Source organism: Enterococcus sp. GPZ-007, from assembly GCF_059374735.1.
In genome coordinates this window covers 1-56,537 of record NZ_JCAFYN010000020.1, presented here as the reverse complement: position 1 = coordinate 56,537, position 56,537 = coordinate 1, and the positions used below count along the sequence as shown (strand labels likewise).

60 protein-coding genes and 1 pseudogene are annotated in these 56,537 nt (G+C 40.1%); 16 read left to right on the top strand and 45 right to left on the bottom strand.

Annotated features, from left to right (window positions below; genetic code table 11):
* Positions 1–528 precede the first annotated feature (528 nt).
* Positions 529–1,125, top strand: a complete 597-nt coding sequence (locus AC4J95_RS11790; protein WP_494550048.1) for a histidine phosphatase family protein — start codon at positions 529–531, stop codon at positions 1,123–1,125.
* Positions 1,126–1,476: 351 nt separating this feature from the next.
* Here AC4J95_RS11790 and AC4J95_RS11785 read toward each other — a convergent pair whose 3' ends face one another.
* From AC4J95_RS11785 to AC4J95_RS11775, 3 genes are all read right to left on the bottom strand, one after another.
* Positions 1,477–1,644 carry an SDR family NAD(P)-dependent oxidoreductase gene (locus AC4J95_RS11785; RefSeq protein WP_494550047.1) on the bottom strand — a complete coding sequence of 56 codons (168 nt, stop codon included), beginning with the start codon at positions 1,642–1,644 and terminating at the stop codon, positions 1,477–1,479.
* Between the two features lie 86 nt (positions 1,645–1,730).
* Positions 1,731–1,919, bottom strand: a complete 189-nt coding sequence (locus AC4J95_RS11780; RefSeq protein WP_494550046.1) for a hypothetical protein — start codon at positions 1,917–1,919, stop codon at positions 1,731–1,733.
* A gap of 63 nt (positions 1,920–1,982) precedes the next feature.
* On the bottom strand, positions 1,983–2,543 hold the full coding sequence (locus AC4J95_RS11775) for a DapH/DapD/GlmU-related protein (RefSeq protein WP_494550045.1): 561 nt from the start codon (positions 2,541–2,543) through the stop codon (positions 1,983–1,985).
* Positions 2,544–2,651: 108 nt separating this feature from the next.
* Between AC4J95_RS11775 and AC4J95_RS11770 the strand changes: the two genes are divergently transcribed.
* Complete coding sequence (locus tag AC4J95_RS11770; RefSeq protein WP_494550044.1) at positions 2,652–3,521, top strand: LysR family transcriptional regulator; 870 nt, start codon at positions 2,652–2,654, stop codon at positions 3,519–3,521.
* Positions 3,522–3,572: 51 nt separating this feature from the next.
* Positions 3,573–4,193: an isochorismatase family protein gene (locus AC4J95_RS11765; RefSeq protein WP_494550058.1), complete on the top strand. Its 621-nt coding sequence runs from the start codon at positions 3,573–3,575 to the stop codon at positions 4,191–4,193.
* 251 nt (positions 4,194–4,444) lie between these two features.
* Here AC4J95_RS11765 and AC4J95_RS11760 read toward each other — a convergent pair whose 3' ends face one another.
* Entirely contained in the window at positions 4,445–5,350 is a 906-nt protein-coding gene (locus AC4J95_RS11760; RefSeq protein WP_494550043.1) for a DMT family transporter, read from the bottom strand.
* Between the two features lie 118 nt (positions 5,351–5,468).
* On the opposite strand from AC4J95_RS11760, the gene pdxR reads away from it, so the two are divergent.
* Complete coding sequence (gene pdxR / locus AC4J95_RS11755; protein ID WP_494550042.1) at positions 5,469–6,881, top strand: MocR-like pyridoxine biosynthesis transcription factor PdxR; 1,413 nt, start codon at positions 5,469–5,471, stop codon at positions 6,879–6,881.
* Positions 6,882–6,905: 24 nt separating this feature from the next.
* On the opposite strand, the gene AC4J95_RS11750 is transcribed toward pdxR, so the two are convergent.
* From AC4J95_RS11750 to AC4J95_RS11715, 8 genes are all read right to left on the bottom strand, one after another.
* The gene (locus AC4J95_RS11750) at positions 6,906–7,262 is read right to left on the bottom strand and encodes a hypothetical protein (protein ID WP_494550041.1); all 357 of its coding nucleotides are present in this window, start codon (positions 7,260–7,262) and stop codon (positions 6,906–6,908) included.
* A 210-nt stretch (positions 7,263–7,472) separates the two neighbouring features.
* On the bottom strand, positions 7,473–8,936 hold the full coding sequence (locus AC4J95_RS11745; protein WP_494550040.1) for a PASTA domain-containing protein: 1,464 nt from the start codon (positions 8,934–8,936) through the stop codon (positions 7,473–7,475).
* A complete protein-coding gene (locus tag AC4J95_RS11740) occupies positions 8,929–9,603 on the bottom strand; it encodes an ABC transporter ATP-binding protein (RefSeq protein WP_494550039.1) in 675 nt (224 codons plus the stop codon). Before AC4J95_RS11740 ends, AC4J95_RS11745 begins: the two co-directional genes overlap by 8 nt.
* Before the next feature lie 12 nt (positions 9,604–9,615).
* Complete coding sequence (locus AC4J95_RS11735) at positions 9,616–11,082, bottom strand: ABC transporter permease (RefSeq protein WP_494550038.1); 1,467 nt, start codon at positions 11,080–11,082, stop codon at positions 9,616–9,618.
* Positions 11,083–11,142: 60 nt separating this feature from the next.
* Positions 11,143–11,805 (bottom strand): ATP-binding cassette domain-containing protein, encoded by a 663-nt coding sequence (locus AC4J95_RS11730; RefSeq protein ID WP_494550037.1) that lies wholly within the window; start codon positions 11,803–11,805, stop codon positions 11,143–11,145.
* Positions 11,802–13,073, bottom strand: a complete 1,272-nt coding sequence (locus AC4J95_RS11725) for an FtsX-like permease family protein (protein ID WP_494550036.1) — start codon at positions 13,071–13,073, stop codon at positions 11,802–11,804. The genes AC4J95_RS11730 and AC4J95_RS11725 overlap by 4 nt, the downstream gene beginning before the upstream one ends.
* Positions 13,074–13,127: 54 nt before the next feature.
* On the bottom strand, positions 13,128–14,225 hold the full coding sequence (locus tag AC4J95_RS11720; protein WP_494550035.1) for a sensor histidine kinase: 1,098 nt from the start codon (positions 14,223–14,225) through the stop codon (positions 13,128–13,130).
* Entirely contained in the window at positions 14,216–14,884 is a 669-nt protein-coding gene (locus tag AC4J95_RS11715) for a response regulator transcription factor (RefSeq protein ID WP_494550034.1), read from the bottom strand. The genes AC4J95_RS11720 and AC4J95_RS11715 overlap by 10 nt, the downstream gene beginning before the upstream one ends.
* A gap of 421 nt (positions 14,885–15,305) precedes the next feature.
* On the opposite strand from AC4J95_RS11715, the gene AC4J95_RS11710 reads away from it, so the two are divergent.
* Together AC4J95_RS11710 and AC4J95_RS11705 are read left to right on the top strand one after the other, a co-directional pair.
* On the top strand, positions 15,306–15,839 hold the full coding sequence (locus AC4J95_RS11710; protein WP_494550033.1) for a hypothetical protein: 534 nt from the start codon (positions 15,306–15,308) through the stop codon (positions 15,837–15,839).
* A gap of 126 nt (positions 15,840–15,965) precedes the next feature.
* Positions 15,966–16,586, top strand: a complete 621-nt coding sequence (locus tag AC4J95_RS11705; protein WP_494550032.1) for a hypothetical protein — start codon at positions 15,966–15,968, stop codon at positions 16,584–16,586.
* Positions 16,587–16,634: 48 nt separating this feature from the next.
* Here the strand turns inward: AC4J95_RS11705 and AC4J95_RS11700 are convergent, their stop codons facing one another.
* The 7 genes from AC4J95_RS11700 to AC4J95_RS11670 form a co-directional block, all read right to left on the bottom strand.
* Entirely contained in the window at positions 16,635–17,003 is a 369-nt protein-coding gene (locus AC4J95_RS11700; RefSeq protein ID WP_494550031.1) for an NmrA family NAD(P)-binding protein, read from the bottom strand.
* A gap of 71 nt (positions 17,004–17,074) precedes the next feature.
* Positions 17,075–17,371, bottom strand: a complete 297-nt coding sequence (locus tag AC4J95_RS11695) for an SDR family oxidoreductase (RefSeq protein WP_494550030.1) — start codon at positions 17,369–17,371, stop codon at positions 17,075–17,077.
* 211 nt (positions 17,372–17,582) lie between these two features.
* Complete coding sequence (gene lacD / locus AC4J95_RS11690) at positions 17,583–18,569, bottom strand: tagatose-bisphosphate aldolase (protein WP_494550029.1); 987 nt, start codon at positions 18,567–18,569, stop codon at positions 17,583–17,585.
* A 117-nt stretch (positions 18,570–18,686) separates the two neighbouring features.
* Positions 18,687–19,616, bottom strand: coding sequence for a tagatose-6-phosphate kinase (lacC, locus tag AC4J95_RS11685; protein WP_494550028.1), 930 nt, complete (start codon positions 19,614–19,616; stop codon positions 18,687–18,689).
* Between the two features lie 12 nt (positions 19,617–19,628).
* On the bottom strand, positions 19,629–20,144 hold the full coding sequence (gene lacB, locus AC4J95_RS11680) for a galactose-6-phosphate isomerase subunit LacB (RefSeq protein WP_316401368.1): 516 nt from the start codon (positions 20,142–20,144) through the stop codon (positions 19,629–19,631).
* Between the two features lie 18 nt (positions 20,145–20,162).
* Positions 20,163–20,591 (bottom strand): galactose-6-phosphate isomerase subunit LacA, encoded by a 429-nt coding sequence (lacA, locus tag AC4J95_RS11675; RefSeq protein ID WP_494550027.1) that lies wholly within the window; start codon positions 20,589–20,591, stop codon positions 20,163–20,165.
* A 20-nt stretch (positions 20,592–20,611) separates the two neighbouring features.
* A complete protein-coding gene (locus AC4J95_RS11670; RefSeq protein ID WP_494550026.1) occupies positions 20,612–21,394 on the bottom strand; it encodes a DeoR/GlpR family DNA-binding transcription regulator in 783 nt (260 codons plus the stop codon).
* Positions 21,395–21,549: 155 nt separating this feature from the next.
* Here AC4J95_RS11670 and AC4J95_RS11665 point away from each other — a divergent pair, with 155 nt between their 5' ends.
* From AC4J95_RS11665 to AC4J95_RS11655, 3 genes are read left to right on the top strand one after another with little or no spacing between them, the layout of a single operon-like run.
* Positions 21,550–22,041 (top strand): PTS sugar transporter subunit IIA, encoded by a 492-nt coding sequence (locus AC4J95_RS11665; RefSeq protein WP_494550025.1) that lies wholly within the window; start codon positions 21,550–21,552, stop codon positions 22,039–22,041.
* Between the two features lie 43 nt (positions 22,042–22,084).
* Positions 22,085–22,387, top strand: a complete 303-nt coding sequence (locus AC4J95_RS11660; RefSeq protein ID WP_494550024.1) for a PTS sugar transporter subunit IIB — start codon at positions 22,085–22,087, stop codon at positions 22,385–22,387.
* A gap of 21 nt (positions 22,388–22,408) precedes the next feature.
* The gene (locus tag AC4J95_RS11655) at positions 22,409–23,869 is read left to right on the top strand and encodes a PTS galactitol transporter subunit IIC (RefSeq protein WP_494550023.1); all 1,461 of its coding nucleotides are present in this window, start codon (positions 22,409–22,411) and stop codon (positions 23,867–23,869) included.
* 99 nt (positions 23,870–23,968) lie between these two features.
* Here AC4J95_RS11655 and AC4J95_RS11650 read toward each other — a convergent pair whose 3' ends face one another.
* The 5 genes from AC4J95_RS11650 to AC4J95_RS11630 form a co-directional block, all read right to left on the bottom strand.
* Positions 23,969–24,721, bottom strand: a complete 753-nt coding sequence (locus tag AC4J95_RS11650) for a DeoR/GlpR family DNA-binding transcription regulator (protein WP_494550022.1) — start codon at positions 24,719–24,721, stop codon at positions 23,969–23,971.
* A gap of 347 nt (positions 24,722–25,068) precedes the next feature.
* Positions 25,069–25,437: a MoaF-related domain-containing protein gene (locus tag AC4J95_RS11645; RefSeq protein ID WP_494550021.1), complete on the bottom strand. Its 369-nt coding sequence runs from the start codon at positions 25,435–25,437 to the stop codon at positions 25,069–25,071.
* Between the two features lie 378 nt (positions 25,438–25,815).
* Positions 25,816–26,346, bottom strand: coding sequence for a 5' nucleotidase, NT5C type (locus tag AC4J95_RS11640; RefSeq protein ID WP_494550020.1), 531 nt, complete (start codon positions 26,344–26,346; stop codon positions 25,816–25,818).
* A gap of 158 nt (positions 26,347–26,504) precedes the next feature.
* Positions 26,505–28,934 carry a glycyl radical protein gene (locus AC4J95_RS11635; protein ID WP_494550019.1) on the bottom strand — a complete coding sequence of 810 codons (2,430 nt, stop codon included), beginning with the start codon at positions 28,932–28,934 and terminating at the stop codon, positions 26,505–26,507.
* A 152-nt stretch (positions 28,935–29,086) separates the two neighbouring features.
* Positions 29,087–29,554 (bottom strand): VOC family protein, encoded by a 468-nt coding sequence (locus AC4J95_RS11630; RefSeq protein ID WP_494550018.1) that lies wholly within the window; start codon positions 29,552–29,554, stop codon positions 29,087–29,089.
* Positions 29,555–29,735: 181 nt separating this feature from the next.
* On the opposite strand from AC4J95_RS11630, the gene AC4J95_RS11625 reads away from it, so the two are divergent.
* Both AC4J95_RS11625 and AC4J95_RS11620 read left to right on the top strand, forming a co-directional pair.
* On the top strand, positions 29,736–30,005 hold the full coding sequence (locus AC4J95_RS11625; protein ID WP_316401559.1) for a type II toxin-antitoxin system Phd/YefM family antitoxin: 270 nt from the start codon (positions 29,736–29,738) through the stop codon (positions 30,003–30,005).
* Complete coding sequence (locus tag AC4J95_RS11620) at positions 29,998–30,255, top strand: Txe/YoeB family addiction module toxin (RefSeq protein WP_494550017.1); 258 nt, start codon at positions 29,998–30,000, stop codon at positions 30,253–30,255. Before AC4J95_RS11625 ends, AC4J95_RS11620 begins: the two co-directional genes overlap by 8 nt.
* Positions 30,256–30,271: 16 nt before the next feature.
* Here the strand turns inward: AC4J95_RS11620 and AC4J95_RS11615 are convergent, their stop codons facing one another.
* Positions 30,272–30,697 carry a GNAT family N-acetyltransferase gene (locus tag AC4J95_RS11615; protein WP_494550016.1) on the bottom strand — a complete coding sequence of 142 codons (426 nt, stop codon included), beginning with the start codon at positions 30,695–30,697 and terminating at the stop codon, positions 30,272–30,274.
* An 89-nt stretch (positions 30,698–30,786) separates the two neighbouring features.
* Positions 30,787–31,530, bottom strand: a complete 744-nt coding sequence (locus tag AC4J95_RS11610) for a DeoR/GlpR family DNA-binding transcription regulator (RefSeq protein WP_494550015.1) — start codon at positions 31,528–31,530, stop codon at positions 30,787–30,789.
* 158 nt (positions 31,531–31,688) lie between these two features.
* Here AC4J95_RS11610 and AC4J95_RS11605 point away from each other — a divergent pair, with 158 nt between their 5' ends.
* The 4 genes from AC4J95_RS11605 to AC4J95_RS11590 all read left to right on the top strand — a co-directional run bounded on the left by AC4J95_RS11605 (position 31,689) and on the right by AC4J95_RS11590 (position 34,124).
* A complete protein-coding gene (locus AC4J95_RS11605; protein WP_494550014.1) occupies positions 31,689–32,465 on the top strand; it encodes a glycyl-radical enzyme activating protein in 777 nt (258 codons plus the stop codon).
* 18 nt (positions 32,466–32,483) lie between these two features.
* Positions 32,484–32,810, top strand: coding sequence for a cupin domain-containing protein (locus AC4J95_RS11600; protein WP_494550013.1), 327 nt, complete (start codon positions 32,484–32,486; stop codon positions 32,808–32,810).
* Positions 32,811–33,037: 227 nt separating this feature from the next.
* Positions 33,038–33,676: a dehydroquinate synthase/iron-containing alcohol dehydrogenase family protein gene (locus AC4J95_RS11595; protein ID WP_494550012.1), complete on the top strand. Its 639-nt coding sequence runs from the start codon at positions 33,038–33,040 to the stop codon at positions 33,674–33,676.
* A gap of 52 nt (positions 33,677–33,728) precedes the next feature.
* Positions 33,729–34,124 carry a MerR family transcriptional regulator gene (locus tag AC4J95_RS11590; RefSeq protein ID WP_494550011.1) on the top strand — a complete coding sequence of 132 codons (396 nt, stop codon included), beginning with the start codon at positions 33,729–33,731 and terminating at the stop codon, positions 34,122–34,124.
* A gap of 148 nt (positions 34,125–34,272) precedes the next feature.
* Here AC4J95_RS11590 and AC4J95_RS11585 read toward each other — a convergent pair whose 3' ends face one another.
* The 14 genes from AC4J95_RS11585 to AC4J95_RS11520 form a co-directional block, all read right to left on the bottom strand.
* Positions 34,273–35,559: a 6-phospho-beta-glucosidase gene (locus AC4J95_RS11585; protein ID WP_494550010.1), complete on the bottom strand. Its 1,287-nt coding sequence runs from the start codon at positions 35,557–35,559 to the stop codon at positions 34,273–34,275.
* Positions 35,560–35,571: 12 nt separating this feature from the next.
* Complete coding sequence (locus AC4J95_RS11580; RefSeq protein WP_494550009.1) at positions 35,572–36,609, bottom strand: SIS domain-containing protein; 1,038 nt, start codon at positions 36,607–36,609, stop codon at positions 35,572–35,574.
* Between the two features lies 1 nt (position 36,610).
* The gene (locus AC4J95_RS11575) at positions 36,611–37,900 is read right to left on the bottom strand and encodes a PTS sugar transporter subunit IIC (protein ID WP_494550008.1); all 1,290 of its coding nucleotides are present in this window, start codon (positions 37,898–37,900) and stop codon (positions 36,611–36,613) included.
* 52 nt (positions 37,901–37,952) lie between these two features.
* On the bottom strand, positions 37,953–39,776 hold the full coding sequence (locus tag AC4J95_RS11570; RefSeq protein WP_494550007.1) for a helix-turn-helix domain-containing protein: 1,824 nt from the start codon (positions 39,774–39,776) through the stop codon (positions 37,953–37,955).
* Positions 39,777–40,144: 368 nt separating this feature from the next.
* Entirely contained in the window at positions 40,145–41,605 is a 1,461-nt protein-coding gene (locus AC4J95_RS11565; RefSeq protein WP_494550006.1) for a sucrose-6-phosphate hydrolase, read from the bottom strand.
* A gap of 9 nt (positions 41,606–41,614) precedes the next feature.
* Complete coding sequence (locus AC4J95_RS11560) at positions 41,615–43,477, bottom strand: PTS sucrose transporter subunit IIABC (protein WP_494550005.1); 1,863 nt, start codon at positions 43,475–43,477, stop codon at positions 41,615–41,617.
* On the bottom strand, positions 43,470–45,185 hold the full coding sequence (locus AC4J95_RS11555) for an alpha-glucosidase (RefSeq protein WP_494550004.1): 1,716 nt from the start codon (positions 45,183–45,185) through the stop codon (positions 43,470–43,472). Before AC4J95_RS11555 ends, AC4J95_RS11560 begins: the two co-directional genes overlap by 8 nt.
* Positions 45,186–45,240: 55 nt before the next feature.
* Positions 45,241–46,239 (bottom strand): LacI family DNA-binding transcriptional regulator, encoded by a 999-nt coding sequence (locus AC4J95_RS11550; protein WP_494550057.1) that lies wholly within the window; start codon positions 46,237–46,239, stop codon positions 45,241–45,243.
* 123 nt (positions 46,240–46,362) lie between these two features.
* The gene (locus AC4J95_RS11545) at positions 46,363–46,980 is read right to left on the bottom strand and encodes an AAA family ATPase (protein WP_494550003.1); all 618 of its coding nucleotides are present in this window, start codon (positions 46,978–46,980) and stop codon (positions 46,363–46,365) included.
* Position 46,981: 1 nt separating this feature from the next.
* Positions 46,982–47,848: a class II fructose-bisphosphate aldolase gene (locus AC4J95_RS11540; RefSeq protein WP_494550002.1), complete on the bottom strand. Its 867-nt coding sequence runs from the start codon at positions 47,846–47,848 to the stop codon at positions 46,982–46,984.
* Between the two features lie 26 nt (positions 47,849–47,874).
* On the bottom strand, positions 47,875–48,282 hold the full coding sequence (locus AC4J95_RS11535; protein WP_494550001.1) for a tetratricopeptide repeat protein: 408 nt from the start codon (positions 48,280–48,282) through the stop codon (positions 47,875–47,877).
* A 16-nt stretch (positions 48,283–48,298) separates the two neighbouring features.
* Complete coding sequence (locus AC4J95_RS11530) at positions 48,299–49,582, bottom strand: PTS sugar transporter subunit IIC (protein ID WP_494550000.1); 1,284 nt, start codon at positions 49,580–49,582, stop codon at positions 48,299–48,301.
* 190 nt (positions 49,583–49,772) lie between these two features.
* Positions 49,773–50,081 (bottom strand): PTS sugar transporter subunit IIB, encoded by a 309-nt coding sequence (locus AC4J95_RS11525; protein ID WP_494549999.1) that lies wholly within the window; start codon positions 50,079–50,081, stop codon positions 49,773–49,775.
* Positions 50,082–50,127: 46 nt separating this feature from the next.
* The gene (locus AC4J95_RS11520; RefSeq protein WP_494549998.1) at positions 50,128–52,197 is read right to left on the bottom strand and encodes a BglG family transcription antiterminator; all 2,070 of its coding nucleotides are present in this window, start codon (positions 52,195–52,197) and stop codon (positions 50,128–50,130) included.
* A gap of 476 nt (positions 52,198–52,673) precedes the next feature.
* Between AC4J95_RS11520 and AC4J95_RS11515 the strand changes: the two genes are divergently transcribed.
* Positions 52,674–52,826: a glycine zipper domain-containing protein gene (locus AC4J95_RS11515; RefSeq protein WP_494549997.1), complete on the top strand. Its 153-nt coding sequence runs from the start codon at positions 52,674–52,676 to the stop codon at positions 52,824–52,826.
* 413 nt (positions 52,827–53,239) lie between these two features.
* Here AC4J95_RS11515 and AC4J95_RS11510 read toward each other — a convergent pair whose 3' ends face one another.
* From AC4J95_RS11510 to AC4J95_RS11490, 5 genes and pseudogenes are all read right to left on the bottom strand, one after another.
* Positions 53,240–54,097 (bottom strand): aldo/keto reductase, encoded by an 858-nt coding sequence (locus AC4J95_RS11510; protein ID WP_494549996.1) that lies wholly within the window; start codon positions 54,095–54,097, stop codon positions 53,240–53,242.
* 32 nt (positions 54,098–54,129) lie between these two features.
* Positions 54,130–54,441 (bottom strand): annotated as a pseudogene (locus AC4J95_RS11505) (carboxymuconolactone decarboxylase family protein).
* A gap of 12 nt (positions 54,442–54,453) precedes the next feature.
* Positions 54,454–54,867, bottom strand: a complete 414-nt coding sequence (locus tag AC4J95_RS11500; RefSeq protein ID WP_494549995.1) for a cupin domain-containing protein — start codon at positions 54,865–54,867, stop codon at positions 54,454–54,456.
* Between the two features lie 22 nt (positions 54,868–54,889).
* Positions 54,890–55,405: a flavodoxin gene (locus AC4J95_RS11495; protein ID WP_494549994.1), complete on the bottom strand. Its 516-nt coding sequence runs from the start codon at positions 55,403–55,405 to the stop codon at positions 54,890–54,892.
* A gap of 93 nt (positions 55,406–55,498) precedes the next feature.
* The gene (locus AC4J95_RS11490) at positions 55,499–56,380 is read right to left on the bottom strand and encodes a LysR family transcriptional regulator (RefSeq protein ID WP_494549993.1); all 882 of its coding nucleotides are present in this window, start codon (positions 56,378–56,380) and stop codon (positions 55,499–55,501) included.
* Between the last annotated feature and the right edge of the window lie 157 nt (positions 56,381–56,537).

Genomic DNA, 56,537 nt, shown 5'->3' with positions numbered 1-56,537 from the left:
AATCATTTTTTTAATATGGTTGTCGAGCTCCCCCTTCTAAATTTACAACTAAACTTTAATACATCTGTGAAAACGTTGTCAATATTGTAATTTTATTATGTCCACTAAAAAACCTGATTCACAATTGAACAATCTTGAGTTGATTAACATCAACATCGAAACACGATATCAATTATTTTTTTCACCTTCCGGAATTGAAAAAATAAGAAAATCATTTAATTAAAATGGCGTTGGCCACTTTTGAAAAAGTTCGTTTAGATATCATGTCTCCTTTCATTTCTTCCTATTTGTCCTTATCATGTAAAATTGTGACTCATCCAGGAGCTTGGTATTTTATGGGAGTAATGATCGCTACGAGTTTGATCTTTGATATGTGGTATTGCATAATTCTGTATAAAGAAATTAAGGCGCAAGGCTACTCTCCCTATAGTCGGTTCTGACAACAACTTTCATTTTAAAACGAAATTTACAGGTTTTTTTTCGACTGATTTGGTAAACTTTAATAAGTATACTAATCGGAGGATCAATATGAAAAAGAAATTATACTTGATGCGTCACGGACAAACTCTGTTCAATCAATTGAATAAGGTCCAAGGCGCTTGTGACTCGCCATTGACTGAGAAAGGCATCCAGCAGGCGCAACAGGCTCGAAGCTATTTTCAAGAAAACAAGATTGAGTTTGACCATCTCTACTCTTCTACGCAGGAACGCGCCTGTGATACGTTAGAGATCATAACAGAAAGAAGCGATTATAAACGCCTTAAGGAGCTAAAAGAAATGCATCATGGCGTATATGAAGGAGAACCGCAATTTCTACAGCCGCAGGGGCCTGAATATTTTGAAGCTTTCTATCAGCAATTCGGTGGTGAGTCCTTATCAGCCGTTCAAGAGCGGGTTGTATCTGCCCTGCACCAAATCATGTCAAAGGAAGATCATTTTCAGGTCCTAGCTGTCTCTCACAATGGCGCCTGTATCAGCTTTCTGCAATCACTTCAACAAGAAAACAAGGATGACTTGATTCGTGCTTATCCTAACTGTGCGATCTTTATCTTAAACTATGAAAATGAGAAGTTTCAACTGGAAGACATTGTTGACCCAGCTACTAAACAAAGTATTCTATGCTAAAAAAGCAACGATCTGGAAAAGATCGTTGCTTTTTCTAGACTTCAGGCAAGCTTAACTAAGAGAATAATTACTCCTGCCAATATAAAAATTCGCACTTTTTTCATCCACATCAACTCCCTATTGATGGAAAATCTACTATTATGTAGCCTGCTTTACTGATCGTGACGTGTTCTGGCTGCTGGACATACGACACTGCTTACGCACCATCTTCCGATGACAAAATAAAACCAGCTTTACCAGCAGTTTCTTGCAAAGCAGCTTCTGTCGATTTGTCGCCCACTGTGCAAATTATTCAGAAGCAAGCATTCCTGAAGAAATGATAGTTGAACGAATGCCGTTGTTTTGCTCTTCTTACCGCAAACCTTCCATGATTTCAAGCATTGCATCTTTTGTACCGTTATAAACTGCTGAATCGGAATAAGCGACATGGCCTACTACAGAAGTCGTTGAAATAATCAAACCAGCTTTTTGTTTTTGCATAATTGGCAATATCGCGCCGATAGCATTGAGGACATCCATGATATTGATATCTACCAGCTGTCATATTCCAATTTTGAGAGATTCCCCTGTAACCTGATGCCGGCATTGTTATACATGACATCGATTCAACCAAATTTCTCGATCGCTAAGTCAATTACTCCCTTCACTTGCTGACGGTCTGTTACATTAGCTTTTTGATAAACAACTTTTTCTTCCAAATCCTCTGATAAAGCTTTGATTCGCTCTTCTCGGTGAGCCACCAAAATTAACTTTGCTCCTTTGCTGGTTAAATAATTTGGCGATCGCTTCATCATTCCCTCAAGAAGCTCTCATAATCACTACTACTTTTTGTGATACATCTATCATTCTGATTCCTCCTAAATTTCTTTAATGATCCTAGCAGGAGATCCGGCAACGATCACATTTGGAGGTACGTCCTTAGTGACTGTGGAGTCGGCCGCAACGATTGAATTCTTTCCGACTGTAACACCTGGAAGAATCGTGACATTCGCCCCTAACCACGAATTTTCCTCAATTTTGACCGAAGCAACGGATAAACCGCGACGTTTTTCCGGATTGACTAAATGATTCACAGAAATGATACGACACATCGGACCAATCAGGACATGATCCTCAATCACTATTCCTCCCAAATCAACAAACGTGACATTCTGATTGATAAAAATATCTTTGCCGAACGAGATATGTTTGCCAAAATCCGTATAAAATGGTTGAGAAACTGTTACCGATGGATCAATCCTTCTACCTGTGATTTTTTCTAAGTAGATCCGCATTTCTTCATCGGTATGATAACTTGCATTCATTTCCATCGTCAGTTGTTCATTGTTTGCTTTCAATTCATGGATCTCATCATAAATGTAAGAATTAGGTAAAATCTCGATCCCTTGAATTTTCTTTAGAAGTTCATGTTTGATCATCCTGTCTACCTCCTTTGGTTGCTGACTTTAGTATACTTCGCTATACTAGCAATGAATAATACTTATATCGAATATACAACTATCGTTTTCAGTTATAGGAGGAGAAGGATGGAATTACGAGTGTTGAACTACTTTTTGACTGTTGCTAGAGAAAAGACCATCAGTAAAGCCGCTGAAGTTCTGCATCTTTCTCAACCAACCTTGTCAAAGCAATTAAAAGATCTGGAAGATGAATTAGGTGTACAGCTGTTTATCCGAGGAAATCGCGAAATTTCGCTGACTGAAGATGGCGTTTATCTGCAAAATCGCGGCAAAGAAATTTTATCATTAGTGGATACAACGACCTCTAATCTGCAAAAAAATGAAGTCATTGGCGGAGATATCATGATTGGTAGCGGCGAAACTCAAGCCTTTCAATTTTTATCAACGATCCTGAACGATTTGATGAGCAACCATCCTGATATCAACGTCCACATGTATAGTGGAAATGCCGATGATGTAAAGGCAAAAATTGATAAAGGATTACTGGATTTTGGCTTGGTGATTAATCCTGTTGAAAAGCAAAAATATGAATATCTTCCCCTACCAGTCTCAGATCGTTGGGGGATTTTGGTTAATGAAAAACATGAACTAGCAAAAAATAAATCGGTTATTGCTAGTGATTTGGTTGCCTATCCTTTATTGATTTCTAGCCAAACGTTAGTCAATAATCAGATATCTGAATGGCTGGGTGGTAATTTGAATAATTTCAAAATTGCTGGCAGCTACAATCTGCTTTACAATGCCTCATTATTAGTCAAAGAAGGTTCAACCGTGGCTTTTTGTATCGAGGGCATCATTAATACCAAGGATAGCGGTTTAGCCTTTATTCCATTGAAGCCAGTCCTTACGTCAACTATCAGCATCATTTGGAAAAAGAAGCAGGTTTTTTCCAATGCCGGAAAGCTCTTCTTAAAGGAGCTGGCAGAAGCCACATAAAACGAAATCTTAGTGTTTTTTCCAGTCCGCGTTTCAATAACAGTATCAAAAATAGGGAGTGGATATGCGAAAAGAAGCGCAGACGGATTACTCTCACCTGAAAATACTGTATTGACTGTGATCGATTATCAACCGACTCAGATCAACTCGATCAATTCAATGACTCGGTCAGAATTGATCCGAAATACGGAAATCGTTATTGAACTGGCGAAACTTTATCATATCCCGATCGTTCTTTCAACTGTAAACGTTGAAAAAGGTTGGAATACTGATACGATCCCTGTCTTGAAAAAAGTGGTTGGCGAAGATGCACCCTCTTATGACCGCAGTTCTATCAATGCATGGGAAGATAAAGAATACAATGAAGCAATCAAAGCGACCGGACGTAAAAAAATCTTGATTTTGGCTTTATGGACAGAAGCTTGTTTGACGTTCCCAACTCTAGATGCGCTAAAAGAAAGCTATGAAGTATACCCCATCGTGGATGCTGTTGGCGGAACTTCAACGATTGCTCACGAAACTGCCTTGCGCCATGTAGAACAAGCCGGAGCGCAATTAACTTCTATCGCCCAACTAGCCTGCGAATTGCAGAGAGACTGGAACCGTGAAAAAACTGTACCTGGATTCGACGAACTAATGACGAAATTCGGTGCCTTTTCTAATTTACGTTAACAGCCTTTCAAAATCACTTTAATAAAGATGTCGTTTGAACTTTACAGAAGGTATTTTTTTCATTTCACTTTCATTTCGATAGGTTATTACTAGAACCCCTTTACTTTATACTAATAAAATCCCCTCACCAATTTTTTAAGTGAGGGGATTTCATTTTTGTAAGGGAGAAACTCTCCAATGTCAGTGTTTTCTTTCATTGTGCTTTCCATAAAAAAATGCTGGATATCAAATCTGCTCTGTTAATGAGCGATTTATGATGGTTCTTTTGCTAACTTCTTAGTTTTCTTTTGGTATTGCGACTTGACCGAATAGACACCCATCATGACAATAAATATTCCAGCGACCTCCTTTAAAGACAGATTTTCAGAAAAGATCAGAAAAGCATATATAGAGGCAACAACTGGTTGGCAAAGGCACACGATCGTCGACAAATTGACATTTATCTTTCCTTGACAATGAGCCAACAAATTATGGCCGATCACCTGTAAACAAATGGCTAACCCTAATAAAGGGAATAAATCCATCCATTCTTTCGGTGCTTGAAACCCTTCAATCACGGCAGCAGTTGCTCCCAGAGCCAACAAACTACCGAATCCGCTAACAAACATGATCACACTGCTTTGATAACGATCACGCAAACGATAAGTAATCAGCAAAAAGCCAGCATAAAAGATTGAGGCGCAAAAGGCCAATAAATCGCCAAAATAATTACTTGGACTAGGATTATTCTTGCCTCCTAAAAGGATAAATACTCCAATCACAGTTATCCCTGCTCCAACTAAAAAGGACGGCGAAATCTTTTCCTTAAATAGAAAGTAAGAGATAGGAATGACGGTAAATGGTGTTAAGTTGGTCAGCAGATTCGCATTAGCAACGCTAGTATAACTAAATGAAAGATTCCAGAGCGCGATGTCACCTGCCAGAAAAATGCCAGCCAAACAAAGAATCGTTATATCTTTTTTTGTCAGTTGGTATAGGTGTTTATAGGCCAAAGGAAACAAAAATGGAAAAGCAAGCAGAACACGATAAAAGCCAGTATTGATTGGTGGTAAGCTGCTAAACTTTACAAAAATCCCTCCAGTTGCTAAGAAAGCAATTGCTACGAATTCGATTAAAACGTCTTTTGTATCATTAGTCCGTTGATTTGATTTGTTCATTTTCTAGACCTCCATCATCCTCTAAGCGACTTTGATAACTATGGTATACTAATTCTGGAACTACCAAAAGAACCAGAAAACGAAATAATTATAGTACCAGAAGAAGGGAGCTTGTGCCGTGATTTATCTAAATCGAGAAAGCGATGAGCCTTTATATGAACAAATATATAACCAGATAAAGACCGAGATATTAAGCGGCAGGTTGAAAGAAGATGATGTTCTGGTAAGCAGTAGAGCCCTTTCGGAAATATTAGGTGTGAGTCGAAATACCGTGAATACCGCATATAGCCAGCTAATTGCTGAGGGTTATGTCAATTCAGCCAAACGGATAGGTTTGCGAGTCAAGAAGGTTCCTGAACTGAAGATTCATAAAAAAGCGATCAAGCAAAAACCAAAAGAGGTTCCTGATGAACCTGAGTCGTCCTTTGATATCGTATATGACCTGACAAATAGCAGTCAAACTAGCAGTCTTTTCCCCAAAAAGCTTTGGAGGAAATATACCATTGAATGCATGGATATTTTGTCTAATGAATCCAAGCTTTCCTCCTACCAAGACAAGCAGGGAGAACAATACTTGAGAAAGAATTTGCTGTCCTACTTGAGAAAAATTCGCGGTGTTCATTGTGATGAAGACCAGATTGTTCTTACCTGTGGGTTGCAGCAGTCGCTTGATTATCTTTGTAAGCTTATTTCATTTGATCAGAATTCTCTGTTAATGGAAGATCCGGGTTTCGACAAAGCGGCAGCGGTTTTTCAGACAAATGGCGTTAAAATAGAGACCATTCCCGTAGATCATGACGGTTTAATGGTCTCTAAGCTTCCCAATTATTCAGCTATTCGCGCAATTTATACTACTCCTTCTCACCAATTTCCAACAGGCGCGACGCTGTCAATTGATCGTCGATACAAATTGTTAGAATGGGCTGAAAGAAGCAACGCCTTTATTATTGAGGACGATTTTGATAGTGAACTACGTTACTATTCAAAACCTATTCCCGCACTTCAATCAATCGACGATAAGGACCGGGTAATCTATCTCGGAACCTTTTCCAAAGCACTATCTCCATCGATTCGGATGGGGTATATGATTTTACCTCCAGCATTGCTTCACTGTTATCTTAAAACATTTGAACTGTATAATAGCAGCGTGCCCTTACTGAATCAATATGTTATTGCGCGCCTAATTGAAACGGGAAATTATGAACGACACATTCGCCGCTTAAACCACGCCTTTCGTAAGCGTCTCGAACGCTTCACGGCAGAACTGTCAGATGTAAAGGATAAAGTTAAACTGTCCAGTAACGGCAGCGGTCAATACTTTCTACTGACGTTTGCTCAAGACGTCCAACAGACCCAATTGATTGATCGCGCGCTGGAACAAGGTGTTCGGGTCTATTCCACTATGCAATTCTGGCAGGAAAAAGCAGACTGTCCCGCCAATACATTATTTCTCGGCTTCGGAAAAATTGATTTGGACGATATTCCAGACTGTGTGGCTAGACTGAAAAAGGCTTGGCATGAATGGCTTTAAAATGATCGAAGAATCTTGAAGCAATCATTCTATTTCATCACTCAATTTAAATATCTTTACTTCAGAAACTGCGTGACTTGATTGTTTTACTTGATTTTCCTTTAAGACAGTACTTTGTATCAAGGGATTACGGTTCAATTCTTCAGCTGCACTACTTTCTGGAGTACTTTTATCACTTTTGACTGTCTTTACTTCACGAGATATTTTTTTTGGAGTTCTAGTATTTGGCAGGATTTTCTTATTGACAAAGGTCACGGTCAGTTCCGGCTGATAAAAATGCTGATAAAGCAGATAGCTTCCCACGCTGCATAATAAAAGCAACATCGAGATCAACAACGTTGCCCGCCGAATCTTATCTTGTTCATCTGTGGTTCCTTCCATTGTAAAGGCCTCCAATTCGATATAATCATAAATGATATTTTTTCTATTTTAATATTAATATAATCGATGTTATATTGCAAATAGTATTTTATTAACTAACATAAATAAACTCATTCAATAATATCTTGAATGAGTTTATATTTTAGGTTTTTAAATTATTCAAATAAACTAAATTTTTACAATTGATGGAGAACTAGGAAATCAAAAAAACTATTCATTGATATTATCTTGTCCTCCCTCATTTTGTCCACTGTTACTGGCGTTAGAACCGTTTTCGGCTTTACTATTATCTCCGGCTCCAGTGCTATTCGGAAAACTAGTTGGTGCTGAGCCTAAATTTCCAAGGCTGATATCGATCGATACAGTCAGGTTTAGCGGGACATAATCACTAAAGTGACTCATCCCAACAACTGTGCCTTTTGGCTGATCGGAATCCACGTGGCGAATCACATAATTGATATTGGCGCCCTTTGACTGAAACTCATCGTGGAAGTATTTTTGTAGTCCGCCTTCCACCATTGTTCCTCGCAGGTCCTTCATATATGGTTGACCTAGTGAATACAGCACTTTGATCGTTAAATTGTCTTTAGCACTCAGAACCTCACCTGCTTCCTCGCTTTGCGATACTAACTGACCATATGGTAGATTTTCCGTATAGATGCCTTTTGATTGAACTTGCACACCTTCCAGAGCTGCTCCCGCATCTTCTAGGTTATAATCTGCAAAATTCGGGACAACATAGCCCTTGCCTAGCGAAACCGTCACACGCATTTTATCCTTTTTCGCGATTTTTTCATCCTTTGGAATACTTTGCTCCATAATACTGTCTGTTGGGATATCATTTGAGGTTTTCTCTTCGTACGTTAGGTCTATCTCGTTGTTTTTGGCCCAAGTCTCGACTTCACTGCGAGGCTTCCGCAGAAAATCAGGGACTTTGATATCCTTTTGATACGTTTGGGATCCTTTTGAAAAATAGACCTTAGCAGCATCTTTTCGTCGATAGTTTTCTGGTGTTACTTCCATATTTGCAATCTCTGAGCGAATTGGTTGTCCCTTCTCAACAGTATCGCTGTATTCTTCGATAAGCGAAAGATTGTCCGCTTTCTTCTCCTTGATCCATTGCTCCGCCTGTTGCTTGTTCATCGTCATAAAATCTGGCAAAGGTATTTTTTCTTTAGGATCCGCGCCTAGACTGTTCGTTATGTTGAGTACTCCGCCTTTTTTTATTCGCGATCCGGCCTTCTGCTGTTGAGCTAAGATTGTATTGGCCTCTTTTCCTAGATCATAGGATTGCTTGACCTTGGTCTTGATTTTATTTTCTGATGCCCAGACTTGCATATCCGTCAGATTTTTGCCGACAAAATTTGGGACTTTGACGTGCGTCTGCTGATAATAGAGGAAGCTCAATGCCAGGCAACCTACCAAAACTCCCAATGCAATAAAGCGTCGTTTTCTTTTTCTCTGTTTTTTATAAGCAGGGTCGATCTCTACATCATCATTTTTCGTTCTAGCTCTTCGTTTGGTCGGTGGTTTGGGTGATTCTTTTCGCTTTTCCGAAATTTCTTTCTGTTTCGGTTCCGGCTTAAATTCTTTCGGAGCTTCCTTTCGCGGTTCCTTTTCCTGTTTGCGACGATCATAATTGTCACCATTGAAATTTGAAAGAAAATCACTCATACGGCAACAGCTCACCTTGGTTTAAATAGAAGGTTTGATCCGACTGCTGGGCGATTTCTTTGGAATGGGTCACTACGATGACGCATTTATTGTGGATTGAAGCTAATTCTTTGAAGATCGTCACAATCTCTTCTTCCATTCCAACATCCAAATTTCCCGTCGGTTCATCGGCTAGAATAATGTCTACATTCGTTGCCAAAGCCCGTGCGATCGCGATCCTCTGCTGCTCCCCACCAGAAAGCTGATTGACTAATCGATCTGCCTTTGCTTTAGTGATCCCGATATAATCCAAAAGATTATAAGCGATCTCTGTCGTAGCCTTAGGCATCTCATTGTCAGTGATTGACATCGCCACCAAAACATTTTCTAGTCCTGTTAAGTAAGGGACTAGGTTGTAATTTTGAAAAATGATACTGACGTCATCCCGCCGGAAACGCTCGTAGCCGATCTGTTTGATATTCTCTCCGTTATACAAGACTTCACCAGAAGTCGGAGCATCCAACGCACTAATCAAAGATAAAAATGTGGTCTTCCCTGAACCAGATTCGCCTAAGATCGTATAAAATTGACCTTTTTCAAATTTCACTGAAGTATCCTGCAAAATCATCCGGCGCATTCCACCGTCTTGATAAAAATAACTCAACTCTTTTGCTTCTAATATTGTCATAGTCTACTCCTCCTACATCATGATTTTCTTGGGATTCAGCCGCATCACATAAGTCAGTGGTAAAATCGCCGACACCAAAATCGTGCCGATCCCGGCAGCCAAGAACGTGATGAAGTAGGTCAAAGAGAAACGAACTTCATAATTGTTTAGAACATCTTCATTGGTTAAATTTGAATCTAGGACTGATGATCCCAAGCCTGTGGTGAAGACTTGGTTACCGACATTTTGAGCAACTTGATCCATCGTATCACCAGCGATAAGAGATTCTGAAACAATTTTTCCTAAAATATTTCCTGTAACAAGCGACACCAAGAGAGCAGCCATGCTGATCATCAATAATTCAGCGATGACTTGCTTCAACACATTCTTACGTTGTTCACCTAAGGATAGGTAAATGCCCCACTCATGTCTGCGATCTTTCATAAATAACACTACGACCAGTGAAATGATCATCAAGGATGCCAGAATGGCTAACAAGACGACGTAACCAGATATTTTTGACAAACGTTTGACGCTTGCACCGACTTTATCGAACTCATCCGAAGAAGCGACTGCTTTGTAGCCATCTGGTAATAACGGTTTGATTTCTGCTTTAAATGCGGCAACATCATCCGGTGATTTCAGTGTGAAGATTGGAGAGATTTCTTCGCCCATTTCTTCAGCTTGTTCAGGCGGCATATTTTCGATCTCTGCTTTGTTGATCTCGCGAGCTAAGCCATTCGAGACAAAAGCCGTATTATACTGATCCAGCTCCATCATCTGCTTGTTGAGTGCATCTTGACCTTGACCATCATTTTTCTTCTTATCTAATTTGATAGGCTCGAACAAGCCAACGATCTTAATGCTATGTTCGGTGGAATCCTGTGAATCCATTGTGCCGTCATCCTTTGGCATGAGTGTAACTGTATCAAGTAGCATTTGATCCCCAACAGATAGTCCGTTTTCATCGGCAACTTTTTTCGAGATCAAGGCGACGGGCTTCTTGCCTTTAAGCTCCTCCTTAGTCAGCATTCGGCCATCAACCAGTTTGACTTTCTTATTTTTAAAATCCATTGGCTCTGTGCTGTTGCTGCCCTTTAACATCATGGATTTGTATGGACTCGATATTTGCATATTGCCTTCTTGCTTCAGCTCATAGGTTTTGAACTTTTTAACATTGAGATAAGTTAAATAGCTGTAATCATAATCCTTCACATAAGGCGAAGCTCCCATTTTCTTGATGGTCTCCTCCTTGAGACTTTCCGGACCCTTGATTGCCTGAATTTCACCATTTTGCTCCATCAGTTTTTCGAGGTCTAACTCTGGCGCAACAGTCGCACCTAATTGCTGCTTCATTTTCTTCTCAACATTCGCCGTAGATTGCTGAATCGCGATCGCTCCGGCAATGACATTTCCTAAAACAAAAATGACTGCAAATAGAATCAATGACTTTCCTTTGGTTCTAAAAATACTATTTCTCGCTCGTTTCCAATAATTCATCGAAGCATCCTTCCTATCAGAGAACTTGGATGATTGGAAAGCGCGATCAGATCATGGTTACTAGTCTTTGATAAACAGGAGTTTTCCTCCGTTAAGTCCCCATAATTCATCCGCAAATTTGACCGATTGGGTTGTTTGAGTCGTAAAGATCAGACATTTTTCCTGTTGTAAACACTGTCTGCGTAGTCGTTCCATCGCAAAAGAGACACCACATTCACTGAAAACTTTCTCAGGTTCATCTACTAATATTAACTGAGCCGTTTTTTTGGCTAGTAACTTAGCCAAAGTGACTAATTGCTGGTTTTTTTGCGATAATTTGTTTAACGGAAGTTTTAACTGATTTTCTTGTAAGCCGACTGACAATAATACTTTCGTCAGTGCCTCTTTATCGATCTTCTCGCCAGATAATAGAGCTTCCATCTCCAAATTAGCCAATGCTGAGTCTCGCAGCAAGCTGCCCTCTTGGAATAGACAAGCAACTTCCCGTCCGCGATAAGTATTCCGATCCAGTGTAGCCAGCTCTTTTCCAGCAAAAGTTAAGGATCCTTCTGAACAGACTGTCAGCCCCGCAAAAAGTGCTAAGAGCGTACTTTTTCCGCTGTCAGGATCGCCGAAAATCTGATAACTTCTGCCAGTTCGAAAGCTGCCGTGGATGTTATCCAACGTTTTGAGTTCTGATTGCTTGTATTGAAAATCAACATTTTGCACTATCCATTCAGTCATCGTTTCGACACCTCCTGCAAGGGCTCACGGACGATCTTCGCGATCCGAAGATTGATCAGCAGCAGCATGGTAATCAGACAAATGACTAAAAAAATTAGTCCGATGTGGTCGAACCAGCTGCTTATAGCGAGACTTCTCTGATCAAACTTAGGAAATACCCACTCCACAAATGGTTCTTGATGTGAGAGTTCTTGCTGTAGTTTAATCAGCCATTCGCCAGTGATCCAGAGGCTCAAGCGTTGTGAGATGATGGCAGCAAGTGCACCAATACCGAAAGTGAGCAGGATGTTCTCCACTGAGCCACTTAAGGCTAACGTCTTTCGATTCATCCCCATTAGGTGCAAAACATAAAAATCTTGCCGCCGCTTGATAGCTTGCTGATAGATTACAGCGATCAATACGATTCCCAGTATCAAGGCGACGATCAGACCATTAAAAAACAGATCCAGCGTGTCTTTAAATGACTGAAGCAGGCCCTGTGACCAGTTTTGCCCGATCAAGGAGTACTCTTTAAAAGACTCTGATTCTTTAAAGACTTTTACAAAGTTTTTTAATTCCTTTTTACCAGTCAGTTGGAACATGACCATTGAATAGGTTTGAATAATACTCTCCTGCATCGCTGTTCCTGTATCCCAGTTGATCAAAACAGTGCTTGGTAAGGTTAACCATTCTGCATTGGCAAATTCAGCGATTCCTGTGATCTTTACCTTTTGTTCTTGCCCCTTTGCTCCCAATGAGAGTGTGTCATTTAGCTTCAGCTTATTGGCTTTTGCGAAGGCTCTGCTGATGACACAGGTATTCTTGTTGAGTGGCGCAGTCCCTTTGAGTTTTTCAGCCTTTCTGGTTAAAAGTTCTTTTAATGAGGCATTATCCAGCATTGTGATTGATAAGTAGTTTTCATTATTCTGATCTGGCGGAAAACTTGTATAGTCTGTGGTCGTTTGTCCTTTGACTGTTGGCTGCACCAATGTAGATGGAACGATTCCTTGTGCGTTTAATTGACTTTTCTTTACATAAGACAAGTTTCTCAATTTTTCATAATCGGTTGGTTTCAAATTTTTCGCTTGTTCGGTTTGATTTAAATCTTGCACGCCTTTGACTACCGCGGCTGCCTGACTTCGATAATCCAAGAAATAGGCGGTCGCCGTTCGATAGATTTTCAGCATTGAAAAAACAATCAGCAGAATCAGCAAAATCATACTGCCTATTTTTAAATGACTGAAACGGTTGCGTTTAAGATTTAGCCAAGCATGTCGGATGATGATCATCGCTTTCGTCTCCTCCTATGAGCGTATAGTAGCAAATGCAGTGTTAACTGAATGTTAACCCACACTAGGAAAACTCAAATAGAATGTCGAGCCGAGGTTTTCCTCGCTTTCTAAATAGACGAACCCGCGACATAAGTCGCAAACATGCGATACCACAGATAGTCCGATGCCATAGCCATCTTGCTTTAGTCCATGTACGCGATAGTGATGGGAAAAAATCGCCGGCTGCTTTTCTTGCGATATACCGATCCCGCGGTCCTTTACCTGAACAACTACACTGCCGTTTTTGTTGGAGATACTGACGGTCACCAATTTATCATTCCCATATTTGATCGCATTATCGACTAAATTAGAAACAGCGCGATAAATCCAGCGGTCGCGCCCTTGGATAAGGGTAGTCTCCTCTTCATTGAATTCAAACAGCAGATCGGGATAGTTCTTTTTATACGCATCACAGACTTCAGCACAAACTAAAGAAACATCCACGACTTCATCTCCGAGATCGTCCGTATTGTTGGAAAGCGTGAGAATATCGTCGATGCTATCAGTCAACCGATCCAACAGCGCTAGATTTTCTTGATTGGCTTCTTGCTGGCGTTCAATCTCAAGGTTAGATCGGAGAATGGCAATGGCGTTCTTTTGTTCATGAGTCAGATAACTATTCAGACGGCGATAATCCTCCAAATGACCATCGAATTTTTCCTTTAATTTATTGAAAGCTTCACTTAGTGCCTCGTCTTTCATTGTATTTTTCGGCAGCTGATCGATAAATTTCAGATCATGGGTGATCGCCAAAATTTGATTACTGTAGATTTTGCGTAAAACTAGCCAGAGCAGAAAGGTCAACAACAAAACAGCGGAACAAATGACTAAAACCATTGCCGGCAAATATTTGAACAATTCATCTTGATAAGCTTTTTCAACCATCGAAACATTTAACGGTTCGCCTTTTTCTGCTTCAGAAACTTCGAATTTTGTTTTCGCTTGAAATACGTTATTTTCTTCCATGAAATATACATCTTCCCCCAGTGTCGAAGCGATACTAATCCCTTCGAAATTATTGCGCAAAAGGAAAAAACTCGTCAGAATCACACCTGTTACTAACAATGAGAACAGTAGCATCGTCAATGTCATTTTAAAATTTAATCGCATAATTGATACCCCTTTGCTCGTATTGTTTTTAAGACTTCTTTTCCTGCTGCTTCAGCCAATTTCTTCTTCAATCGCGCTAAATGGACCCGTAAAACAGAGGAAAATGGGTCAAAATACTCGTCATAAACATGCTCTGCGATCTCTTCAGAGGAAACAACGGCCGGATGACGCTGAGCGATACACAATAAAATATCAAATTCCTTGGGTTTCAATGGAATCTCTTTTTCCTGATAAGAAACTTTACGACAAACCGGATCAATCGTTAACCCGCCGATCGAAATCTGCGGCAATGAACGTCCATGATAGCGGCGAACAACCGCCCGCAAACGTGCCTTCAATTCTAACAATTCAAACGGCTTAACCAAATAATCATCTGCTCCAAAGTCCAGCCCCTTCGCCCGCTCTTCGATCTCATCCCGAGCAGTGATAATGATGACCGGACTCTCCACTTCTTCTCCTCGCAAGCTTTGCAAAACATCCAAGCCATCCTTTTTAGGCAAATTCAAGTCCAGAAAAATGCCATCATAGGAATTCACGAAGGCCTTCTCTTCTCCTGATTCACCATCATAAGCCAAATCCACCGAAATATTCTCCTGCTCCAAGCCCTTTTTCATCGACAAAGCCAGTTCGCGATTATCCTCGACCACCAGTACACGCATCTATTCTCACTCCTCATTTGGAAATAATCATCCTTCTTGTTCTTTTTAGAATAGTACAGCCGCTTCGCCAAAGTCCACTTTCTTTTTGTGAAGATTTTAAGATTATTGTCAAAAAAACTGATGCTATCAAACTATTTTCACTACAAAATTACTATCGATTAGCAATGATTGATAAATTAATATCAAATTGTTTTTAGCGAAATGAAAGAGAATAGTTGATCACGCATGACTGGAATCTTCATAATCGACTATTTAACAAAGAATAAAGACGTTTAAGACAGAAAAACCACCGTTCATGATAATAATAATTTTTATAATTTCCGCATGATATAATTATTAATAAAACAAAATTGATCTAGTATAACTATTTGAACAAATTCGTCTGGAAGCTAGTTAACATGGAAAAAATGGAGGGATAAAAATGAAGAAAAAGAAATTATCACTTATTATGATGGTAATGTTCGTTGGACTCTGTTTGTTAGGTCCTGTTGGCTTTGGTTCGAAAGCTTCGGCTGAAGAATCGCAAAGAGACGCGATTTATCGTCTTTATAATCCAAACTCTGGAGAACACCTTTTTACGCCCAGTAATTATGAACGAGCTACATTGGTAAACTTTGGCTGGAAAGATGAAGGTGTCGGGTTCTATGGTCAAGGCTATACGAAAACGATCAAAGTAGCATATGTTTATCGTGTCTATAATCCGAATGCAGGCGATCATCACTACACTGCTAATTATGATGAAGTTCAGCATTTAGTTAAGGTAGGCTGGCATGATGACAATATTACTTTGGTTATGCCATACAGTCTTGGTGAACCTGTGTTCCGCTTGTACAATCCAAATGCGAAAGCTGGTGCTCATCACTTTACGCAGTTCAAATATGAACGCGATCACTTAATCAAAGTTGGTTGGAAAGACGAAGGTATCGGATTTAACGCTTATTCTAGTTTTAAATAAACATGTTGCTATCTAGAACTTCCTATCATTTTCGATGGGAAGCTTTTTGCATATTTTATGATATTTAAATTTAGTGTAGTTTCTTATATGATATAATTTTATTAGATAAACTATTGGAAAATTGTTGTGTTAGGATCAAATTCGATTCGGAAAGTGAAACATCTGTTAAGCAGGTTCTTCGAAAAAACGGAGGGGATTGGAATGAAGAAAAAGAAGCAGTCGATTATCATGATGGTGATGTTTATTGGACTATGTTTAATAGGTGTCATGGGTTTTGGTTCAAAGGCTTCTGCTGCGGATTTGGACCGTCACGAGATTTATCGAGTCTACAATCCGAATTCAGGTGAGCATTTATTTACCTCTAGTAATCATGAGCGGGCTCTATTAATTAATGTTGGCTGGAAAGATGAAGGCGTCGGTTTTTATGGTCAAGGTGGTATAGGCAATTGGAAACAGGCAAAGGCTACTCATGTTTATCGTGTCTATAATCCGAATGCGGGCGACCATCATTACACTGCTAATGCTAATGAAGTTCAGAATTTGGTCAGAGTTGGATGGCATGATGATAATATTGGTCTTATTATGCCGCCTGAAAATCTCGGACAGCCTGTTTATCGTTTGTATAATCCAAACGCAAAAGCTGGTGCTCATCACTTTACTCTATTCAAATATGAACGAGATCATTTAATCAAAGTTGGTTGGAAAGATGAAGGCATCGGGTTTAATGCTTACGATAAGTTACAATAAAATTTATGTAAAAAGGCTAGAATGAGAAATCGTTCTAGCCTTCTTTTTCTACGTATTCAGATTTTCATTTAGATACTCTTCAAAGCTCGTTGGCTTATGTCCAAGCAGCCAGGTCAGTACATTCGGATTGTCATCTAGTCCCCACGTTGTATAAGAATGAGCTAAATGTTTGAAGCCTTCTCTGAAGAAGAGATCATTCGCTTGAATCTGATCCAAGAAATCTTCCACATCGATGTATGCGGATACCGCATTTTTTCCAGTTATTTGATTAAACATTTTTACCAGATCGTTTGGTGAATAAGCTTTTGTCCCGACTAATTCGTAACTTGCTTTCTTGTGTTTCGCAGGATCAGTCAACACCTTCACTGCAACTTCCCCGCCATCCTCAGTCGCCACATAACCAACTTTACTGTCCACATCATAAAAGATCCGATATTCGCCCGTTCCGCCATCATTTGCGGATTGAAATTATGCATGTAATGCATCGGCTATAAGATCGTATAAGAACATTGCGTCTCCATAGCTTTTACGATCAGATACTCTTCAACATCTCGCTTAGCGGTGTGCTGCAGCAAGCTGGTCAAAATCGGATGAATCACTGAGATAAAAACAAAATGCTTAATCTTGTGTTCAATCGCTTTATCCACCATCCGTTGACCGATCAAGGCTTCCTTCGCTGAAAACAACGGCGGAATGTAGACCACCATCGAGGCTTCTTTCATTAAGTCATCAATAAATGACAGGTCAGTCAAAACACCGACCATCGCCTTTTTGATTCCTGGCAAATCCTTCACCTTTGAACTGATGTCTTATGCTAAAACATCCAATCCCACTTCGACTAATTTTTGGACTATGATTCGACCGGTATTCCCGTTGCTGAGTCTACTAATATCATACAATTCAGCTTTCTTTCTATTATTGAAGAACTATTCCTCATATTTCATCAAAAAAAGGACTGTGAACTTTTTCTGCTCACAGTCCGTTAAATTGGCTTTTTTACGATAGAGAAGTCGCTAATACTTCCACTGGTGTCGCTGTTTCTTTTAACACCACATTTAATTCTTCGATATTTTTACGTCCTTGCGTATTCATCCATTCAATCGCGGCGTCCTTGCCGTCAACGATATAGCTTTCCACTCCGTCAGCCCACGTTGCCCGTCCACATAGTACGCCATTGAAGGTTGAACCAGCATTTTTAGCAAAACGTAAGGTTTCTTGGAACAGCTCTGCTTTAACACCCGCACTCAAAAAAATGAATGGCAAGTTCGTCGCTTTTGCTTGTTCCTTGAAGAAGTTGGCTGCTTCGGCTTTCGTGTACACGACTTCGCCGGCTGCATACTCTTCCACGTAGTTCATGTTAACGGGCACTTCAACCTTCAACACATCAACACCGTAGCGAGTATCAGAAAATTCCTTCATCATTTCGATGACCTTATGCGGTTTTACACTAGCATATTCTTTTGAAGTGGCATCGGAGATATTGGCATCATAGGAAACTAATTCTAGAAAGAATGGTAGATTTTCTGCCTGACATTCAGAGCCAATCCGTTCGATGAAGGTATGTTTTTGATTGTTGATTTCTTCTGCTTCGTCAACATCATAATATAAAAGGAACTTGCAGGCATCGGCGCCAGCCTCCTTCAAACGTTTAACTGACCAAATTGATAATAAATCAGGCAAACGGCCAGGCGTTGAAGCATCATAGCCAGTTTTTTCATAGGCTAACAATAGGCCGGCATTTTTAGCCCTGACATCTGCCGCTGGCAAGCCATATTCTGGGTCCAATAAAATTGATGAGGCGTACTTCGTTAATTGAGAAGAAACGATTTCCTTAAAAGCGACGATTTCAGATTCTTCAGCTTCGCTACCTTTGAATTTCGTGATCATTTTCTTCAATGCGCCTCGTTGATCAATAGCAAGTGCCCCGATCACTCCATCTTCGTTACATAGTTGTTTGATAAATTGACGCTTTTCTTCTTTCATTTCCAATTCCTCCTATTTCGTATTAAAGTAATCATTCCGCTAAGATTATTCTCTTTTTGTAGCTAAGAATTTATTCCGGTACACCATCTGCTACGAACACTGCTAAAAGCGGAACTGTCATCCTACTTCCTCTACTTTGACTTGATCGAATAATATTTGATAATTTGCTAAATTAGCGTGCCCTGTTGTTTCTTCTTGAGCGTTTAACATTCCTAGAACATTCCCTCGTTTTAGAATAGCTTCGTCTGAGAATCCGACTTCAATAGCAGCAGTTAGTCCTGCCACCGTCGCATCGCCTGAGCCAACGGGATTAACTACCTCGATCTTCGGAATCCTTACTCGATAAAACTTATCGAAATGCTTAGCAAAAGCGCCATTACCGCCCATCGAAACAACGATCCACTCAATCCCTTCAAACATCGGATCGGATAACGCAGTTTTCAGTTCTTCGACATCTGTTGAAACTGTCCGGCCTAACAATTCGGCTAACTCTTCCGTGTTTGGTTTGATCAGCTTAGGTTTAACTTTGCCTTTCAGGACCTCTGCTAAGGCTGCGCCGGAACAATCTAAGACAACTGGTTTGGGTTGGCAGGCTTGCAGCATTTGACTATAGTAATCACTAGGCAATCCTTCCGGCAAACTACCTGAAAAGGAAATGATATCGGCTTTTGCTGCTAATTTTGCAAAATGCTTTAGAAAAGCCGCCGCTTCTGTTTCTGAGATCACTGGTCCACTTTCCAAAATTTCGGTCTGCTGCCCTTCATGTAAAACAGCGATGCAATTGCGGGTCTCGCCGCTGATGGGCAGAAAATCATGAGGGATCTTATTTTGATCCAAGTCCTTTTTGATCTCTTCGCCTAAGAATCCGCCGATTAAGCCGCTGGCGATTACTTCAGCATCTAGCTGTTTCAAGATCCGAGTAACATTCAAGCCTTTGCCGCCAGCAGTCTTGCGGACATTTTTCACTCGATTGACCGTGTCCAGTTCAAATACTTCTAATGGATAGGAAATATCGATCGAGGGATTCATAGTAATTGTTAGAATCATCGGCCGGCCCTCTTAATCGTGGTATTCGCCGCGGTCCCATTTTTCGATAAACTCATCAAAGAAATGAGGATCGGACTGATCTGCACTGGCTTTTTCAACATGATCGATTTTTGCAATCAATTTCTTGTTTTCCTCTGTTTCTTGATAGTCAGCCTTGATGAAGGCGTCTAAAATATCACAGATCAAGAATTCTCCTGTGATGCGAGCACCAAAGCCGATCACATTGGCATTCAATTGTTCTTTGGCATAGATTGCCGTCGTCATATCTCGCACTAAGGCACTGCGGATACCAGGAACTTTATTTACGGCGTTATTAATCCCAACACCAGTTCCACATAAACAAACACCTAAGTCTGCTTCACCGCTAGTTACTGCTTCACCGACCTTTTTTCCATAAATGGGATAATGGGTTCTAGTAAAGTCATAGGTTCCCATGTCCAACACTTCATGTCCTTTTGATTTCAAAAAATCTGATACTGCCATTTTGGTATCTGTGACGATGTGGTCACAGCCGATTGCGATTTTCATTTTATTCATCCTTTCCAATTAAGCCATTTTATTTAGCATATCGACACGAATCTGATGACGACCGCCATCGTATTTCGCTTGTAAAAATTCACGAACGATGTTCAAAGCCAACTCATCGCCAACGATCTCTGAGCCAAGTGTAATCATGCGGGAATTGTTGTGTTCGCGGGTCATATAGGCACTGCGTTCATCGGAAACTTCTGCCGCTACCATTCCTTTAACCTTCACTGCTGTGATAAAGCTGCCAGCACCGTAGCCATCCACGGCGATCCCCAAGCTGCCTTCATTTTCATTCAAATCATTAGCGATCGCCAAGGTTGATTCCACAAAATCCTCTGAAGCTGTTTCACTTTTATCTACAACTGTAAATCCTTTATTGATCAAATCTTCCTTGATCAGTTCCTTTAATCTCATACCATCACTGTCTGAACCAATTACTACACGCATTTTTGCATCCTCCTAATTAATTACTGAATAATTCTAGTGTATTGCTGATAATAACTCTTCAGTTCAGCTGAAAGAGTAGAATCCGTAAATAATGCATCGATTTTACGCAGATCATAGAATGTATAAAAATCACTGCGATCAAACTTGTTGGCATCGGAAACCAAACATTTTTCGGCTGCGTTGTCTAACACGATCTTCTGCAAGGTTCCCTCTTCCATACTGAAATTCGAGACCTCAGTGCCCTTTAAACCGTTTGCTCCGACAAAAGCCTTCTTGATGCCGATTTTTTGAACTGCCTCATTGGCGATCGAACCTACAAAAGCACCGGTCTTTTCACGATACAATCCGCCGATCAAATAGAGTTCAAATTGTTTTGTTTCACTTAATAGGTTAAAAACGGGCAGACTGTTCGTCACTATCCTTAATGAAGAAGGCTCGATATATTGCGTCATCAGCTCAATCGTTGTCCCGGAACCAAGAAAGATGGTATCGTCTTCCTTCGTAATGTATGCGGCTGCATTTTTAGCGATGTATTCTTTTTCTTTCGTGTGCAGCTTTTTCTTTTCTTTATGGGAAAGTTCGCTTCCTTCTATAGAAGTAGAAGTTCTCGATGACTCCGAATTGTTCATTTTCTGTGCGCCACCGTGAACGCGCAAAAGTTTATTCTTTTGTGCAAGCTCTTCCAAATCGCGGCGAATGGTCATATCAGAAACATCTAAAACCTCTTGAATAAACTTCACGGTGATCGTCCCATAACGGTCACACATGGCCAAAATTGATTGTTGACGCTCAGTTTTCAGCATAGGTTGTCCCTCCACACACCTATAATAAAACATTATCAAACATTTATCAACAGTAAATGTTTGATAATTTTCGATTTATGTTGACAAAGTAAATGTAAGCGATTATACTCAACTTGTAAACAAACACAAACAAACTTAGAAAGGAGCTGTTCTGTTTGAAAAAACTTTTTTTCGAAGAGACAACCTATGTTTCTAGTAAGGACACACAAGAAGAAGTTTTTGAGGAAGTTTATTTAGACCTGCTAAACAAACAATTAGTCACTGAGGATTTTTTGGAGAGTCTTTTAGAACGTGAGCGTAATTATCCGACCGGTTTGGATCTCACACCTGTTTCTGAGATACTACCTGACATTGCGATCCCTCATACGGAAAGCGAGTATGTTCGGACAACGCGGATTATTCCGATTAAGTTAAAAAATGAGATTACCTTTCATAATATGATCTCACCAAGCGATCAACTCTCCGTCCGTTTTCTTTTCATGATCTTAAATGAAAACGGTGAAGCACAAGCGGGCATGTTAGCGGATATCATGGATTTCATTAATTCAGTCGATAATGAAATACTATGTTCGTTTTTCAAACTAGAAGATACAGAAGCAATCTATCAGTTTTTAGAGGAATACTTTACTATGGAAGTTTCTGCATAATTGCAGGATGTAAAATAAAAAACAATTTAAGGAGAGAAATACAATGATTAAAATTTTAGCAGCATGTGGAGCAGGAGTAAATTCAAGTCATCAAATCAAAAGTGCTTTGGAAACAGAATTGAGTAATCGCGGCTATCAAGTAACCTGTGATGCCGTGATGATTAAAGATATCAATGAGGAAATGCTGTCCCATTATGACATTTTCGCTCAAATCGCCAATACCGACTTAGGCTTCAACGTGAATATCCCTGTGGTCGATGCGGGCGCTATTCTTTATCGTATTCCTGCCATGGCAGAACCTGTTTACCAAAGTATGGAAAGCGCTATCCAATCAATCAATAAATAGGCACCAGGAAAGGAAAAGCATATGAGTACAATTATTGATATTGCCAATAAAGTATTTACCCCCCTAATTGATTTAGGGGCGGCACCGCTGATGACTATCGTGTTAACTGTTATTGCCTTATTCTTTAAAGTCAAACCATCACGCGCCTTAGAAGGTGGGATCAAACTTGGGATCGCCTTGACTGGGATCGGAGCTATTATTGGAATTTTAACCACTGCATTCTCAGACGCTATGACTGCTTTTGTTGAACGTACCGGGATTTCTTTAAATATCACAGATGTAGGCTGGGCTCCTTTAGCAACCATTACTTGGGGCTCTCCCTACACGCTTTATTTCCTATTAATTATGGTGATCGTCAATATCATCATGTTGGCAATGAAGAAAACCAACACCTTAGATGTCGATATTTTTGACATTTGGCACTTAGCGATCGTCGGTCTATTCGCGATCTTCTGTGGTGCAAACCTATTCGTTGCTTCTGCACTGGTTATCTTCATTGGTGTACTGAAAATCTGGAACTCTGACTTAATGAAGCCAACCTTTAATGATTTGTTAAATGCGCCTGACAGCAACCCAATGACAACGACGCATATGAACTATATGATGAATCCAATCATCATGGTCTTTGACAAAATTTTTGATAAAGTCTTCCCCTGGTTAGACAAATACGATTTCGACGCTGCGAAATTAAACAGCAAAATCGGCTTTTGGGGGTCAAAATTCGCGATTGGGATTTATTTGGGGATTTTTGTTGGATTATTAGCAGGACAAACACCAACACAAATTTTCTCACTAGCATTTACGGCAGCTGTATGTTTGGAATTGTTCTCTTTGATCGGTGCTTGGTTCATCGCCGCCGTAGAGCCATTATCACAAGGAATCACCGACTTTGCAAACAAACGTTTAAAAGGACGCACCATCAACATCGGTCTGGATTGGCCTTTCCTAGCTGGTCGCGCAGAAATCTGGGCAGCTGCTAACGTATTGGCACCTATCATGTTATTAGAAGCAATCATTTTACCAGGAAACAAATTGCTGCCGCTTGGCGGAATCATCGCAATGGGAGTCACTCCAGCCTTACTAGTTGTGACTCGTGGAAAACTAATCCGTATGATCGTCATCGGTGCGATTGAATTACCGTTGTTCTTATGGTCAGGTACCTTGATCGCACCTTTCGTTACTCAAACAGCCAAAGCAGTTGGCGCCTTCCCAGCAGGATTGAGCGGATCTGCGATGATCTCGCATACTACGATGGAAGGCCCGATCGAAAAATTCTTAGGCTACTTGGTTGGTAACGCCTCTCAAGGCCAAATCGAATTCGTGATCTACGCTGCCTTAGCACTAGGCGCCTACCTATTGATTTTCATCTGGTATGCACGCCAAATGAAAAAACGCAATGCCGCTTATGCAGCTGAAAAAGAAGAAAAAGCTGCTCCAGCAGCAGCAAACAAACATGTCGCTTATGCAGCAGAAGCTAAATAAAACAAATAACCGTCCAAATTTATTCGTAAAAAATTTGGACGGTTTTTACAACATACAAAAAGATCCGGAACCACTATTATGAGATTTCCGGATCGATTATTAAACTAAGTATTTGTCTTCTTTTTCAATCTTTTCATAATGCTTCTGTTCGTCTTTATCCGTAATGACTGAGGTCACCTCACTCAAGTTATAATAAACCGAGAAGTCTCTTTTACCGATCTTGGAATGATCGATCAGCAGGAATCGTTCAACAGAATTGTTTAACGCAATTTGCTGGGTCTGCCCTTCTTCAAAGGTCGAAGTCATGATTTTTTGTTCATTTAAAGCATTGCAGCTGAAAAAGGCTTTATGGAAATTCATATCATTCAGGGATTTATTGGTGATCTCGCCAACGAAACATTGTGTTGTTTCCCTGAGCTCTCCACCCAAAAGATAGATTTTCCGATTCCCCTTATGTTTGTTCAATTCCTCAAACACTGGCAGACAATTGGTCACGATCCGCAGCGAATCCGCTCTGATGATCTGTGCCAACAACTCAATAGTCGTTCCCGGTCCTAGAAAAAGCGTATCCCCATCATTGATCAGTTCATTAGCTTTTTCTACGATTCGTTGTTTTTCCTCCTGCAGCATAATTTGCTTTTCCGTATGTGAAAGCTCCACATGACGATAGAAATCCTTCAATTTCGCACCGCCGTGTACCCGCTCCAATAACCCTTGTTTCTCTAATTCGTCTAAATCACGCCGTACCGTCATATCCGAAACCGACAGCTTGTCCATAATATCACTGACGCGCACCGTTCCACTCACTTCTAGTAATGACATAATTGCTTGAAATCGATCCGTTTTTAACATTTCATCGCCTCTTTTCTTACCTAGGGTATCAAATTTTTAGTAAATGTACTAGAGATAGTTTGCTTTATCTAACATTAAACAAACAAAAACAAAAAGGAACCTAAGAACATTTGTAATGTTATAGGTTCAAGCTAACTAGAATTTTGTGCTATCTTTCCCTCTCACCGCTAGCCAAATCTCACTATAAAAATCTCTAACCCTTTAGAGAAATTAGTAAACGAAATCTCAGGTGTTTGAACGGGCTCATAATCAGAAGATGGCAGCCGCTTGATAAATGCTAGACTAATAATCATATGTAATTGAAAATCCGATCATCTGGATGAATGATCGGACTTGATAGTACAGGTCTAGTTGTGTAGAGGCTCCAAATCAGGTTCGCCATTTTCCAAAATAAGCTGAAATGGCCCTTCATGAACAAAAGGTCTGCGGCCGCCGCGATATGCTTTATCGGTAAAGGTCATAAAGCTTTTCACATAATTATTAACCGTATCCACAGTATAAGAGACACACAAACCATCCTCTTCTACCCAGTCAATTGAAAAAATCCCGCCTGGATATTCTTCGATATGAATCGTCTCAACAGCTGTTGCGCCTGCATCTTCTTCACGGATCGAGGTCCAGCGCAATTGATTCTCTGGCAAAAAATCAATGCGAAACTGCAGTCCTGAATTAAATAAAATTTTGGCTATTCGGCCTTCTAATGGATGTTTTTTCATCAATGCACCTTCCTAATTCTAGGTTATTTTCTACTCCCTCTACCATACAGTTTTTAAGAATAAATTGCACTATTTGTAAGAAAATAACTTCCTTTTCTTCCCAGTTTTGAGATAATACTTGTAAACAGACAAGAAAAGCGGCATCGCAGATGGATCATGCTGCGGAGATGATCCGCGTGCGTCTGACTTATTGCAGCTGCTTCGCGATAAACGAACAAAAACTGGCGGCTGGAAAATCGATTATATCTATAAATACAATGGCTATCTTCCATTTGATAATCGTCGCAAGGACTCTGAATGGCTGACTTACCTCTACTCTTCCCTATAAAAAAATGCTTGAGAAGCGAAGACGAATCCGTTTCTCAAGCTTTATTTGTATTAGTACTTACTATCAAAATAGTTGTAGATTTCTTCCCAGCTATCCATTCTCATTTCATAGGATTCATTGACATTATGATATGCGGTAAATAGAATTCCCTGACCTTTGAATTTTTTCAAATGTCGCAAATGGTCGTCAATCAAGTAATCCGCGGAAATGATTGATTTGTCTCCACAAAAAACATAATTTCTGTCGGAAATGAACGGAAAATTTTCTCTTAACCAAGCATATTTTGCATTGAAAGATGTTGGGAAATCCATTGCTGCCGTGGTAATGAATATTTCATGCTTTTCTGATAACTTCTCTAGCGCTTCCTTGGCACCCTTCATTAGAGGCAGATCAGCAAAATAATCGCTTTGTTGAATCACATTCCTGACATATTCCGCATGTTCAGGATGAACATCTCGCAAATTTTTGCCCACTAAGTCATTCTCGGTATAGCTTGTTCCGTATTTTTTGTTGTAGACGCTCAACAGTTTCGCTGTAAAATCTGCGATGACCTCATCCATGTCAACTGCGATTCGAACCATTTCTCATTCCTCCTAAAAATCTCAAAACTTCTCTCACCATTAATACTCATTATACTAAAAAATTTTCTGGCTATGGTTTAATTCGAAAAACAAATTTTTAATCAATCATAAGCTGAAAAAGACCTGGAGAATTAAATCCTCCAAGTCCATCAGTATATTTAAATCACATGCTCTGTCCGTTCAATAATATCATCCTGTGTTGCCTTCGATAATACATTGAAGAAGGCAGAGTAGCCTGCTACTCGAACGATCAAATCGCGGTGTTTTTCCGGATGTTCTTGTGCATCGATCAAGGTTTCTCTTGAAACGACATTGTATTGAATATGATAACCGTGCAGCTTATTAAAGAAAGCCCGCAGCAGCATGATCAATTTTTGCTTGTCCTCTTCTTTGGCTAGGGTTTGCGGGTTGACCTTTTGATTCAGCAGGACCCCGCCCAGAATATCTTCGGTACTTAATTTCGAAACAGATTTCAACACGGCAGTCGGACCGTTTTTATCCATATTATGGGATGGTGAACAGCCTTCTGCCAACGGTACCCACGCATTTCGGCCATCTGGTGTCGCCATCGTTGCCCGACCTTGCCCAACGTTCGCTGAAATCGAAGAGGTTCCTGAATAGCGAATGCCGCCGATCGGTCCACGTCCATACCGAGTGTTTGGATATTTGGCGATCTCATCAATATAGCTGTCATACGCTTCAGTGATCAGCTGATCGACAGAATCATCATCGTTCCCATATTTCGGTACATCATTTAAAATCATTTGCTGGATTTCTTGACTGCGTTCACTGCCATAATCAGTCATCAACGCTTCCCACAATTCTTCTGGTGTTACTTTTTCTTCTTCAAAGACCAGCTGCTTGATTGCAGCTAAAGAATCCGCCATATTAGCGATCCCGACTTGCAATCCGGAAATGAAATCGTAGACCGCGCCGCCCTCTTTTAAGGTTTTCCCGCGTCCGATACAATCTTCGGTCAAGGCTGAACATAAGATGTCCGGCACCTCACGCTCCAAGCCAAGGTCGATGGCATTTTCCACAATCACACTCATTCGCGTCAGTTCCCGAACCGTTTTATCCCAAGCATCCTGTAACTCAGCATAGGATTTCATATCTTTGAAATGACCGTAGCCTTTGACAAATCGTTTGCCGGAAACCGGATCGATTCCATCGTTCATGGCGATCATCAGGATTTTCGGGAAATTCATGTAGCTCATGCCGGTACAACGATAACCCCACTTGCCCGGTACCGCCGTTTCCACACAGCCGATGGCGCTGTAATCATACGCATCCTCTTCCGTCACACCAACCTTCATGAATGATGGAATAATGATCTCATCATTGTTAAAGGCTGGCATTCCGAAGCCAAGTTTCATCACTTCGATACATTCATTCATGAAACGATTGTCCAGCCCAGCATGATAACGAACCGTCAAATTTGGCTGCGGCAGTTTCGTTTGTGCGACACTCCGTAAGACTAAATAAGATAATTCATTGACCGCGTCTTTTTTATCACGGGTTTGTCCGCCGATCGTAACATTTTGATAAAGTGGACTACCGGCACTGCTTAGTGTATGTGATTGACTACGGACTTTATTGACCGTCAGCGTTTTGATCCAAAGATTGGTCAATAGCTCTACCGCTTTGTCTTCTGTGATGTTGCCCTTTTCCAAGTCCGCCTTCAAATATGGATACATATATTGATCGAAACGACCGTATGATAATGAATGTCCGTTAGACTCGATTTGTAAAAGTAATTGAATGAACCACGTTGCTTGGATCGCTTCTTGGAAGGTTTCCGCTGGTTCATATGGAACCTTGCCGCAGATTCTGCTGATTTCTAATAGCTCGGCGCGTCGTTGCGGATTGGCTGTTTCCGCTTTTTCCTTCGCCAAAGCCGAGAAACGCTCCGCGAATGTTTTCACCGCGTCGATCACGATCAAAACTGCTTTGTAAAATTGATACTTATCTAAACTTTCGGGAATCGTCAAATCCAGCGCCGCTTTTTCCTTCAGTGTCCGTTCCTTATAGCCCTTCAAACCAATCCGCAGCATTTGACCATAATCAACTGCCAAATGAGCATCGCCTGAATTCAGTTTGCCTTCCATTCCGAAAAATCCTGTCTCCATGAAGACACTGACTTCGTCCGGTAACAACGCCCAGCCCTTAGCCCGTAAATTATTATTTTCCCAAAATGGCGCGATCGAACGTAGATCTTCTTTGGTCTTTTCTGTAATGTAAAAGACATCGCCATCACGTTTTTCAAACAAATCCAATTCATTCAAGACAAATTCCATTGTGTATTCCGGAAAGATCGGTGCATCGCGATTCGATGAAGCCTGATTCCCTACGATCAAGGTATCCTCTTCAATATAAATCGACATTTTTTCCAAAATATTTTGCAGCATCAATGCCCGCTTTACTGTACTCGGTTGATCTTTATGCTCCTGATAAGCCTCTGTCGCCAGTAATGCCCGTTCCGCATCGATGTATGGCTTTTTCGTCAAAACAGCTTCGCGGAAATGATTCATTCGATTGGTTAGTTTTCCAAAATACGGCACATTTTGTTCTTTCGTTTGGATACTCATGATTACGCCCTCCGTTTTTTTCATTCGTAACTAAATATATCTTCTTTCGAAAACATCATAGCATGTGAATAGAAATACAGTCAATAGAATTCCAAACGAAATCAAAGTAAAAAAGATACTGCACGAATGTGCAATATCTCGAATGATTATAGCTAGTCTAAAATGTCTTGGATATATTTAGGCTCCACACCCGTGCGCTCCGCCGTTTCCTCAATCGTCATACCAGAGTCAATGAAGCGTTTGACTACCATCACGATATCCTCAGCCACCTCAATAATATGCTTGTCCAAATCATAGAAGCGCACCGCCCGCTGTCCCCAGCTATGCTCCACGACTGGATGGAGATAATCAATATCGGACCGTTTGTTTAACAATTTAATGAACTCATCCATGTCATCGACTTCAAAATACAGCTCGCTGGCATTATTCTCAAGAATGACCTCGTCTTCCTTCTTATGAATAAATTCTGCCCATGTATCGACCGTCTGTAGAAACATGCCTCCAGTCAATTGAACATGAACACCCAAATCTGCCATCACTTCCAGACCTAAAACAGTCTGATAAAATTCCTTTGACTTTTCGATGTCTTGTACTGCAACCAAGCTACCTTTAAAGTTCATTCATTCTTCCCTCCGTAAAACCATTTTCATTCATTATAGCAATTTGTAAATGAAAGCGGGAACTTATAACGAAGAAAAGTATGTTTTGATTTTCCGTACAAAATATTGTACAATTAATATACAAAAACTTTTCTATTACATAGCCAAATTTTTCGTATCTTATTAGAAAGGGGGCAAAATGATGGAAGCAGTCGCTTACTCAACTTTTCGTCAAAACTTGAAAAGCTACATGAAGCAAGTCAACGATGATGCTGAAGCATTGATCGTAACAAGTAAAAATGTCGATGAAACCGTTGTTGTCATGTCAAAGCGTGATTATGACAACATGCAAGAAACACTGAGAATCCTTTCAAACTCTTACTTAATGGAAAAAATCCAAAAAGGTGATCGACAATTTCAACAAGGAACGTTTACGTCACACGATTTGATCGAGGATGAAGCCGATGAATAAAGCTTGGTCAGATGCTGCATGGGATGATTATATGTACTGGCATGAATACGGAAATAAAACCAATATCAAAAAGATCAATCGCTTGATCAAAGATATTGAACGAAACCCTTTTTCCGGAGTAGGAAAACCTGAGCCGCTGAAGTTTGAACTCACAGGGAAATGGTCGCGCCGGATCAGTGACGAACATCGCATCATCTACAATGTTGAAGAAGATACGATTTTCATTTATTCCGCTAAAGATCACTATTAAAAAAAACAGTATTCCGCTACTTGGCTTTAATCTTTTTGATTAAAAACAGTTCCATCGGCTGCTGATACTCTGGAATAGTGATCAGCAAGCTGCCCGCATCCTGATACCCCAGCTTACGGTAAAAGTGCTGGGCATCTTCATCCACCTGAGTCGACGTCATCAGCATCTTATATCCCCGCGGCTGCATTTCCTTTTCCCAGAACTCCATTATGGCTTTGCCATATCCTTTCCCCTGATAAGAATCTGCCACATATAGCATCGAGCAGAATGGGTGTTCATCCCAGAAAAGGTTGTACCTCAGCAAGCCAACCGCCACATTATCTACCAACAAAACATAACCCATCTTATCCCGAACTTTTTGCCTGAATTGGTCTTCCGGCAAATAATGATCCAGCGTGAACCAAAACGCTTGATCCCTTTCTTGAACATGACGAATCTCCATCTAAATCCATCACTCAGCTTTTCTTCTAGTATATCATCCGAGTTTACAAAAAAATCAGCCAGACTATTTTCTGACTGATCACCTCTTCTTTATACGGTAAAAACATCAATTTTTTCTTTTCGCAAAAATTCCAGCGCCTCTTTGTTGATCATTCCATCGGTAAATACTTTACTAATCTCACTGAAAGCAAATTCGGAAACCACGCCGTTTTGTGAGAACTTACTGGAATCGGTTAAAACGATCGTCTGCTCTGCAGCGGTCGCCAGCATCCGTGTCGTGTCGCAGCGAGTGATATCACTACCAGTAAAGCCGCGACGCTGATCAAAACCGTCGATCCCGACAAATAATTTATCAACGTAAAACTCACTGATGACCTGTTTGACTAATGGCCCGACATTCACCTGAGATTCCTTCTGGTATTCGCCGCCGATTAAGATGACTTTGACCGATTCGGCCTTACGAACGTAAGAAGCGATGAAACAAGAATTTGTAATGATCGTGATGTCACTTCGATTGAAGGCTAATTCTTCGGCTAACAAAGCGCAAGTAGAGCCGGACTCGATCATGATTACTTCGCCATCATTGACGATCTTGCTGGCTTCCAAAGCGATTTTACGTTTCAAATCATAATTTTGCGCTAGACGGTAATTGATGTCATCCATATTGTTCAACAAGGCATAACCGTGCTGGCGATGCAATAGACCGCGGGCTTCTAATTTATCCAAATCTTTGCGAATGGTTACTTTCGAAACATTCAGCAATTCTGAAAGCTCGTTAACTTCGATTTTTTTCTTTTTGCTGACAATCGCAAGAATCTCTTCTTCTCTAGACATAGGCTCTTCTCCATCCATATTCTATCATTTCTATCAGACTATCATATTTTAACAATACGAACAACTTTGTTTGCATTTTTAATTACGAACGTAACCATTTATATTTACGTTAACAAATATATATGTTAAACTCTGAGTGAGATCAAGGAGGGAATCCGATGAATGATAAAGCGTGTATTTTCAATATTCAAAAATTTAGTATCCACGATGGTCCCGGCATTCGCACCGTCGTATTTTTCAAAGGCTGCCCGTTGCGCTGCTATTGGTGTTCTAATCCCGAGTCGCAAAATGGCAAGCCAGAGCAAATGTGGGACACTCAGAAAAATGCCCCCACCACTGTTGGCGAATACAAATCAATGGATGAGATCATCACGGAAGTCATGAAGGACGAAGCCTTCTATGAAGAATCCGATGGCGGTGTTACCTTGTCCGGCGGTGAAGTCCTCTATCAAGCAGAATTTGCGACCGAACTTTTACGTCAGCTAAAAGTTAAAGGTATCCATACTTCCAGCGAAACGACCGGATTTGCAAAAGCCGAAGCCTTCAGTAAGTTTATCGAACAGGTCGACCTGCTCTATTTCGATGTAAAGCATCACGATGAACTGCAGCATAAAACTGGCACTGGTGTTTCGCTGAAACCCATCTTGAAAAATCTAGCAATCGCGATCGAGCAAAAGCAAAATATTGTCGTGCGGATTCCGGTAATTCCTAATTATAATGATGGACCAGCAAACGCAGCTGCTTTTGCCAAGCTCTTTAACCAGATGAACATCACCGAAGTTGAGCTCCTACCCTTCCATCAGTTCGGTGAGAAAAAATACTCCTCATTAGATCGTGATTATCAAATGCAGGACATTCCGCAGCTGCATACGGAGGACTTGGATTATTTCAAAGAAATCTTGGAAGAAAACAACATTCAATGTAAAGTACAATAGGAAGAAACACTGACACTCTTGACTGAAGACGAGGGTCATTACCGCAATTATCCTATCTTCCCTTTCAATGATCAGCGCGGTTTTGAAATCTATCGAATCGAGCTAGATCCCGGTGCTTTTTCGCAGGCAGAGGCCCATGGCAACGGAGTCCAAGAATTCATCACCGTTTTTTCTGGTGAACTAGAAGTACAGTTTCTTGATCGAAAATTAATCGCAAAAGCGGGTGAAGGGCTCCGTTTTAAAGCAGACACTAAACATAGCTATTACAACCCTTCAAATGAACTTACTACGATTAATAGGGTCATCTGGTATGACTCACAAAAAGAAATAAATCCGATCAGCTAAGAGTTTTTCTTAACTGATCGGATTTATTTCTTTCATATACGCTTCAATCGCCTCTGAAACATTCGAAATCTTCAAATTATCTGCAATTTTCTGTTGAATCTCTTCACAGCGCTTTTTCATTTCGTGATCTGCCAAGGTTGAACAAGCTTCTGCATTTTTTCTGTTGACTTAGAGTGTACTCGAAGATTTATGGTTAATATATCAAAAACAAAAAAGGAGTGGACATTATGCGAACATCTTTAACTCAACTTGAAAAACAGAAGTTTATTAACCAAGCTGATAGGACAACAGAAGAATTTCTTGACCAAAATATTCCATTTATTCTACAGCTTGCGACAGCTTACTTAGCACAATCCGAGCATATCACTGTCACGGACAAACTAACGGAAGTGCTGCTGCAAGATCTTATGCATATCACTTTGAAAGTAAACTATGTTCCAAACGAGCAAGTGAAACCAACCGCGTCCATAAGAGCGCTCGGCTTTTCACCACAGCTTTGTAAGGTATTAAACCTCGATAAGAATTTTCCCATTCAGAAAATCACGCATGAAGTCATTCGCTATTTTGATCTTTCTGAAGCAGCAGCATGGAGTATTATTTGGCCAAATTGGGCCCGTTTCATTTATCGCAAACAGCTAGAACGATTTGTGTTATTTGCCGAGAACATCATGAACGTTGCCTCGTGTGAAAATGAGGAAGAAACAGCACTGAAGGGGATTCATGCGATGGAAAAATTTTTCCAGATCCTTCGATTACCAAAAAATTTTGAAGAGTTGGGTATCTTCCCTACAGATCATGAGTTGGAACAACTATCGCAAAGAGTGGGAGGTCCTGAATGTCTGCTTATTCTGAAATGTTTGCGATAACAAACTGTTCATCTGGTAAAATAAAAGGAAAAGACCTTCAAGGAGGATAATAATGGGTTATAAAATCAGTGACATTTCAAAAAAGACCGGTCTCAGTGCCTATACATTAAGATTTTACGATCAAAAAGGATTGCTTCCCTTTGTTGCCCGTGATGAAAATGGTCGCCGCCATTTTAAAGATTCTGACCTTGAATTTCTATCGATCATCACCTGTTTGAAGGATACCGGCATGCAGCTAAGTGAGATTAAACAATTTGTCGAATGGTCAATGGATGGCGATCCGACTTATGAAAAGCGGCTCGACTTCTTTACTGAACATAAAAAAGAAGTCGAAAAACAATTAGAACAAACACAAGCCTACTTAAGCAAGATCGACCGTAAAATCGCAAAATTCAGCAAGCAGCATGAAGCGGCGATGGAGAATCAATCCAAAAATACCACAGTATAAACACAAACTAAAAAAACAATATAAAATAAGTAACAAAACAGCATGTGAAGAGACCTCTTTACTTGCTGTTTTGTTACTATTGTCCTTCTTTTCACTTGAGTAATCACTGGGGAAATGCCTTTTAAATCAAATACAGATGGTCTGCTCTTTAACGTACCTTTTCTGTTAATTCTTCAAGCAACCCTGGATGAACATATGCTTTATTCGCAACCAACATTTCATCTAACATTGGTTTAGCTATATCGTAGTCTCCAACTAATGGATGTGCAACCATCGCCTGCAAGGCTTTTCCATAATCTCCCTCAACTGCTGCTTTCACCACTAGACTTTCATAGTTTTTGACAGCTGAAACTAAACCATAGACCCCTTCTGGAACATCGTTTTGGACTAATGGAGTAATACCATTTTTATTAAGCATACACGGTGTTTCAACCGAGGCATCATAAGGCAAGAAGTTGATTGCTCGTTCATTTTTTACATTTGCAACGACCCACATATCCTCATCATTGTATATGGCTGATAATGCTTCAAGAGCTAATTCACTGTAGCCTCCTCCTCCGCGATTCTTTAGGATCTCGGGCTTGTCATGCTGGTCTGGATTCTCTAAAGCAGCATAAATATCTTTTTCTAGACCTAAGACAACTTCACCACGAGTTAATTCAGCATTTTTTAATTCTTCAAGTTTTTTATTCCTATGGAAATAGTACTGACAGTAAAGACTTGGGAGTGCTCCGATGCGTTTGATCAGGTCTGGGGCCACTGTTTCATGAATATCGGCAACCTTGTCAAATTCTTCTTTGGATAATTTTCTGCCATTCACACGGATATTATAGGCAAAATTCATGTGATTCAGACCAACAAAATCATATTTAACATCTTTATAATTCACACCTAATGCCCAATCTACCCATGTTCTTGGTCGCATACCTCCAGCACATAGAGCAATAAATTTTGTTTTGGTATAATTTCTAACTGCTTCGGCTAAAATTCCTGTTGGATTGGCATAATTAATCAGCCAAGCATCCGGATTATGCTCTTCAACTGCTTTGGCGATCTCCAAAATTGCAGGGATTGTTCTTAATGCTTTCATGTAGCCACCAGGTCCAGTTGTTTCTTGTCCAATAACACCATATTTTAATGGGATTTTTTCATCATTGATTCGCGCTTGATTCCCACCTACTCGTATCTGAGTCAAAACAAAATCCTGCCCTTTGACTGCTTCTACTAAATCGGTGGTTCGCCGAATTTCAAATGATAGATTATGATAAGCTTTGTAACGATTTAAAAATTCGTACATGATTTTCAATCGTTCTTCATTAATATCCATCAGCGTTAACGCAGTAACTGGTAATTTTTCTTTATTCTGGGCTAGTCCTTCAATAATTTCCGGTGTATAAACACTTCCAGCTCCAATAATCGCAATTTTAAGTGACATTCTCTACAACTCCTAATCTTTCGTTCCTACAAATTTGAAAAAATTCTCATGGACTTTAGTATCTGGATTGAAGCCAGTCTGCAACGCCCATTCATTCGCTAATACTTGAAATATGAGTGTTAGCAAAAGCTCAATTCCAATTGTCTCTTCTTGCAAAACCAAATCAATATCAGAATTAGTTAATGAGAGATACAGTGTATTTTCAGTAAAAAATCTTGTATAGTTTGTAACCTTAGTCGTTAACTCACTAGACTCGCCCGTACCAATAAATATGTGATGACTATTGTCTTTAATCAATCGATGAGGACCATGAGTAAACTCACCTATCTCATAAGACATCGCTGGAACACGCAGCGTTTCCAGTAATTTCAATGCTCCCTCATCAATCAATGGTTTAAATCTACCTTCACCTGTAACGGTCACATATTCTAGCTCTGCCCAATGGTAATTTTTCGTCATCCACTGCTCAGTATTCTTTTTAACTTGAGGCATACTACCGATCGCTGATGATAACTGTTCAAGAACTTGATCTTCTTTTTTCTTATCTATTTTTCCTAGATGCGTTCCAATGACCAGCCCTAGTTGAATCAATCGTAAAAAAGTAGCTGAATAGCCAATTGTCTTAGGACCAATCAATTCGTCAGGACAGCAAAGATCAATAAAGATATCTGCTAAATTTCTCTTATAATCGTTCTCTACTGCACTGATAAATATTGTGAAATGATTTGCTGATTTTGCTCTTCGAATACAATCTAAGGTCGCGATACTACTTCCTGTTTGAGAAACAGCAATTAAGATATGCTCTCCTAATTTCTCGACTCTTTCTAAATAAGCTGACGGAGTGAAGGTCAGAATCCCTTTGCCGGTGAAATCATTCAGGTATTCTTCAGCCATGGCTATCGCATTTAGCGAACTCCCAGAGCCTACAAAGACCATGGAATCCCCCTTAATCACTAAGTCAGTGGGAAGTTCAATCTTTGATTCTAGCAGCTTAGGAAGCAAAGTAAATTGTTCCTCAATAAAGTGATTCATTTGATTATCCGTAATCATTTTAAGTCGTTCCTTCTTCAATAATTTTTTGATTGCTTGCTGACGTTGCCGCTTCTTCCATCTCTGCAATTTCCAAGCGTTGTTTCTCTAGCATCTTGAAGAATGGATAGTAGATCATTCCACTGACAACTAAGGCTCCTACCCCATAAACCGCTGCTCGCCAATCACCACCAGATGTCAAATATTGCATTAAAATCGGCGGAGTTGTCCACGGCACAGATACCACTGGTCGGTTCATCAGATCAAAATTCATTAACAAATAGGCAATAAGTGTCAAAATTAAATTGCATAAAGTATAAGGAATCATCAATATCGGATTCAATACGACAGGTGCCCCATAAACAATCGGTTCATTAATCTCAAAGAGACTCGCCGGAAATGATAATCTGCCTAACGTTCGCAGCCCTTTATCCTTAGAAAACATCATAAAGACAACCAGCATAAAGGTTGCTCCGCCTCCACCTAAGAACAAGAAATTTACAAAACCAGCTGCTGTAACATAAGGCAATGGATCTCCAGCAGCGAACGCCTCTGCATTTGCTCCCAGCATCGTCAAGAAAATCGGATCCGCAACTGAAAGAACAGCCCCTCCATGTATCCCTACACACCAAAGCATTGAACGCAAGAACATGAAGAGTATGATTCCAGGAAGTGTATTCAATCCCACAACTAAAGGACTGAATAATGAGTTTAAGGCTTGGTTAATATCAAAATTAAGTAAAATTCGAATGACCCAAAATAGTGTCAATGACAGCAATAGCGGCAGTAAAATTTCAAAAGATTTTGCGATTGCTGGTGGCACGCTATCCGGCATCTTGATCGTCAGCTTCTTTTTCATACAAAAGCGGTAGATCTCAACGACAACGAAGGAAATAATGATGGCGGAGAAAACGCCCATTGTGCCAAAATTTGCTGTATTTAACGCGTAGGTTCCATCTTCACCAATAGTTGTCTGCACTAATAGAAAACACGACAATGCCATCAGTACATTCCGAACCGTATCAATTTTGTAAACCTTCGCCAAACTATAGCCAATCCCAACGACGGCAATCAACCCAATGATGCTAAAGGTTACGGATGGCGGAACCATTAAAACATTTTTATATGGCTCAATAAATTTCTGGTAACTATCGGAAGGAAATTGCGCCAAGATCATAAAAATCGACCCGATAATCGTAAATGGTACCGTCAAAATCATCCCATTTTTAATAGCGATCATATAGCGATTCTCCCCCAGTTTAATCAATGGCGGCGAAAGCTTCTGATCGACAAAGTTCACCAATTTATTCATTTTCTTCCTCCTTTTTCACATAAAACAGGCTTAGCTACTCAAAATATTTTTACTAATCTAATAAACGATTAAATTGAATCTCTTTAAAAACCAAATTCATATCTTGCACCTTTGGCTTGTCAGTAATCAACACATAGATTTTGTCGACTCGGCTCAGTTCATTATTCTCTCTCCACTTGACCTGGACTGGTAGTTTAAAGTGCAACAAACGATTCTTCGAACGATAATCACTAGAACAAATAATCAATGCCGCTTTCTTTGAACGCCAAAATATCAGATTCACGTTGTCTTCAGTTAATGCTCGCTCAATAAACGTCTCTTCTGCGTATTTTTTTTGCAATAAGAAATCGCGAATAAGTTGAATCGTTTCTTCTTTTCTTTTGCTAGTAAAAGTATCAAGAAAAATTTTTTCTCTCTCGAAATATCTATTGAGTCTTTCTAGAAGCTTTTGGCTTCTGATCGTCCCCAATTCATGTTTTAGGGCAGCTATATGGCTGGCATTCAGCACATCCATCGAAAGTATTTTGCCTTTTTGAACACATAAATCTTCATTTTGAATAAAAACAACTCGCTTATCGGCTGCAACTTTTTCAGAGCTAGCTCTTTTGCTTGAACAAATGGAGATTTTGGATAATGGTAGTTCCTTTTCCAAATTATTTTTTACATATTGCTTGCTCTCAATACTCTGATTCATTTGGACACAAACGGTTAATTCTCGTTTATCAAACATTTGAGTATTCGCCAGAACGATTAAAAAGAAGCAGAGCTCATCATCACTAATTTTCGGAAGCTGATCCTTTAAGACATAGGTACTCAATTTTAATGCAATAAAATCCGTCCCATGCTCATTCATTAAATTGTTCAAAAAAGGATGAAATATCCCGATTCGATACTCCGCTCGTTTGTTTAATTGCTCAATTTGTTTGGTCATCTTTTGAAGCAACTGATGCTCCTCCAAAAAAGATACATTTCTAATTTGACAATAAGCAGCTAACATTTCCTCTGCAACAGGATTTTTTTTTAGTGAGTCGGTTTCCTCAAAAGTCATCTCTTCAAAGGCATCACAATACTCGAAGAAACGTTCTGGATTGTAATGATCATTAAAATGAAAATTCAAACGCTGTTCTAAACTTCTTTGAAAATACAATCCAATATCATTTAAGTTTCTGCTTATTTGGGCTGAACCCATTTCGCCAAAAAGCAAAATATCCACCATGACATGAATAACGAGTGTTTTAAAAAAATCATAATTAAATGAATAGTCGAACTGCTCTTCTAACTCATTTATCGAAAGCTTGATTTCCTCTTCAAAATCCTCTACTAAGATTAATGTGGCAACATATTCATCATCGGATAGTAGTTTGCGATTATCAAAAATAATGGATGTTCCAAACTTATGGACAGCATCAATGATCGCTACTTTAATGTTTTTTCTCTCACCAACTACCTCGGTCCCTTGGAAATCCTTTTTGATTTTCAGATTATATACTTGTAATTCCCTTTCAATCGATTTCAAATCAGAAATGACCGCATTCTTAGATAAGAAGAGCAGTTCACTAAGCTTATTTATTGAGGTCTTTTTTCGAAAATTGAATAGCAGAATTAACTTCATCACTTCTCGTCGATAAGTCAAGGAAGTATCTACACTTTTGATTTGGCTCTTTTCATTCGACAATTGAGAGACCAGTTTTACACCAAAGCCATATTTTTTATCCAGTACAAGATTATTTTTTTCAAAATAAGGGTGCAGTTTTTTCAAAAGATTTCTGATTGACCGGACAGATAGTCTCAAAGACTGAGCCAGTTCTTCGTATGTTTGATAATCCTCCTTTAATAAAAGCTGTTCTAATAAATAATGTTCATTGGATGTCAACATCTTAATCACCTTCACAAGTAAGCGCTATCTTGTACCTTTAATATAGTATAATTCGTTTATTCGCGATACACTAAAATCCTTCCTAACTTTAGGAAAATTCTGATACACATCTATGATATAATAGATTCTTCAAAAGAATGGCTCTTGATCATATATTGATGACCTAAAATATGACAAAATAAAACTAACCTAAAAGCTTTTGTGAGAGTTACTTTACAAAAGTGAAGTCGAATTTTTTTTACTTTACAATTTGAATATAGGTATCATTGATGATTCTACAATCACTAACTTTGATGAGTTAAAGTGCATATCAAAAACCCCCCAGAAATATCGGATGGATTCCGACTTTTCTGAGGGGTGTTTTGGATTTATTTTTCCAGTTCATAATAAAGTGCTTGAATTTTATTATTAGCTTCTAAAACTAGTTTTTTCTGATTTTCCACCGGATAATAATTCGCTGTCAGCACTTTTTCTCCGCCATTAATAAAAATCTCGCAGGTAGAGCTGTCAACGTAAATCGCCAATGTTAATGGTTGATTCTGTTTGATCGCACTCTCTCGAATCTCCCCAAATTCAGGATTTAAAGGATAATCCGTTTTACTGCGATCTAACTTTACTATCCCTTCTTCAGTATCGTAAATGAAAGTAAGAGCTTTTTTGTTGTTTTTATCAGAGAACAAGTGAATCATTCCTTGACTATTTGCCGGAATTTCAAGCTGCAGCTCATAGGAATTCTCGGTTTCTTTAACCAACTTTTCTGCTGAGTCCAGCTCAAGCTTCTCGCAGTTTTTTCGCAATTGTTTTGTTTCGGCTACCGGGTATTGATAGAGCTTACCGCCTTTGATCGTTAGTTCTTTGACCAAACTTAGACAATGTGCCCACCCTTCATCAAAGGTTGGATAGGTCATTTCAGGTAATCCGATCCAACCGATACTTAAGCATCGTCCATCTGGTGCCGTGAATGCTTGGGTCGCGTACAGGTCAAAGCCTTCGTCTAATAATTGCTGTGAAGCAGGATTTTCTAGTTTGCTTTCTTCTTTTAAATAACGATCTGCTAAAATGTAAGTATTAGGATAAACGTTTTGATATTCCAACTCATTTTTATCTAACCCCTGCGGACAAAGCAGCAAAAGTGTTTGATCTTCGATGAAGAGCAGATTAGGACATTCCACCATAAAGCCTAAATCTACATCGAATTTCATCGGTCCTTGGTACTGCCAATCGGTTAAATCTTGACTGGTAAAAACTAGCACTTCGCCTTTTTCGTTGTCTGTTTGACCACCGATGATCATCAGATATTCATCCTCATAGCGAATGATTTGCGGATCGCGGAAATGCGCGCTGATTCCCGTCGGAGGCTGTTGGATCAATGGTTCAACGACTTTTTCGATTTCGCCTTGTCCATTCATCCAAGCACCCAATTGATAAGTATGGCGCTCCCATGCTTCGTCTCTGACATTTCCAGTGTACGCGAGAAATAGTTTTTCCTCCACTGAGATTGCACTGCCGGAGTATGCTCCATGAGAATCATATACAGAATCTGGTACTATTGCTAAACCTTCCGATTCCCAATGAATCAAATCCTTTGAGGTCATATGCTGCCAAGACTTCAAGCCATGGGCTGCACCAAATGGAAAGGATTGATAAAACAGATGCCACCTTCCATTAAAATAACTAAATCCATTAGGGTCGTTCAACAATCCAGTTTCCGCTTGAATATGATAGTTCAGTCGCCAATTTGAAGTATTGACGCTGCTTTTTAGATTCTCTAAATGGTCACTCGTCCATTCATGATACGGTCGATAGCGATTTTCTTGTGTCCATTCCATCTCATTCACCTATGATCCTAGGATTGGCTGCACATAATCTTGATTGTATTCCAGCCCTGCGATTGTTTCCTTTGAATCAGTGATGATTACCATCACTGTTGTATCTTTTCCATTTGCTTCAATCATTTTCAAATCAATGGTTCCGATATTTTGTCCCTGTTGAATCGTTTGACCTTCTTGGATATTCAGCGCAAATGGCTCGCCATTCAGCTCAACTGTATCGATTCCTAAATGTAACAAAATCTCCATCCCATCATCTGCTTGAATGCCAATTGCGTGCTTGGTTGGTGCGATCATTTTTACTGTACCGGAAATTGGAGCTGTGATTGTTTCTTTGCTTGGCAAGACCGCAAAGCCCTCACCCATCATTTTGCTGGCAAACACTTGATCATTTACTTCTGTTATCGGGATGATCTCACCTTCGATCGGTGAATATACTTTGTCGTTAGACTTTTTTGCTGTCGACTTTGCAGCGACTTCATTTCCTTCTTTTTTTATAACAAACAGATTCGTTAAAATAAAGGCTAGAATAAAGGTGGCGATTCCCACTAGTACATATGTGATTACTTGATATGGCTCGTAAATGTACATCAATGGTGATAATAGAACGGCTAGACCATAGCTGTTGGCTTGAATTCCTAATAACGAAAGAACCATACCGCCGACTGCTGAGCTGCCCAGCATCACTAAGATCGCTTTCATTCCGGTCCGCATAACCACCCCGAACAAGGCAGGTTCACTGACACCCAACATCTGAGTGACTGTAGCGGAAATTCCGGCAGTTTTCACTGATGAATTTTTTGTCCGTAACGCAATCGCCAAACATACCGCCGCATTGGCAAAGCCGTACATTGCACAGACTGTGATCAGTGGATTGAAGCCAGTTGTCGCGATTAGCGAAGTTTCGATCATAATAAACATGTGATGCATCCCGGTCATAACAGCGATCGGATACAAGAAGCCGATGACCAAGCCGCCGATTCCTAATGGCAGATGCAGGAACATTTCGATTACCTTCACTGCTTGTCCTTCAAAGCCATGAACGATTGGTCCTAATACGAACAGGGCAACAAATACGGAAACTAAGATCACAAGAAATGGTGTGAAAATCAAATCCATTGCATTCGGCATGATTTTCCGCAGCTTTTTCTCTAGTGTCGCGCCGATCATCCCTGTGATCAACGCCGTTAAAATCGACCCTTGATAACCAACTAACGGGATGATACCAAACGCCATAATTGGTTCCGCCGTTCCACCGGCAACTGCATAAGCATTTGGCAGAGCTGGAGACACTAACATTAAGCCGATCAAGAAACCAATGATGGGTAATCCCCCCATTTTTTTAAAAGCAGACCAGCAAATAAATGCGGTTAAAAATCCGAAAGCTGTATCGGTCAAGACTGTCACCGACGCGCTCAGCCATTCTGGAATACTATTAGGTGTTAAACCCATTGCATTAAGAACGGTTTCATTGAACAGTACCCCTTTTAATCCAAGGAAAAGACCTGTAGCACCGAGAATCGGGATGATTGGAACAAATATATCCGCAATATTTCTGACTGCGCGTTGTAATGGTGACGCATCGTCTTTCGCCATCTGATCTTTTGAGACTTCGCTAAATGAATAGGTCTTTTGCAGGGCATCATAGACTTTATTGACGATCCCTGTGCCTAAAATGATTTGATACTGACCGGCATTGTAGAAGACGCCTTTGACTTCTTCCACCTGTTCCACTTGACTGTCATCGATGGCTTTCCGATCTTTTACTTGCAGGCGCAAGCGAGTCGCGCAGTGCGTAGCAGAGACGATATTGTCTTCTCCTACGACTGCGACTAGTTTTTTAGCGATTTCTTGGTAGTTTGTTTTAGTCATGATTGCCACCCTTTCTGATTACAACCGCTTGATACGGCTGTAAAATCTGTGCTCCGTCTTGTTCCATTAACTCAAGATAATTGTTCAATAGTACTTTGCCAGCGGCTTCAATTTTTTGTGGTTGATTGCTCAGATTCACGAAAACTTGGATCGTTTCTTTTCCTGATCGTTCATAAGCAATCACAGCGCCAGTTGTATTTAATGGAAGAAACTCGCCATAGATCAATGTTTCGCGATAAGCCGAATGGTTTCGCAATTGGATCATTTGCTTGTAGTGAGAAAAGACTGAATCTTCGCGCTGAACTTGATCCGCCGCATTCACTTCTGCTTGATCGCCTGCCAATTTTAACCAAGCTTTACCTGAGTGATTGAAGCCAGCATTGTCTGAAGCTTCCCACTGAAATGGCGTCCGTGTATTGTCTCTTGAACGTTGATTGACAAATTTCATCGCTTCTTCTTCGGAATAGCCTTCCAATAGTGAACGATGGTAATTATCGATACTGGAAACATCGTTGAAGTCTTCAATCGTTGTTCGTTGAAAATTCTTCATTCCGATCTCTTGTCCTTGGTAGATAAATGGTGTGCCTCTTAAAAAGAAGAACAAAGTTCCCAAAGCTTTTGCGCCGATCTCATTTTGATAATTCTCATCGGTAATGTATTTTGATAAGGAACGGGGCTGGTCATGATTCTCTAAAAAGTTCGCGCCCCAACCGTTCGCTTGTATGGCTGCTTGACTTTTAAATAGCAGCTCTTTTAAATCCTGCGGCTTCCAGTTTGTCCGGCGGAACCATTCACTACCATTTTCAACATCGATATCCGCATAATGAAAGTCAAAAATCATATTGAAATAGCCATCTTCACCGATGTATTGATCGTACTGCTCATAAGGAACACCCGGAGCTTCGCCGACACTGACACATTCGTACTTTTGGAAGGTTTCACGATTTAGTTCTGCTAAAAATTCTTCGATACCTGGACGATTTCGAGTCTTGTTTTTTACACTGCCTAAGCCATCACTGCCATCGACAGGCACATCACCATAGTCCTGATCCTTCTTAATAAAAGTGATGGAATCAATTCGGAAACCAGCGATTCCCTTTTCAAGCCACCAGTTGATCATTTCATAGATTTCTTGTCTAAGAGCCGGATTTTCCCAGTTTAAATCAGGCTGCTTTTTATCAAAGGTATGGAAATAATACATATTGTCTTCATTTTTAACAGGCTCCCAGACACTGCCGCCAAAAATCGAACGCCAGTTATTCGGCGGATTGCCAGCTTCACCAGATTTGAAAATATAATAATCACGATAAGGACTTTCTGAGTCAGCGAGAGCGGCTTGAAACCATGCATGTCCATCAGAGGAATGATTTACCACTAAATCAAGAATTAATTTTATCCCTCTTGCTTTAGCAGCTTCGATCAGTTCAGTTAAATCCTCCATCGTGCCAAATTCTTTTTGTATACCCTTATAATCAGCTATATCGTAGCCATTATCAACCATTGGTGAGGTAAAAATTGGACAAATCCACAGCATCGTCACACCAAGCTCTTGAAGATAGTTCAGCTTTTCCGTGATCCCTTTAATATCACCGATGCCATCGCCGTCACTGTCATAAAAACTTTTCGGATAAATCTGATAAACGACTTCTTCCTTCCAAAAATACTGTTCTTCCTTTTTTAACTGCTTTTCTTTTAAAATCATTTCCATTGAATTCCGCTCCTTTTGTGGTATCGATACCACATTTCTTTAAAGAAAAATCTGCTTAGGCAGATTTTCGTATAATCAAGTCTAGTACTAATTCAGATACATCCAGTTGATAATCTTTTTCTTCCAGACGGGCAATCAGCCAATTCGTGGATTCTCGTCCCAACGCTTCGACTGGCTGTGCGATCGTTGTCAATGGAACTGCCAACATACCGGTAAACGGCTGATTATCAAATCCCATAATCGCCAAATCCTCTGGTACCCGTTTCCCCTGCTCTAAATACTTTTCCAAAATCCCGCTAGCCACTTCATCACTGCTGGTAAATACGGCGTCAGGTCGATTTTCCTCCGGTAGTGATAATAATTTATCCGCCACCTCTTTGCCATCTTCGATCGTGTGCACTTGCTTAAATATCCAGTCAATTTTCATCGGCAGCTGATGCTCATTCAACGCTCGTTCAAAGCCTTCAGTACGAGAATTCCCATGTCCGCCGCGAGTTAATGTCCCACCCGTGCAATAGGCGATTTTTTTGTAGCCTTTATTAATCAAATACTCTGTTGCATGAAAACTTGCCGCTTCTTGATTCGTGAAGACCTGCGGAATATCCGAGCCGGGAATTTGTTCATTACATAAAACGATTGGACCGTATTCGCGATAGGCTTCGATGATCTTCGGATCTCCTTCGATCGAGCACATAATCAAACCAGCAATTACCTGCTGCTTCAGCATCTCGAGCATATTCACTTCGGCTTTTTTGTCGTCATAGGTCTGCATCACCAAGACATTGTAGCCATGTGATCGCGCACTTTTTTCGATCGAATCAACCAAGTGGGAAAAGAATGGATTGGCGATCCGTGATACTAAGATACCGATCATTGTCCCCTTTTTCGATCGCAGCTGAGTCGCTACTGAACTAGGTGTATAGTCCAGCTCCGCCATCGCCGCTTGAATCCGTTTACGTTTGTCTTCAGAAATATATGGATGATGATTCAGGTAGCGTGATACTGTTGAGACAGATAACCCTGCCTTTTTCGCTACGTCTTTAATGGTTGCCAATGTTTCACCGCCTTGTGGTATCGATTTCATATACATCATACGATGGTTCTTTTGCTTTGTCAACAGAAATTATCAAAAAAGTGCCCTTCACTTTACTCACATCAGAAAGAACCGTTGAAGTCTTCAACGGTTCTCAGCAATTCTTTCAGCTAAATCGTTTAAAAAAGGCTCATAATCAACTTTTGTAAAATCAGTTACATCAAATTCTACTAAGTAGCCCAGTTTGAAGTGATTATACTCTCGCGTCCTAATAATTTCGCGGAATGCTTCTTTAGTAATCAGGTCGTCTGCATTTCTTCGATCAAGCAATTCATCCCCAAAATGATAATGAGTCATAATATGGCTTAGATGACGATCTGGCTCGATATCGCGAAGCTTTCTACGTTCCCAAAGCGTCTCGAAATCTGCTACTAATCGAATCGTGATCGGTTCATAACCATATTGATCTGCTAGGTCCCCTAGTTTCTCTTTTTGTTTATTACTGAAGGGATATTCTGAAACAACGATCCTTTTTCCAGCCTCCATGTAGAGGTCCAAAGCATTGTAATAAAACGTCCAAACCTTTTTTTCCAGCTCTTTCTTTTCAGCTAGACTATCAAAGCCAATCTGGTCAGCCAACATTTCCTTGCCTTCATCCGGCGTGATCAGAAAAAAATCACCTAGAACACGCCGCATTTCATTGATTAAATACGATTTTCCAGTCGCGGGACTGCCTGCGATCAAAATCAAATACTTTTTCATCTTACTTTTGCATCGCCAAGGGGCTGTCAACGTTCATGAATAACCCAATTTTATGTTTAACGATTTCTTTGACTGCTTGATTGGCTGGAATGACATTGTGACGAAGTGATTTGTTTACCTCAGTTTCGCCAAAGGATTCCTTTGCGACTTTTGTCCAATTAACTAATAATTCTGTCCCTACATTAAATTTTCGAATGCCGTTATTAATTAGCTCTGGATAATCCTCTTCTTTGACACCCGTACCGCCATGAATAACCAAAGGAATATCAACGACTGCATGGATTTCCTTTAATAGTGGAATATTAACCTCTGTTTTGGATTTGAATTGTCCATGATTCGTACCGATCGCGATCGCCAATGCGTCAATATCCGTTTGTTTGACGAATTCTACGGCATCCGCCGGTTTTGTGTAGACTTTATCGTTCTCAGCCACAGAGATTCCTTCTTCTGTTCCGCCGATTGTTCCCAGCTCCCCTTCAACAGAAACGCCTTTCGCGTGAGCATATTCGACAACAGCCTTGGTTTTCGCAATATTTTCCTTGAATGGCAAGTGCGAACCATCATACATCACACTTGAATAACCAGCGTCGATTGCGGCTTTAATTTCATTGAAATCTCTAGCATGGTCCAAATGCAGAGCGACATCCACCATCTCAGCGTTTGCGATTTCCTTCACCACGGCTACCATCACTTCATAGCCAATATATTTTGCTGTATCAATACTCGTTTGGATAATGATTGGCGAACCCATTTCCTTTGCTGCGCGAATCATTTCCGGCAGCATTTCTAAATTATGGGTGTTGAACGCTCCAATCGTCATATTCAAATCTTCTGCAATCTGCGTGACTTCTTTTAATGTCTTATACATTTTTCGACTACCTTCTTTTCTTTTAGTTAACCGCTAATTGTGACCTTTTTTGCGATTTGACGCATGTCATCCATTTTCCCCATATATTTATCGATACCAGCATCGTCGCCATTTCTTGCGGACTCTGCCCGTTTCGCATTATAAAGGCTCATTAATTTTTTATAACCATCTCCAATTGAAAGCTTGTAGCCTAAACTTTTTTCTAAACTTTCAATAGCAGCGTCGATTTGCTCCAATTGAGCGTAGTTTAGGCCCAGCTTTTCGTACAAACTAGCTAGCTCTTTTTCCTCAATAGGATCTGTTCGTTCTATTTCTTGGATTGCAGTCATCAGTTTATGATTTTCATTAGTTAAACGCTCCTTTTCTTCCATGGAGAGTTCAACTTTTTCTTCTGTTTTTTCCGGTTTGTTCTTTTTCTTTAAAAAACCAAACATTTTGAAACCTCCTTAATTAGAACATTTTTAAGATCGGACTAAGAATCCATGCATAAAGTAACGCCGCTGCAACAGTATCCACATCAGTGGCGGTCGCATTGACAAAGCCCATTTGATTAAAGATCGTTACTAAAAGTGCTGGCAGCAAGGTAATGAAGAATCCATGGGCGATCCCCCCGATAATTGCTCCGCGTCGTCCGCCAGCGGCATTCCCGAAAATACCAGCCGTACCTCCAGCGAAGAAGTTCGTCAACATCCCTGGTAAAATCATCGCCAAACCAAATGTCGGCAGTACGAACATCGCGATGATCGTCCCGATCGTTGTTGTAATAAACCCTAAAATCACGGCATTCGGTGAATAAGGGAAGAAGACTGGACAGTCCAATGCAGGAATTGCATTTGGCACTAATTTCATCGCGATTCCGCGGAAGGCTGGCACGATTTCACCCAACAGTAAACGAACACCTGAAAGCAGCACATAAACACCAACTACAAATTGAATCGCTTGTAGGAAAGCAAACATCAAATAGTGTTGTCCGCCGTGGTCGCCAACACCTGAACCAGCAAAGGCAGCAGTGATGATATATAGCGGAACCATCACGACCATCACTGACAAGTATGTGTCTTGTAAAAACTCAAAGGATTTCGGCAGATTGATATCCTCGATTGATTTTTTGTTCTCGCCTCGTTCACCGAAAATATAAGCGACTCCAGCCTCAAACATGTAGCCAATCGTACAAAAATGTCCCAATGCAATATCGTTTGACCCAGTGATTTTGCGAATAATTGGTTGTGCAATCGCGGGCATCGCTACCGCAAAAATCGCTCCAACGATACTTCCTACAACGATTAGCACAAGCCCTCTAAGTCCGGCAAAATATCCAAAGACTGTGGTCATGGTCGCCATCCATAGAATTGCCTGACCCGTTAAGAAAATGTATTTCCATTTTGTAAAACGAGCGATCAGAATATTAACAATAAAGATACCTAAAAACGTCAATGCAATGTCGCGACCTAAGCCCAACTCATTCATCGCTTGCCCATTGATCGCCTCAATTGAAGGAATGATTCCTTGCATGTCAAAGCCTGCGGTAAAAATCTCACCAAAGTATGTCAAGCTGCCGACGATGATACTGGAGCCGGCACTCAATACTTGGAAACCAAGCAACGTTTTCAAGGTTCCTGAAATCACTTGTCCAGCTGATTTCTTTTGCAGACAAAGCCCTAGCATCGCGATCAATGCAATCGTGATAGATGCCTGTGTTAAGATGTTCTCGATGATAAAATTAACTACTCCCATTTGTTTCGCTCCTTATTCATATTAATGGATTCATTTTTCAAAAAACGAAAAATGAGTTTGATCTTCATGCCCTATACCATTCCACTAGCACTATTTACTTTAGCTATCTATGGCGGCTTTTTCTGTGTTCCGCTTCGTTCACTGTGAAAAGTGGAACTGGCATCCTTATTCATATTATTGAATTTAAGTTTTATAACGCACCTTTTGATTCCAAGATTGGTAACAGTTTTTCTTCAATTTCTGGTTTTGACACAATATTTTTTAGATAGACGATGGCGGTATTCTCTTCATCGATCGAAAATTTTTCGAACTGTGATCTGAAGTTTTGAGCGGTAATAATAATGTCTGACCGTGATGAAGCCGCGGTTGAAATGTCCACATGATCCAGTTTTGCGTCAACACCGTGCGCATTTAGTACATCCTCTGCTGCCATTTGAGCCGCAAAGCTGCTTCCTAGACCTGCTCCGCATACGAATAAAATTGATACTTGTTTTCCCATTTTTCTTTCTCTCCATTCTGTTTTATATCGAACTATGCATAATTCCTTAACTAAATAAAATTTCCTTGAACTGTTCTATTTCTGTCTCGTGGCTTAGGCGATTCACCTTCTCTTCATCGTTGATCAATTCAATCAAACTCTTCATGATGTTCAAATGTGAGTAGGAATCGACCGCTGCCAGACAAAAAATGATTTTCACTGGGTCGTTTTCTTCATTGCCAAACTCGATAGGCTGTTTAAGTGTCGCGACACTTATTCCTAATTGATTGACCCCGTCTTCTGGTCGCGCATGCGCCAAGGCGATGTACTTGCCGATCACGATATAGGGACCATATTCTTTTACCGAGTCGATCATGGCCGTCACATAACTAGGCTCGATCACTTTTTCTTTTATCAGAGGTTCGGACACCCTGCGGATCGATTCTTCCCATGTTTTTACCTGCTCATTCAATAAAATATTGCTATCCTTTAACACATCTTCTAGCATCGGCTGAATCTCCTTTTTGTTTATCGTTAAATGATTTTGATCAAAAAGCGTTTCTAATTCTTTATAAATACTTCCAGATACTTCTCCGCCGCTTTTCTCAATAGTCTCAATCAGGGCAGAAAATAATTGGGTCGAATCTTGGTTACTGACTAAACGTTTGAGCTTTTGATTTTCATTCAAAAAGCTTGTAATTCTTTTCTTGCTCTCTTCCTTTATAATCGGCTCAAGCTCAAGCATCGGTTTTTGCGAATACTGAATCGCTACCGTGCTAAAAACTAAATCGACATCCAATTTTTCAATCAAGTCTAATTCTCGGGAGCTTAATACTGCGAGAACCTCGATGTTGAAGAGCTCTTTCAAATTTTCCGACAACAGTTTTCCAGTCGCGACACCGTGATTACATATAACGACCGCTTTATAAATGTAGTGTAGGTCTTGGTTGATTGCACTGACCGAGGTTGAAAAATGGATCGTAAGAAAGGCAATTTCATCCTCCGTTAACGTTTTTCCGGTGACCTGCTCGATCGAGGGTGTAAATTCGCGGATTGCTGTATAAATATTGCCGTAATTCTTTTTGACATTTTCTTTTAACGGATTGACGATTTGAATGTCGCTTTTTACCCGATTTATCAAACCAACTAAATGCTTATACAGCCCCTCCTGCAGCATCTCCTCTTTTCTAGAAAAAGGAATCTTCGTTTTTGCTTCAACAAACTGCATCAGCTGAATCGATAGCAATTGCGCCTGAACCCATTCGATGGAGCTGTTCATATCTCTCGAATTGAAGGTATTCAGCATAAAAACGATATACTTGATTTCTACCTCTGGCGGTGAAATTTTATATGCCTCACAAATTGCGGTGACAAAATCGCGAATATCGCTTCGCGGTGTATCCGCTGCCTCCCAAGCTGAGCTGGCAATCAAGTCTTCTCGTAAATATCGACTTAACCAGACAGCAGTAAACATTAACAGCTGATCCCGATAAATCGCATCGTCCATTGTGGCAACGGATTCGATATAGAGTTGATCCAGTTTTTTTAGCAGCTTCTGGGGAATGTACTGATTTAGCAGCTCCATATTGATTGACGGCTCCTGTTCACCATGAGGAGAAATCACTCCCACCGAGCTGTTAATGATGTCATAGATCATCGTCCGAATCGATCGTTCCGCTCCTTGTAAAACAATTCCTTGTTTGGGCACACTTAGTACTTCAATACCATAGTCGGCTAAGGTATTTCGAACTCGCCGCATATCTTCATCTAGTGAGCTCTTCGAAATCTGATATTCCTCTTCCTTTTGATAGAGAAACGTTGCCTTCCTTCCTAATGAAAAGGAAAGAATCAAATCAAAAATCCGACTTTCACGATCTAAATAGCGTTCACTTTCGGTTAAATCAATTTGCTTTAGCAAGGAAGATTTTTCTTCCGTATCTAATGCTAATTGGTACCCTCGTTTCCTAAGATTTTTTATCTCAGGAATTTTTTTAGTAGTTAAAAATTGATTGATCTCCCTAAGCTCATTTCGAATCGTTCGTGCACTGGTATGAAATTCTTCCTCCAGTTTTGCGAGTGTTACCGGATAATCAGAGGTTATAAAAATCCGTAATATTTTTATTGTTCGGTCCTTCATGTGTATCTTCCTCTCGTCTAAGGTGAGTATATAACCCTATGTTTTGCTTGATAAGTAGAGATTCTTGCAATCTTTTTTGGCAAAAATGTAAGCGCAACCTAAATGTGCCTAATTTTTCTTTATACTAATATTGCGTTATCCCCGTTATTTTATACTGACTTACAGAAAATTTTCTGCCATTTTTAAATGATTCATTCTTTAGTGCTTCTCCCTTTTTTCTATCGGCAAAAAAGAACACTGCATTGATAAAAGATGATTATTTAAACTTTTAGAAATAAAGAAAAAACTCCCACAAAAAGTGGAAGCTTTCGAACGGTTATTTGTAAGTCTGTTCAATTATTATAACCTAAAGGAAGTGGAACAAATGATAAGATTTATCCGCTAGATGAGGAACTTGATCTGGCAAATCTTCTATCATTTTTCAGTGCAATCCTTTACAATTAAAGCAAGGGAAAATAGAAAATGAGGTTGATAAAATGGAAAAAGAAGATGGTGCTTCATTAGGAGTAGGCTTGGCATTGGGATTGATCTTTGGGATGTTGTTTGACAATCTGGCATTAGGCCTCGCGCTTGGAGTCGCCCTTGGTGCTTCGGGAGCATTTGCTACAAGAAAAAGAAAACAAAAGTAATTTTTAGTCTATATTGGACGCGCCGAACATCCTCCTTTATACTTTTAAGTATGAACGGAGGGTGTTTTTTATGGTAAGAAGATTATTCAATTCATTTCTAGTAACGTTGGTTTACTTGGTCATCTCGAACATTGGAAATCTATTTTTCGGCATTAGTCCGAGATACAGTTGGACGACAACTCTTTGGGAAGCACTCTTTTTCTTTATTTTTGTCTTTCTGATCCAACAATTTCGTAAAAAGTGAAAATCAGTTGATAATTCACTTAAATTAAATTGCTTACAGTCATTAATAAAAAAGCAGAAAAACTTTCATTTCGTAAAGTTTTTCTGCTTTTTTCTTTCTAATCGTAAAGATTTCTATGAGGAGTCTTTTCCTTTACAGTAATCAAATACTGTGGACGATCTAATTTTTTTTACCTCTTGTTATAAACTGGAAAATGACTTGAGTCTCCATAGTTTTCGATTTGCTGGATATTTTTTAGCAGCTCCAAATCATTTTTAGAAATCTGGAAATCTAATTCTGCGTTATTTTTAATATGAGCTTTCGTTGCTGATTTGGGCAATGGTAGTAAACCCAACTCCAAGCAATAGCGAATCGCAAGCTGTGGAACACTTACTTGGTACTTCTCCGACATTGTTTTAAGTTCTTCATTCTTCAGCAATTCACCGTGTCCGACTGGTGAATAGGCTTCTACTAAAATATCATTTTGCTTACAATAATCAATCAACTCAACTGGTGTATTCGCAATATGCGTTAGGATTTGATTAACCATTGGTTTTATCTTGGCATTTTTCAAAATATTCTCTAAATCGTGTTGCTCAAAATTTGAGACACCGATGGCTCTGACTTTTCCAGCCTGATAGGCATCCTCAAGTGCGCGCCAAGCTTCCAAATTTCCCTGATCATAATTGGCTTCTCTGAACTCGCTCCAAGGTTGAGGCGCATGGATGATCATCAAGTCGATCATATCTAAGTCTAATTTCTCTAAAGACTCATCAATAGAACGAGCAGCTGATTCATAGGTTTTGTGTTCGGCTGCGACTTTACTAGTTAAAAAGATTTCTGACCGAGCGATGCCTGATGTGCGGATCGCTTCACCAACCCCTCGTTCATTCCCATAAGCTTGAGCCGTGTCAATATGACGATAGCCAATCTCCAAAGCATCCTTGACAGCCTGCCCTACTACTTCATCCTCAATCATCCATGTACCAAAACCGACTTTTGGAATTTTTACTCCGTTATTTAAATCATAGTTATCCTGCAAGATCATGTTTATTTCTCCTTCCGATTGCTGAACCTTTATCAATCAAATATTTCCTTCGCCATAGCAAAAGCACTCCATGCCTTGGGCCAGCCAGCATAAAATGCCAAATGGGTAATCAAAGCGCTGATTTCTTCTTTTGTTACACCATTTTCTTTGGCAATTTTTAAGTGAGCTTCAAGTTGTGGCGCACCCATTGCTAATAGTGCTGAACATGTGATCATGCTGCGATCGTGAGCGGAGAGTTCATCCTATTTTGCCCAAACTTCACCAAATAATACATCATCGTTTAACGCCGCAAATTGTGGCGCGAATTCGCCTAATTGCTCTCTGCCTGCTGTTTGTTTTTTCATTGTAAATTCCTCCTATTTTGCTAATTTGTCATACCACTCGTCGGACACTGGCTCCAGCCATTCTGGTGTTCCAGCAGTAATGGCGATGTGTTCAAACCAGCTATCCTTCGCGGCACCATGCCAATGCTTCACGCCGTCATGTGTGACAATGACATCGCCAGCTTTTAAAAATTGAGCCGTTTTGCCTTCTTCTTGGTACCATCCTTCGCCGCCTGTTACAAGTAATAATTGGAAACCATCGCGATGGATATGCCAGTTATTGCGACAGCCAGGTTCGAAGGTAACATTCGCAACGCCAACGCTAATCTCAGGATCAGAAACCAATCCTTGCAGATAGCTTTGTCCGATAAAATATTGGGCGTAGGCTTCGTTCTTTTCACCAATCGGAAAAATCACGCCATTTTTCACTTCTTTATGTTTTACCATTTTATATTCCTCCATTATTTGATTATTTTGAATAAGAAAGCAGCCAATTTTTAATCGCAGTATCCGACTGCGCTGCTTTTGATCCGCGCACCGCTAGACCCGTTTTGATTTCAGCGCCAACACATTCTTCCTGCAAGTCTTGGATGCTTGAGCCAAATGCACTGCCTTCATGAGTACAAAAAGGATAGATCGTTTTATTCTCCCAATTATGATCGGCTAAAAAAGTTGCGACTACTCTTGGATATGTTCCCCACCAATTAGGAAAACCGAGAAAAATTGTGTCTACTTGTGATAAATCAACGGGCAACTCTTCATAATCAACTCGCGCTGCTGCATCTTTCTCCTTTTCGGCTGCTTGAACGGCTTCGTCATAGTTATCTGAATAAGGAATCCTCGGTGATAATTGATACGCGGAAATAGCTAATTGACTGCTGATTTTTTCTGCTAAAATTGCTGTATTTCCAACTGGAATCATCTGTTTTCTTCCATTAATATAGTTTTCTCCGGCTCTAGAGAAATAGATAATTACTGCTGACATAAACTCCCTCCTTCAAAAAAATGAGTCATACTCTGAACATCTTCAGAATACGACTCATTGAAAGGTATGTCTAATGCCTATATCATCATAGTACTATAGCTTAAAAGCATGGTTAAATCGATTGATTAACTCTTGTACTGCTGGTGTTTGAACGCGTTTTTTCCAAACTAAGACGCAATTTGTTTTTACTGTTGGCTGCAACGGAATAAAAATACTATTTTCCAGCTTTCGATCAGAAATCGCTCCTTCAATCGCAAAAGCTGCCCCAACCTTGTGATCTACCAGTGGCAGAATATTAAAGATCAGATTGTAGTTTCCAACAATATTCAACTGATTAAATGCCAGCCCTGACCATTCAGCTAACAGTCTTTGAACTTCTGAGCGGCTTGAACACAATATTGGCAGCCCTTTAATATCTTCAGGTTGAATAGATTTCTTATTGGCAATAAATAGTTCCTTCGAAACAAGAAAACCCCATTTTTCCTCTCTAGGTAAAGTCAGTGTCTCTACTTCGTTTAGTGTTACTGGCTCAATCAATACAGCAAGATCCAAAATACCCTTTTCCAAACGATCTGAGATATCATCGCTCGTTCCAGTCACCAAATTAAAGCGAATCTGGGGATAATCACTGATTAATTCCTCCAGCAGCATCGCCACCGTATCCGAATTATCTGCCTCTACACAGCCAATTGAGATCGTACCGCTTAACTGTTCGTTACGCTTTGTCGAAAAAGCCTGTTCCAGCTTCTCATCCAAAGCCAAGATTTCTTCCGCCCGCTCTTTCAAAAAACAGCCATCCTTGGTTAAGCTCAAGCGATTTTTTTCCCGATGAAATAGCGGTGCGCCGATGCTCTCCTCCAGCTCTTTGATTTGGCGACTCAATGTTGGCTGGGTAATATTCAAAATCCGAGCCGCTCGCGAGATATTTCCCTCTTGCGCGACCGCCCAGAAATAACGTAAAAGTCTGATTTCCATAATTTGCCTCTTTGTTTTTCTTTTACTATAGCAGAATAACGCTTCATAAAACAGCCGGTCAGACTTATACTACTGTCTGACCAGCTGAACTCTCCTAAATCAATTTTTCCGAGGAAGCATTTTTAAGTTCTACACTTTACTTAACACCTTTGAGAAT

What these genes read in the sequence shown, in the direction of transcription:
- AC4J95_RS11790 (WP_494550048.1), top strand. Translation starts at nt 529, where the DNA reads ATGAAAAAGAAATTATACTTGATGCGTCACGGACAAACTCTGTTCAAT.
- AC4J95_RS11785 (WP_494550047.1), bottom strand. Translation starts at nt 1,644, where the DNA reads ATGGATGTCCTCAATGCTATCGGCGCGATATTGCCAATTATGCAAAAA.
- AC4J95_RS11780 (WP_494550046.1), bottom strand. Translation starts at nt 1,919, where the DNA reads ATGATGAAGCGATCGCCAAATTATTTAACCAGCAAAGGAGCAAAGTTA.
- AC4J95_RS11775 (WP_494550045.1), bottom strand. Translation starts at nt 2,543, where the DNA reads ATGATCAAACATGAACTTCTAAAGAAAATTCAAGGGATCGAGATTTTA.
- AC4J95_RS11770 (WP_494550044.1), top strand. Translation starts at nt 2,652, where the DNA reads ATGGAATTACGAGTGTTGAACTACTTTTTGACTGTTGCTAGAGAAAAG.
- AC4J95_RS11760 (WP_494550043.1), bottom strand. Translation starts at nt 5,350, where the DNA reads ATGAACAAATCAAATCAACGGACTAATGATACAAAAGACGTTTTAATC.
- AC4J95_RS11750 (WP_494550041.1), bottom strand. Translation starts at nt 7,262, where the DNA reads ATGGAAGGAACCACAGATGAACAAGATAAGATTCGGCGGGCAACGTTG.
- AC4J95_RS11745 (WP_494550040.1), bottom strand. Translation starts at nt 8,936, where the DNA reads ATGAGTGATTTTCTTTCAAATTTCAATGGTGACAATTATGATCGTCGC.
- AC4J95_RS11740 (WP_494550039.1), bottom strand. Translation starts at nt 9,603, where the DNA reads ATGACAATATTAGAAGCAAAAGAGTTGAGTTATTTTTATCAAGACGGT.
- AC4J95_RS11735 (WP_494550038.1), bottom strand. Translation starts at nt 11,082, where the DNA reads ATGAATTATTGGAAACGAGCGAGAAATAGTATTTTTAGAACCAAAGGA.
- AC4J95_RS11730 (WP_494550037.1), bottom strand. Translation starts at nt 11,805, where the DNA reads ATGACTGAATGGATAGTGCAAAATGTTGATTTTCAATACAAGCAATCA.
- AC4J95_RS11725 (WP_494550036.1), bottom strand. Translation starts at nt 13,073, where the DNA reads ATGATCATCATCCGACATGCTTGGCTAAATCTTAAACGCAACCGTTTC.
- AC4J95_RS11720 (WP_494550035.1), bottom strand. Translation starts at nt 14,225, where the DNA reads ATGCGATTAAATTTTAAAATGACATTGACGATGCTACTGTTCTCATTG.
- AC4J95_RS11715 (WP_494550034.1), bottom strand. Translation starts at nt 14,884, where the DNA reads ATGCGTGTACTGGTGGTCGAGGATAATCGCGAACTGGCTTTGTCGATG.
- AC4J95_RS11710 (WP_494550033.1), top strand. Translation starts at nt 15,306, where the DNA reads ATGAAGAAAAAGAAATTATCACTTATTATGATGGTAATGTTCGTTGGA.
- lacD (WP_494550029.1), bottom strand. Translation starts at nt 18,569, where the DNA reads ATGAAAGAAGAAAAGCGTCAATTTATCAAACAACTATGTAACGAAGAT.
- lacC (WP_494550028.1), bottom strand. Translation starts at nt 19,616, where the DNA reads ATGATTCTAACAATTACTATGAATCCCTCGATCGATATTTCCTATCCA.
- lacB (WP_316401368.1), bottom strand. Translation starts at nt 20,144, where the DNA reads ATGAAAATCGCAATCGGCTGTGACCACATCGTCACAGATACCAAAATG.
- lacA (WP_494550027.1), bottom strand. Translation starts at nt 20,591, where the DNA reads ATGCGTGTAGTAATTGGTTCAGACAGTGATGGTATGAGATTAAAGGAA.
- AC4J95_RS11670 (WP_494550026.1), bottom strand. Translation starts at nt 21,394, where the DNA reads ATGCTGAAAACTGAGCGTCAACAATCAATTTTGGCCATGTGTGACCGT.
- AC4J95_RS11660 (WP_494550024.1), top strand. Translation starts at nt 22,085, where the DNA reads ATGATTAAAATTTTAGCAGCATGTGGAGCAGGAGTAAATTCAAGTCAT.
- AC4J95_RS11655 (WP_494550023.1), top strand. Translation starts at nt 22,409, where the DNA reads ATGAGTACAATTATTGATATTGCCAATAAAGTATTTACCCCCCTAATT.
- AC4J95_RS11650 (WP_494550022.1), bottom strand. Translation starts at nt 24,721, where the DNA reads ATGTTAAAAACGGATCGATTTCAAGCAATTATGTCATTACTAGAAGTG.
- AC4J95_RS11645 (WP_494550021.1), bottom strand. Translation starts at nt 25,437, where the DNA reads ATGAAAAAACATCCATTAGAAGGCCGAATAGCCAAAATTTTATTTAAT.
- AC4J95_RS11640 (WP_494550020.1), bottom strand. Translation starts at nt 26,346, where the DNA reads ATGGTTCGAATCGCAGTTGACATGGATGAGGTCATCGCAGATTTTACA.
- AC4J95_RS11635 (WP_494550019.1), bottom strand. Translation starts at nt 28,934, where the DNA reads ATGAGTATCCAAACGAAAGAACAAAATGTGCCGTATTTTGGAAAACTA.
- AC4J95_RS11630 (WP_494550018.1), bottom strand. Translation starts at nt 29,554, where the DNA reads ATGAACTTTAAAGGTAGCTTGGTTGCAGTACAAGACATCGAAAAGTCA.
- AC4J95_RS11625 (WP_316401559.1), top strand. Translation starts at nt 29,736, where the DNA reads ATGGAAGCAGTCGCTTACTCAACTTTTCGTCAAAACTTGAAAAGCTAC.
- AC4J95_RS11620 (WP_494550017.1), top strand. Translation starts at nt 29,998, where the DNA reads ATGAATAAAGCTTGGTCAGATGCTGCATGGGATGATTATATGTACTGG.
- AC4J95_RS11615 (WP_494550016.1), bottom strand. Translation starts at nt 30,697, where the DNA reads ATGGAGATTCGTCATGTTCAAGAAAGGGATCAAGCGTTTTGGTTCACG.
- AC4J95_RS11610 (WP_494550015.1), bottom strand. Translation starts at nt 31,530, where the DNA reads ATGTCTAGAGAAGAAGAGATTCTTGCGATTGTCAGCAAAAAGAAAAAA.
- AC4J95_RS11605 (WP_494550014.1), top strand. Translation starts at nt 31,689, where the DNA reads ATGAATGATAAAGCGTGTATTTTCAATATTCAAAAATTTAGTATCCAC.
- AC4J95_RS11595 (WP_494550012.1), top strand. Translation starts at nt 33,038, where the DNA reads ATGCGAACATCTTTAACTCAACTTGAAAAACAGAAGTTTATTAACCAA.
- AC4J95_RS11590 (WP_494550011.1), top strand. Translation starts at nt 33,729, where the DNA reads ATGGGTTATAAAATCAGTGACATTTCAAAAAAGACCGGTCTCAGTGCC.
- AC4J95_RS11585 (WP_494550010.1), bottom strand. Translation starts at nt 35,559, where the DNA reads ATGTCACTTAAAATTGCGATTATTGGAGCTGGAAGTGTTTATACACCG.
- AC4J95_RS11580 (WP_494550009.1), bottom strand. Translation starts at nt 36,609, where the DNA reads ATGATTACGGATAATCAAATGAATCACTTTATTGAGGAACAATTTACT.
- AC4J95_RS11575 (WP_494550008.1), bottom strand. Translation starts at nt 37,900, where the DNA reads ATGAATAAATTGGTGAACTTTGTCGATCAGAAGCTTTCGCCGCCATTG.
- AC4J95_RS11570 (WP_494550007.1), bottom strand. Translation starts at nt 39,776, where the DNA reads ATGTTGACATCCAATGAACATTATTTATTAGAACAGCTTTTATTAAAG.
- AC4J95_RS11565 (WP_494550006.1), bottom strand. Translation starts at nt 41,605, where the DNA reads ATGGAATGGACACAAGAAAATCGCTATCGACCGTATCATGAATGGACG.
- AC4J95_RS11560 (WP_494550005.1), bottom strand. Translation starts at nt 43,477, where the DNA reads ATGACTAAAACAAACTACCAAGAAATCGCTAAAAAACTAGTCGCAGTC.
- AC4J95_RS11555 (WP_494550004.1), bottom strand. Translation starts at nt 45,185, where the DNA reads ATGGAAATGATTTTAAAAGAAAAGCAGTTAAAAAAGGAAGAACAGTAT.
- AC4J95_RS11545 (WP_494550003.1), bottom strand. Translation starts at nt 46,980, where the DNA reads ATGAAAAAGTATTTGATTTTGATCGCAGGCAGTCCCGCGACTGGAAAA.
- AC4J95_RS11540 (WP_494550002.1), bottom strand. Translation starts at nt 47,848, where the DNA reads ATGTATAAGACATTAAAAGAAGTCACGCAGATTGCAGAAGATTTGAAT.
- AC4J95_RS11535 (WP_494550001.1), bottom strand. Translation starts at nt 48,282, where the DNA reads ATGTTTGGTTTTTTAAAGAAAAAGAACAAACCGGAAAAAACAGAAGAA.
- AC4J95_RS11530 (WP_494550000.1), bottom strand. Translation starts at nt 49,582, where the DNA reads ATGGGAGTAGTTAATTTTATCATCGAGAACATCTTAACACAGGCATCT.
- AC4J95_RS11525 (WP_494549999.1), bottom strand. Translation starts at nt 50,081, where the DNA reads ATGGGAAAACAAGTATCAATTTTATTCGTATGCGGAGCAGGTCTAGGA.
- AC4J95_RS11520 (WP_494549998.1), bottom strand. Translation starts at nt 52,197, where the DNA reads ATGAAGGACCGAACAATAAAAATATTACGGATTTTTATAACCTCTGAT.
- AC4J95_RS11515 (WP_494549997.1), top strand. Translation starts at nt 52,674, where the DNA reads ATGGAAAAAGAAGATGGTGCTTCATTAGGAGTAGGCTTGGCATTGGGA.
- AC4J95_RS11510 (WP_494549996.1), bottom strand. Translation starts at nt 54,097, where the DNA reads ATGATCTTGCAGGATAACTATGATTTAAATAACGGAGTAAAAATTCCA.
- AC4J95_RS11500 (WP_494549995.1), bottom strand. Translation starts at nt 54,867, where the DNA reads ATGGTAAAACATAAAGAAGTGAAAAATGGCGTGATTTTTCCGATTGGT.
- AC4J95_RS11495 (WP_494549994.1), bottom strand. Translation starts at nt 55,405, where the DNA reads ATGTCAGCAGTAATTATCTATTTCTCTAGAGCCGGAGAAAACTATATT.
- AC4J95_RS11490 (WP_494549993.1), bottom strand. Translation starts at nt 56,380, where the DNA reads ATGGAAATCAGACTTTTACGTTATTTCTGGGCGGTCGCGCAAGAGGGA.